The organism is Rhizobium sp. NZLR1b (assembly GCF_019685155.1).
Taxonomy (GTDB): domain Bacteria; phylum Pseudomonadota; class Alphaproteobacteria; order Rhizobiales; family Rhizobiaceae; genus Rhizobium.
Map to the genome: position 1 here is coordinate 1 of NZ_JABDWC010000028.1, position 56,544 is coordinate 56,544.

The following is a 56,544-nucleotide window of genomic DNA, read 5'->3' on the forward strand; positions in this document are numbered from 1 at the left end:
AGGGCAAACCGAAAATGGTCATCCGCATCGCGCTCGCCCGAAAACTCCTGGTCATTCTCAATGCAAAAGCACGAGATGCGCGAAGAGAATTCGAACATGCAACTTGACAGCCCAGATAGTCGCTCATCCACTGCCGGCACCTCTCCCCGCTCGCGGAGCGAAGGACAAGCCGCACCCGCTTCCTTAACCTCAAAGCCGCGTTTGGCACGTTCCCTCGCCTCGTTTACTGGTAGAGAGTTAGGGTGAGGAGCAGTCTTCGGCGCCAAGCCGACAGCCGTGGCGCACAGCTTGGGATAGATAAAAACGTCTGCCAACAAGAAAGGCCGGGACATGCCCGGCCTTCGATCTCAATCTTTTCGAAGCGCTCAGTTGAGCCGCGTCTTCACCTGGCCGACGGCATTGCCGAAGAGTTCGGACTGGACCTTGGCGTCGGCCTGCTTGGCAAGCACCGTTTCGGCGGCGGCGATTGCGAGATCGACGGCAGCGGAACGCACCGCCTTGATCGCCTCGGCCTCGGCCTGCTTGATCTTCTGCTCGGAAACCGCCGTGCGATTGGCGACGAATTCTTCCGTCTTCATCTTCGCCTCAGTGGTCAGCATTTCGGCTTCGCGCTCGGCAGCGGCTACGATGTGGGCAGCTTCGGCTTCCGCTTCCTTGCGCTTGCGCTGGTATTCGGCGAGCAGGTGCTGGGCCTCCTCGCGCAGGCGCTTGGCTTCGGCCAATTCGTTGCGAATCTGGTCGGCACGGTCGTCGAGCGACCTTGCCATCATGCCCGGAACCTTCAGATAAACCACCAGGGCCAGGAAGAGGACGAGGCCGACAAAGGCGAAGAAAGTCGCGTCAAAGGCAAATTCCATCGATCAAGCCTCCTTCTTGGCCGCCGCGACGGCAGCGGCAACATCGGCCTTGGCTACGGTGCCGCCGATCAGCTGATCGACCACGGCAGCCGCGGTTTCCTCGGCAATGGTGCCGACGTCGGCAAAGGCCTTGGCCTTGATCTCGCCGATGCGGAGCTCGGCAGCCTTGATCTTTTCCGACAGGCTCGCCTCGACAGCGCGGCGATCCTCTTCGGCCTTGGCCTTGGCGGCATCGCGTGCGGCAGCGCCGATCGCGTTGGATTTGGCGCGGGCAGCGGCCAGTTCACCTTCATAGGTCCGGACGGCAGCGTCGGCTTCCGCCTTCAGGCGGCCTGCTTCTTCCAGATCCTGGGAAAGGCGCGTGTGACGCTGATCGAGGATCGCCCCGATGCGCGGCGCGATGACCTTTTGCATGAGCAAATAGAAGACGCCGAACGTGATCACCAGCCAGAGCAGCTGAGACGCGAAGGTCGTCGAATCGAAAGGCGGGAAAGGGCCGCGGGCGTGTCCGCCTTCGGCAACACCGGTCTCGGTATGGACCTCGCCTGCGGCCGGAGCGGCATGCGCATCCGTACCCGTCGCTGCCGCCGGTGCTTCTTCAGCGTAAGCCGGGGTCACAAAAAACATTCTCACCTCCAGGTGGACTGCAAATGCAAAGGATCACGGCTTGCGGTCGCAGGCCGTGATCCATCTATTCGCCGATATCAGACGGCGAAGAGGAGGAGGAGAGCGATGAGCAGCGAGAAGATGCCCAGAGCTTCCGTAACGGCGAAACCGAATACCAGACGGCCGAACTGGGCGTCAGCGGCAGACGGATTGCGCAGTGCGCCGGAGAGGTAGCTGCCGAAAATATTGCCGAGGCCGAGAGCCGTACCGGCCATACCAAAGCAAGCCAGGCCTGCACCGATGTACTTTGCTGCTTCCGCTTCCATGTTGAACTCCTTTGAAATGGTTGTTGCGGCGAATGACTGACGCCCTCGAGACGTCGATGTCGTTATCCTTAGTGCCCGCCCGGATGGATTGCGTCGTTGAGGTACATGCAAGTCAGCACCGCGAAGACGTAAGCCTGAAGGAAGGCGACGAGGAACTCGAGACCGGTCAGGGCGACGGTCATGATGAGGGGAAGAACGGCGCCGCCGACACCGAGAGCACCCAGGGTTCCAAGCGAGGCGACGAAGCCTGCGAACACTTTGAGCGTGATGTGACCAGCGAGCATGTTGGCGAAAAGACGAACCGAGAGTGAAATCGGCCGCGACAGGAAGGAAATGATTTCAATCGTCACCACCAGCGGCAACAGCGCGACCGGCACGCCCTGCGGCACGAAGAGATTGAAGAAGCGGAAGCCGTGCTTATAAAAACCGTAGACGACGACGGTGCCGATGACGAGCAGGGCAAGGGCGAAGGTCACGATGATCTGGCTCGTCACCGTGAAGAAATACGGGAACATGCCAAGCAGGTTCGCCGTCAGCACGAACATGAAGAGCGAGAAGACCAGCGGGAAGAATTTCATTCCCTGCTTGCCCGCGCCTTCCTTCAGCATGTTGGCGATGAATTCATAGGACATTTCCGCGACCGACTGCGAACGGCCCGGCACGATGGCACGGTTTGAGGTCGCGAAATAAAGGAAGCCGACGGCAACGGCAGCGGAAGCGGCCATGAAGAGCGATGCATTGGTGAACGAAAAATCAATTCCGCCGATTTCGATCGGCACAATCTTCTGGATCAGGAACTGATGAGTCGGATCGTTAGACACCGCTTGTTCTCTCTCTTTGGCCCGCAGGACGCGGGGTCATTGCACTGGACCGGAACCCGGTCCCTATTTCTTGTCGTCGTCCAGGGGATGGGCCACCACCCCCGCAGAACGCAGCACGTTCAGAACGCCGGCACAGAATCCGAGAAGCAGAAGAACAATCATCCCCCAAGGCGCCGTGCCAACAAAACGGTCGAAGACATAGCCAAGGACGGCACCGACGACGATGGCGGAAATGAACTCGCTGGAAAGCTTCATCGCCTGGGCATAACCTTTGCGGCTTACCTCGGCACGGGCTTCCCTGGCCTCGTCCTTCCCCGTCTCGACACGCTTGGTCGCGAGTTTCGCTTCCAGTTGCGTACGGCGCTTTTCAAGACTTTCCTCGCGGTCGTCCGCCATGGATCTCTCCTCGCTTGCCCGTTGCCCGCACTCCCGCTACCCCGGTCATTCGGACCCCGGACGCGAAGGGTGAGACCCTTCCGGCCCGTTCTGAAGTCGCGCGCAACATAGTTTTAGGGATTAGCATAGTCAAGGCGTAGACAGCTTCTGTCCAGCGAGAAAATAATTTCATCGAATCAAAGAGATAAACCGATTTTGGGTCGATCGCTTAAATTCGATGGAAAGAATCCGCTTTTGAGCCCGGTAAATCAGCTTGTGCAGGCGATTTATCTCAGCTCCAGCCGCCGCCATAGGTGCGATAGAAGACGTGAAGACCGATGCGGCCGACCTTTTCCATGGTCTTTGCCCATTTCGGCCTAACATAGACGGCATGGTAATGAGTCGCCGAGCCCACCTGCGGCAGCCAGATTTTGCCGGCGGTCACCGCCATCGCCACATCGCGAGCCATCCGCCAGTGGTATTCCGAGTTCACCCGGTCCTTGATGCTGTCGCAGGCGAAGGAAAACTGGCAGCGGTTGCGCCAATCTTCGTTCTGGTAGACGACGCCGCAGATGGTTTTCGGATAGGAAGGGTTGCGGACGCGGTTGAGGATGACCTGGGCGACTGCCGCCTGGCCCTTCACCGATTCCCCACGCGCCTCGAAATAGATGCCGGAGGCAAGGCACTGCTGTTCGCGGGCGGAAAAGACGCTCGGCGCCAATATGCTTGCGGCCCAGGCATGGTCGCGCGGGCCGATCTCCGGAACGAAGCGGCCGCTGTCCTGCTCGGTCAGTATGGAATCGAAGGGCGACTGGCGGGAATAGTCGGGTGCGGCCGGCCCATAGGCAGTGGCAAGCACATCGGCCTTGTCGCTGGTGACGAGGCTTGCAAGCATCGCCGGCACGCCATCATCGGTCACCACCGGCAGCTTCTTATAGAAAGATGTGGCGATCTCGATTTCTTTGCCCTGGATCTTCGGCTTGACGAAGGCCGACCTGTCCTTGAGATCGAAGCTCGGGGTGAACAGCATCTTGGTGCGCTCGAGGATAGAGCCGGCGGAAAAGTCCTTCGGCGGCTGCATCCTCTCGACGGCGACGACGCGGCCCTTCTTGGTGGCGCGGTTGACGCGATCCTCGTCCGGCGTGTCCTCGTGGCCCTTGTCCTTGGCGGTGCCCTTGTCTTTGGCAGTGAAAGCAACCTTGCGGCCATCGGGAAGCACCATGCCGGCCCCTGACGAGATCGTGCCTGTCACCGTCGGGTCGGCGAAGGCAAGTTCGGCCTGATGGATGGAACCGGCCGGCGAATTGGTCAGCACCATGCGCCAGTTCCCACCCTCATGATCGAGGCCGGCAAGCATGGCGGCGAGATCGGCATGGGACGTGACGCTCGGGAAGATCAGCCAGCAGGCAAGCCCGAAGATCATCGGCGATACCCAGTTCTCGGGGAAAAGACGCAGCTTGCTACGGGAAGAGCTCTTTCGACGCAAAACCAACTCCGGCAATGGAACGCGGGATCATTCCATCGAAAATCTCTCATTAACCTTGACGTCGGGTTAACGGGCCGTACCGGAATGTGGCTATGGCCGAGGTCAGGCTTGCTCTCTCTTCCCCCAGCGGGGAGAAGGTGGCCCGAAGGGTCGGATGAGGGGGCCACACGGCACGCCCTTCATTGCGCGACGAGCATTCGCGGCTTTGCCGCTCACCCCCTCGTCTGCCTGCCGGCATCTTCTCCCCGCTGGGGAGAAGGGGAATCGTGGCACCGTCAAGCGTCGCCTGTGGAACGCCGCTTGTGCCTTGCTACCTGGCTCGCCACAGGAGAAACTAACAGCTCCCACCCATCAAATTATAACATGAGACCCCAGTTCCACCACGCGGTTGGCCGGCAGGCGGAAGTAGTCGGAGGGGTTGGCGGCGGCGTTGGCCAGCGCGATGTAGAGCCGGTCCTGCCAGTAAGGCATGCCCGACTTGGCGTCCGGCACCAGCTTGCGGCGGCCGAGATAGAAGGAGGTCGACATGATATCGAACTTCAGTCCCGTCTTGCGCAACGTCGCCAAGGCCTGCGAGACGTTCTGCGATTCCATGAAGCCGAAGAGCAGTTCGACGCGGGAGAAGCGCTCGGAAATCTGCTCGACTTTGTAGCGGTCCTGGCTTGGGACGCGCGGCTTGTTGACGGTGCGGATCGTCAGGATGACGTTGCGGTCGTGAAGCACATGGTTGTGCTTGAGATTGTGCAGCAAGGCGGCGGGGGCCGATTCCGGATCGCTGGTCAGGAAGATCGCGGTGCCCGGAACCTGGGCCGGCGAATGGTCGCTTTTGCGCTCGATCGAGCTTACGAAGGAGGCGAGCGGAATATCGGTGTGGCGGGTCTTTTCCATCAGGATCGCGGTGCCGCGGCGCCAGGTCCACATGACGACGGTAAAGGCCGTGGCGATCAGGATCGGGATATAGCCGCCGTCGTGGATCTTCAGAAGGTTGGCGCCGAGGAAGATCAATTCGAGCACGACCAGCGGCGCGAGCGCGATCACCGCAACCGGAAGCGACCAGTTCCAGCGGGCGCGAACGAATTCGAAGGCCATGATCGAGGTGACGACCATGGCACCGGTGACGGAGATGCCATAGGCGGTCGCCAGCGCGTCCGACGTCTTGAAACTCAGGACCAGGAAGATGACGCCGATGAACAGCACGGCATTGACCGAAGGAAGGAAGATCTGGCCGGTATTGGTTTCCGAGGTGAAGAGGATTTCCATGCGCGGCAGGAAGCCGAGGTTAATGCCCTGACGCACCAGCGAGAAGGCACCGGTGATGACGGCCTGGCTGGCAATGATCGTCGCGGCGGTCGCCAGGATGACGACCGGCAGCAGCGCCCATTGCGGAAACATCAGATAGAAGGGATCGGACATCGTCTCCGGCTTGCCGAGCACGAGGGCGCCCTGCCCGAGATAGTTCAGCGTCAGCGACGGAAACACCAGCGCAAACCAGGCCCATTGAATTGGCCGGCGGCCGAAATGGCCGAGATCGGCATAAAGCGCCTCGGCGCCCGTCACCGTCAGGAAGACGGCGCCAAGCACGACGACACCGTAGAAGCCCTCATGCAGCAGGAAGCTGACGGCATAATAGGGATTGAAGGCGGCGAGGATGCCGAAATCGTCCGAGATATGGGAAATGCCGGCGGCGGCGATGACGATGAACCAGACGGCGGTGATCGGGCCGAAGAACCTGGCGACGGCACCGGTGCCGCGCGATTGCACGACGAAAAGCAGCGCCAGGATCACCACCGAGATCGGCACGATATATTCCGAGAGCCTCGGTGTGACGAGCTTCAGGCCTTCGACGGCCGAAAGCACCGAAAGCGCCGGCGTGATCATCGCATCGCCGAGGAAGAGGGCAGCACCCATCAGGCCGAGCAGCATCAGTATGGCGGTATGGCCATTGGCGGTCTTCATCAGAAGGGCAAGCAGCGACAGCGTGCCGCCCTCCCCCTCGTTGTCGGCGCGCAGCAGGAAGAGCACATATTTGATGGTGACGATGATCGTCAGCGCCCAGATCATCAGCGAAATCAGGCTGATGACCTCGAAGCGGGTGAGGCCGTCATGGGCCACGGGCTTCAGCGCCTCGCGAAAGGCATAGAGCGGGCTGGTGCCGATATCGCCATAGACGACGCCGACGGAACCCAGCGTCAGATAGAACAGCTTTTTCGGCGTCATCTGGGATTCGTTCGGATGGCTCTCTTCAGACATGAAGTTGCAACAGGCTCCTCAGAGCCAGCCTTTCCAGCGAAAAAAGAAAAAGGGGATGACGGCGGAGACCACCATCAGAGCCAGCGAATAGGGATAACCCGCGGCCCAGGCCAGCTCCGGCATGACCTGAAAATTCATTCCATAGACGGAGGCGACCAGTGTCGGCGGCAAGAACACCACCGAGGCGATCGAGAAAATCTTGATGATCGAATTCTGCTCGATGTTGATCAGACCGAGCGACGCGTCGAGCAGGAAGGTGATGTTGCCTGCGACGAAGGAGGCATGCTCCGACAGCGACTGGATATCGCGCGAGACGGTGCGGCAGAGCTCCTTCGCCTCACGGTCCTGCTGGATCGCCGGGATCGTGTGAAAGAAGGTAAGCAGGCGGGAAAGCGAACCGAGGCTGTCGCGCACCTTGCTGATCATCCGGTGATGGCCGGCGATATCCCGCAACTTCTCCTCGAGGTAGTTCGAGGGCTTGCGCGTTTTCTTCGCCCGGTCGCCGAAGACATGCATCGACAGGATGTCGAGGCGCAAGATCGAAACCTCGAGGATTTCGGCGGTGCGGTCGACGATCGTCTCCAACAGCTTGGCGAGAAGGGCAGCACCGCTGCGCCAGTTTTCCGGCAGCCGGTGAAGGGCGGCGATGAACAGCGCAAAGGATTTTGGATGGGCGTAGCGGATGGTGACCAGCCGGTTTCCGGCCAGGATGAAGGCGACATCGGTCAGCGTCGGGGCCTCGGTATCAGCCTTCCAGAGAAGCGAGCCGGTCATGAAGACGGCATCGTTTTCGACATAGAGGCGGGCGGAAGGCTCGATATCCTTGAGGTCGTCACGGGTCGGAACCTCAATGCCGAGAACCTTCTCGACATAGAGTTCCTCGTCGCGGGTCGGCTCGATCATGTCGATCCATACGACATCCCCAGGAAAGGATGTGGCATGCGACAGATCGCGGATCTCGACCGACGTGCAATTGGAACAGTAAGCGGTGATCACCGGCAGCCTCTCCGATGCTCACGACGCTTCGCGGCCATTGCGCTTTTCATCGAAAGCCTTTCCATGCGGCCGCCAGCGCGGCAACGCGACGGTCGCTCGTGTGCGTCGCTCGAAGCGACAGCGGATCAAGAAAGTTCATACAACTCCGGCTGCATGCAACCTCAACGGCCAGCATGCGCATTGTGCTCCACCGCATCGCAGCTACCAATCCTTCGATCGACAAGACAACTCCGAACTTGCAGGCGAGGCGACCCTTCGAAAACGAAGATGGCCGTCATTGAGCATCTGCAGCAAACGCCATCATGGCGCCGCGGCATATGAAGCAAAGCCATGCAATAATCAAGACATCTTCCGTGATCCGCGGCTTTTCACCACGTTTCCCTCGCAATTTCGGGTATCCGCCGCGGTGATTCGAGGTTCGAAAGTCTCTGTTTTGCGCGCGCCTCGAGCTGCTGCACACTTTTTGATGGACTAGGCTTATTCGAAGACGATCGCCGGAGCAGGACGCTGCGGCTGGCCACTGACCTGTTCCCAGACCTTGGTGGCGATGCCGCGATAGATGCCGGCGACGACGCCATTCGGCTCGGAGGCGACGAGCGGCGTGCCGGCGTCGGAGGTTTCACGGATGTTCATCGTCAGCGGCACTTCGCCGAGGAAGGGCACGCCGATGCGCTCGGCCTCCTTGCGGGCCCCGCCATGGCCGAAGATGTCGTAGCGGGTGCCGGTATCGGGCGCGATGAAATAGCTCATGTTTTCGACGATGCCGAGCACAGGCACCTCGACCTTGCGGAACATGTTGAGGCCCTTGCGGGCATCGATCAACGCCAGATCCTGCGGCGTGGAGACGATGACGGCACCGGCAAGCGGCACCTGCTGGGCCATGGTCAGCTGCGCGTCGCCGGTGCCGGGCGGCATGTCGACAACGAGCACGTCGAGTTCACCCCAGGCGACTTCGCGCAGCATCTGCAGCAGTGCCGACTGGACCATCGGGCCACGCCAGATCATGGCCGTCTCCTCGTCGACGAGGAAACCCATCGACATGACCTTGAGGCCGTAATTCTCCATCGGATTGATGATGCGGCCGTCGATCTGCGTCGGACGGCCGGATATTTTTAAGAGCCGCGGCATCGAGGGACCGTAGATATCGGCATCGAGAATGCCGACACGGAGGCCATTGGCAAGCAGCCCGAGCGCCAGGTTGACGGCGGTGGTCGACTTGCCAACTCCCCCTTTACCCGAGGCGACGGCGATGATGGCGCCGATGCCGGGAACGCCGATCTTGCCGGCCCGCGGCGGCTGTTGCGGGGCATGGGCGTGGCCCCGGTGTTCATGTTGGTGATCATGTTGATGATCATGGCCGTGCGGCGGGTTCGGTACTGGGCGGGCAGCCGGAGCGGCGGCGGCGGCCTTCTTATCGGCGGTCAGTGTGACGAGCGCGCCCTTGACACCCGGCATTGCTTTGACGACGCGCTCAGCGGCGAGCCGCATAGGCTCCAGCTCCTTGGCGCGATCAGCCGGAACGGTGATGGAGAAATAGACCTTGCCGTCGGAGATGAAGACGTCGGAAACCATGCCGAGCTCGACGATATCGTGCTCGAGATCCGGTCCACGCACGGTCTTCAGCGTTTCGAGAACCTGTTCCTTGGTGACGTCGGTCATTCCACCCTCACTGCTTCTTCTCGATCACAGATAGTGGAGGCGGACGCCTTCGCCAAACAAAATCATCGCAGGGAAAATCGATTTGCCGGCCAGCAAAAAAAGCGCGGGGAGAATCGGCGATCCGTTGCGGCCATCAAGTCCGCCGGGCTTTCGCCCTGATGGCCGCAACGGTCTCCCCGAGAACCGGCGCAATCCGGGGCGAACTAGCGCAAGCCGACAAAAAGGCCAGAAAAAAACGAAGGGGAAAGGCCAGATCACCACAAGCTGCGATGCAAGCGGTGCCAAAACGCAACAACCGCCGCCGACACCGAAGGCTAGGGAAAGCGGCATCGGCGTCGGGCAGCGGCGTGTCGGCCGCGCCATTTGCTGGCGCTGGTCCAAGTCCCCTCTGGGCCTTTGGCAAAAGAGATGCAGAAAGCGTGCCAGACGGAAATCGGGCGGAAATGGCACAAAAGCGGCCTGAAGACGGCGACAACGGCAAGGAAATGCCCAAGCGCTGGGCGTCGGCGAAACCATGCCGTGCTTTTTGCAACTTATTTGATCAGGCCGATGCGCAGCGCCTTGGCAACCGCCTGGGTCCGGTTGACCGTGTCGAGCTTCTTGGTGGCGCGGTTGAGGTAGTGATTGACTGTGTGCTCGGAGAGAGTGAGGATTTCGGCGATTTCCGCACTGGTCTTGCCCGCCGCCGTCCAGTTGAGGCAGTCGATTTCCCGGTCGGTCAGCGTGTCCGTCATGCGCGTATCGAGGTTACGGATCTCGGCGAGCCTGTCGTAGACATGGATAGAGATGTAGCAGAGTTCACGCATCTCCGCCGGGCTGAAAGGCTCGCGGTCGCCGGTGAAAGAGATGGCGCCGCGCAGGCCGGATGGCTCATGCGTCGGAAAATAGGCGCCGCGCATCATCCTGAACCGTTCGAACAGCGTGGTGACGAGGCCGGACTTGCCGTCGTCCCGCGACCAGTTCTGGCGCGACATGTCGTAGGAGAAAGGCCGCGCCGATGTTCTGAGGCGTCTCAGAACCGGGCTGTTCACCAACAGGCCCTCCTGGTCGTAAAGGGCCAGAAACTCGGCCGGCCAGCTGGTGATGACGGTGCTGCCCTGGATATCCAGGGATGTGATCGGCGGCAGATTGAGAACCATGAAGGCGCGGCTGCGATAGGCTTCGGTCACGCGTTTCAGGAACCGGAAAATATCAAACTGGGTCTTCAGGCCGGCTATTTCGTTGATGTAGTCGTCGTCTTCCGGGGATGTTTGCGACAAGGGTGCCATCACATTTCTTCATCTTCGGCGCTGCGGCCGGTTCGATTGCATCGGAGAATGACGATCGCTTGGATCAAACGGAATCGGCCTCGGCATGCAGCGTTCGGCCGGCAAGTGGTTAATCGATTTCGCAGACTATTTGCAGTTGTCGTGATTCGCCGGCAAATCTCAATATCGCCCTCATCATAAGCATGCTCTCAGATCGCATTCGGCAAGGGGCGGAGGGCAATTTATTCTCCACTCCAACATGATGTCATCCGAATACCGCTCACACTTTTCGGCATCGTGCTCTAGCGGCGGGGGCCGAGCCGGATGCGCATGTCTTCCATGATCCTCCCAGCCGCCAACTGAACCGGAACGGCCCATTGACGCAGAAGTTCCATCGACAAGCGGTAGGCCGGGCCGGTGATCGAAATGCCGCCGACAAAGGTTCGGTCCTGCGACCAGACGGGTGCGGCAACGCAGCGGATGCCGGCTTCATGCTCCTCGCGGTCGAAAGCATAGCCCTGGTCGGCAATCTCGCGGATTTCGGCCAGCAGCGTTTCGGCTGAGACATGGGTCGAGGCGGTAAAGCTGGTGAAGCTCAGGCCGGTGAGGAGATCGACGAGGCTTTCGGCCGGAAGCAGCGAAAGCGCGGCCTTGCCGACACCGGTGCAGTAGCAGGGCGAGGCATTGCCGATCTGCGAATACATGCGCACCGGCTGACGGCCGTCGACCTTATCGAGATAGATGATCGACTGACCCCTGAGGACACCGAGATGCACCGTCTCACCGGTCGCCTGCTGCAGATCGGAAAGGTGCGGCTCGGCAATCAGCCGGAATTCGTTGCGCGCCCAGCTGCGCGCGGCGAAGTCGAGCAGGCGCAGGCCGGGCGCATAACGGCCGTCGCCATCAAGTTCAAGCAGGCCTTCCTCCAGCAGATGGCTCAGTTGGCGATGCAATGTGCCGCGCGGCTGGCCGGCAAGGGCCAGGATATCGGTGAAACGCAGCGGCGCATCCGCATGGGTGACGAGATCGAGCAGAACCATCAGTTTGCCGAGCGTGCCGGTCTCGCGTGCCCGTGCTGCGCTCTCGCCGTTTGAATTCATCGCCTCATCCACCCTTGACAGAAAGGCCAGCGTAAACCGATAATTCCATATAGTCAAATTAAGTTCCAAATAATGGAACGGCGGCAAACTCGGGAGGAGACGGTGACCATGATGCCAGCAGCACAATTTCCCGAGTTCAAAGAACGAGCCGTGCTGGTGACCGGCGGCGGATCGGGCATAGGTGCTGCGATCGTCGAAGGTTTCGCCCGCCAAGGCGCCAAGGTCGCGTTCATCGACATCGCCGAGGCGGCAGGCCGCGAGCTCGCCGAACGGCTATCGCGGGAGACGACCCATCCGGTCTCCTTCTACCATGCCGACCTGCGCGACATCGAGGCGATCCGGCGCACGGTCGACACCGTCGTCGCAAGTTCGGGGCCGATCCGGGTGCTGGTCAACAATGCCGCGTGGGACGACCGTCATGATTTCGACGCGGTAACCGAGGCCTATTGGGACAACAACCAGGCGGTCAACTTGCGGCATGTATTCTTCGCCTCGCAGGCGGTGGCGCCGTCGATGCGGGCGGCCGGCGGTGGGGCGATCATCAATATGTCGTCGATCGCCTTCAAACTGAACATGGGCGGCTTTCCCTCCTACGCGGCGGCGAAGGCTGCGGTCGTCGGGCTGACAAAGAGCATGGCGGGCAGGCTCGGGCCGGAGAACATCCGGGTCAACTGCATCCTGCCCGGCATGGTCGTCACCGAACGGCAGATGCAGCTCTGGCTGACGGAGGAGAGCATTGCGCGCTCCGTCGAGCAGCAGTGCCTGAAAATACCCCTCCAGGCCGACGCGATCGTCGGCCCCTGCCTGTTTCTTGCATCCGACTGTGCTGCGGGAATGACCGCCCAGTCCCTGATTGTCGATGGAGGCGTTCTGTAATGGCAAATCCCGCTTATGTCGCGGTGGACTGGGGCACCAGCAGTTTCCGGCTCTGGCTGATCGCCAGGGACGGCAGCATCCTTGCCGAGCGCCGAAGCGGCGAAGGCATGACGAGCGCTGTAAAAACCGGCTTTTCAGCCGTGCTATCAGGCCATCTCACCGCCGTCGAGGCGCCGGAAAACCTGCCGGTGATCGTCTGCGGCATGGCCGGCGCCCGGCAGGGCTGGGTCGAGGCCGGTTATATCGACGTGCCGGCCCCGCTCACCTCGATCCTGACCGCGGCAGTCTCCGTGCCTGGCGAAAGCCGCGACGTCCGCATCCTGCCGGGCCTTGCCCAGCGGGATAAGGCGACGCCCGACGTCATGCGCGGCGAGGAAACCCAGCTTCTCGGCGCACTCGATACCGCAAGCTCGGGCGCGCAGGCGGTCTGCATGCCCGGCACCCATTCGAAATGGGTGCATGTCAGGGATAGCAAGGTCACCGGCTTTTCGACCTTCATGACCGGCGAGCTGTTCGACGTCATCAGCAAACACACGATCCTTTCGCATGCGGTTGCCGGTGCGGGAGAGCAGCCGGCGGACACGGCGGCCTTCGAGGCGGCGGTATCGGCGGCCTTCCAGCGTCCAGCACTTGCCTCCAACCTGCTGTTTACCGCCCGCTCGGGCCAGCTTCTGCACGGCATATCTGCCGCTGCCGCGCAAGCCCGGCTTTCCGGCACGCTGATCGGTCTCGAAATCGCCGGCGCGCTGCAGGATGCCGCCAACTCAGACATCACCCTCGTCGCTTCCGGACGCCTGCAGGCGCTCTACGAACAGGCGTTCAGAACACTCTCCCTTACCTTCACCGCCATCGATGCGGACGCCGCCGTGCGCCGCGGGCTTTCGGCCGCTGCCGAAACCATCTGGCCGAATTGAGAAAGCTGACACGATGAACCGTATCCCCTTCCCCGACATGAAGCGCCCGCTGATCGCCATCCTTCGCGGCATCCGGCCTGACGAGATCGAGAGCATCGTCGGCGCCTTGATCGATAATGGCTTGACGGCGATCGAGATCCCGCTCAACTCGCCGGAGCCGTTCAAATCCATCGAGATCGCCGCGAAGATGGCGCCGGCCGAGGTGCTGATCGGCGCCGGCACGGTGCTGACGGTCGAGGCGGTCGACAGCCTGCATGCCGCCGGCGGTAAGCTGCTGGTCACACCGAATGTCGAGCCCGAGGTGATCATCCGGGCCCGCGACTACGGCATGGTGACGATGCCGGGTGTGTTTACGCCGACCGAGGCGCTGGCCGCCGCGCGCGCCGGCGCCACCGGTCTCAAATTCTTTCCGGCCAGCGTGCTCGGTCCATCCGGCATCACGGCGATCCGGGCCATCCTGCCGCCGGAACTGGTGATTGCCGCCGTCGGCGGCGTATCGGACAAGAATTTCGGCGATTACACCAAGGCTGGCATCTTCTCCTTCGGCCTCGGCACCAGCCTCTACAAGCCGGGAATGACCGCGGCAGAGGTTGCCGAGCGCGCCAAGGCGACCATTTACGCCTATGATGCAGCCATTGGAGCGTGAACGTATGACCGATATCTACGAGTTCGAGGGCAAGACCCTTTGCAACACCAATTCCGTTCTCGGCGAAGGCCCGACCTATGATCCGGACAGCAATACCGTCTGGTGGTTCAACATCCTCGGCAAGGAACTGCACGAGCTCAATCTTTCGACGAGCGCGAAAAAGGTGCATCCGCTGCCTGCCATGGCCAGCGTGCTTGCCCGTATCGACGCCGGACGGCAGCTGATCGCGACCGAAGAAGGGCTTTTCGTCCGCGATGTGGCCAGCGGCGGCCTCACCTTCTACGCTGCGCTCGAAAACGACAGGCCGGAAAACCGTTCGAACGACGGCCGCACCCATCCCTCCGGTGCGCTCTGGATCGGCACGATGAGCAAGCGGGCGGAAAACCAGGCCGGCGCCATCTATCATGTCGCTAGCGGCAAGGTGACGAAGATCTTCAACGGCATCAGCATCCCGAATTCGATCTGCTTCTCGCCTGACGGCACGATCGGCTATTATACGGATTCGCGCCTCAACCGGCTGATGCGCGTCATGGTCGATCCGCAGACCGGCCTGCCCTCGGGCGAACCGATCGTACTGGTCGACAGCGCCAACGAGCCCGGCGATATCGACGGCTCGGTGGTCGATGCCGACGGGTATATCTGGAATTCGCGCTGGGGCGCCGGCGTCGTCGACCGTTACAATCCCGATGGCCTGCGCATCTCGCGCTACAAGGTTCCCGCCGTCCAGCCCTCTTGCCCTGCCTTCATCGGCGTCAACGCCGATCGGCTGGCGGTAACGACCGCCTGGGAGGGGCTGGACGAGGATGCCCGTTCTGCGCAGCCCAGCGCCGGCGCGCTGCTGGAACTCGGCATCGACGTCAAAGGCGTGTTCGATCCGGTCTATGTGATCTGAACATCGGATCATCTGAATTTGCTTGCCAGAGGCGCTCCCGACCGGGGCGCCTTTTCTCATTTCGGCTGCCGCCTCTTGAGAAATGTTCCGTGAAAATCGAGAAATTTTCCGTGTTTTCAACCGGAACCAATCGGCGCACCAGTCATTTTACCTTCGAACCGGCGCGGCAATGACACAGATATTGCCGGGTCAGCGACTACTCCAGGAAAAATGAAGGTAGGTTCGAAATGACACGCAAACTCTTGACGACCGTTGCCGCTGGCGCACTGTTTGCCACGGCTTTCGCACCGGCGGCATTCTCGCAGGCGGCCCCGCAACCGGCGGATCCAGCCGCTCCGACGCAGGCAGCGCCTGCCGATCCGACAGCCCCGAAGCCGCCGATCACCCCTGATGTCACCAAGCCCGCAGGCGATGCCGCACAGGCTCCTGCCGCAGCACCGACGGCAGACACGGCTCAGGCCGGTTATATCACGGAGCAGGCTCCGGACCAGGTCAGCGCCAACACCTATATCGGCCAGTCGGTCTATAACGGCAAAAATGAAAGCATCGGCAGCGTCAACGATCTGATCCTCAAGAAGGACGGCGGCTTCGTTGCGGCGATCATCGGCGTCGGCGGCTTCCTCGGCATCGGCGAAAAGAATGTCGCCGTGCCGATGGAAAAAATCACCGTCGCTCAGAACACCCAGGACGGCAGCGTCAAGCTGACGACTAGCGAAACGGCTGAATCGCTGAAGGCCGCACCTGAGTTCAAGACGCTGGCCATGCAGTCAGCTGAAAAGGCCCCGGCGGCGACCGGTACCGATACCACGGCCACCGGCTCGACGACCGCCAAGTGAGCCAGGGCCAGCTAAACTCGGGCCAAATACACTACTTGGCCCAAGTACCCGCGAGGGTCGTATAGCGTAGGCGATGGTGCTCCTATGGGCGCCATCGTTTTTTTTGCTGTGGCATCGCTTAAGCGCTAACACGCTCGACCATGGCCGGATCGTAATAGTTCTCGTGCAGGAAGCGCAGCGTGGCGATACCGTCGGCCGGACGGCCGAAATGGTAGCCCTGGCCCATGCCGCAGCCCAGCGTGCGCAACTTCACCGCTTCGGCATAATCCTCGATGCCCTCAGCCACGACTTCCAGTTCCAGGCCCTCGCACATGGTCAGGATCGCCTTGACGATGTGTTCGGAGGCGCGGTCGGAGTTGATGCGGGAGACGAAGGCACGGTCGATCTTGATCTTGTCGAAGATGAAGTCGCGCAGGCGCCCGAGGCTCGACTGGCCGGTGCCGAAATCGTCAAGCGAAATGCGCACACCGGCGGCGCGCAAATCGGCGATGATGCGGTGGGCGGTATCGGCCGAACTCATCACCGCGGTCTCGGTGATCTCCAGCTCCAGACGATGCGGATCGAAGCCGACGCGGCCGAGGATCGACAGGACGCTGCTGCTCGTGCCCGGATCCATCAGCTGGGCCGAGGAAAGATTGAACGACAGGAAGAGTTCGCGCGGCCAGGAAAGGGCGGCTTCGGCGGCTTTGCGCAGCAGCGCCTCCGACAGCGCATCGATAAAGCCGCGCTCTTCGGCCAGCGGCACGAAGACGCCGGGCGAGACGAAGCCGAGATCCGGATCGTTCCAGCGGGCGAGCGCTTCGAAGCCGACGACCTGATTGTTGGAGAGCGAGACGATCGGCTGGAAATGCACGTCGATCACGTCGGTGATGATGGCGTTTCTGAGCGCCTGCTCCAGCTGCGTTGCGCGCTTCATTTCCTGAGCGATCTCGCGCGAATAGACGGTGACCTGGCCGCGGCCGCGGCGCTTGGAACGGTAGAGTGCGGTTTCGGCGCTCTTCAGCAGTTCCTCGCAATCTTCTCCGGCGAACGGGTAGATGGCAAAGCCGAGGGAGGCTGAGAGACGGACGTTGCGGTCGCCGAGGTCATAGGGGGCCGATAGCACCTCGCGGATCATCTGGCCAAATTTCTCGGCACTCGCCCGCTCGAAAATCAGCGGCAGCACGAAGGCGAATTCATCTCCGTCATGGCGGGTAACCAGCGCGCCATCAGGAATACAGGCCCTCAGGCGATGGGCGACCTGGCACAGGATTTCATCGCCGGCTGTCGAGCCGAAGAGATCGTTGATCGGCTTGAAACTGTCGAGATTGGCGATGCCGATGGTGAAGGGGGCCGGATCGCTGGCGCGCTCCGAAGAGATCTGCAAGACCTTGTCCCGCATGCGATTGCGGTTTCCCAATCCGGTCAGCGGATCGCTATAGGCCATTGCCTGAAGCTCATTCTGACCGACGGTCGAGAAGGCCATTTCCGCCGATTTCATTATCCACCCGAGCTTTCCCGCGCCACGCAGAGAATGACCGGCATATCTTAACAATTCGATAGTAGATCGGCAGCCCTTGCCGCTCGGACCCTCCGAAATCCAGGGAGTTAACGGCTATTTCCGGGACTAAACACCTAGAGGGTGATGCCGAAAAGTGTGAGCGGTTTTCTTATGACATCATGCTCTAACTCTATAAGGTAGAACAGGATTCAGATTTTAGGCCGACCCGGCCTAAAATCATCCTGTTCTAGCCTCGCGCTCGCACGGCCTCTTCCATCAGGTATCTCTGAAATACAGCCTCGAGCATGTCAGGGCTGACGGGTTTCATGATGACATCGTCCATGCCCGATTTGGCGCATTCGGCACGGTCTCGTTCGAAGGCCTGGGTAAGCACGCCGACGATCGGGGTGCGGGTTCCGCCGGTTTCCTCCATCTGCCGGATAAGGCGGGCGGCCTCGAAGCCGTTGAAGCCCGGCAGGGAAATATCCATCAGCACGATCTGCGGCCGGTGCTCGGCCCACAGGCGCACGACCTCGTCACCGGTTGCCGCGATCATATGGCGATAACCAAGGCCTTCGAGGATCTGCGAAAAAACGATCTGGTTGATATCATTGTCTTCGGCGACGAGAACTTGCAGGCCGACGACGTCGTCGGAAATGCTGATCTCCCAATCCGTATCCGCGCCGGCGCCACTATTGCGGCTGTTGCGGTTGAAATGGCGGGCGATCTGGAAGGTGAGCTCATTGGCGATCTGAAAGCCGTCCATGACCAGCGCCGGGATACCGTATTGCTCGGCAAGCTCGAGGCAGCGCATGCCCATCTGATTATCGATGATCAGCAGATCGAGCGAGATCCCGGAGGAGGTGGCAATTTCCAGGAACCGCTCCTCCTCGTCCTCGCCGCGGACCGAGCAGGATTCGAAACCGTATTTCGACAGCGTCCGCAGTGCGGCGGTCTCGGCGGCGAGGTCGGCAGTGACGACGAGGACCTTGCGGCCAGAGAAATTCTCCGGAACGATCGCTTCCATCGCCGCCGGCTCGCGGCGCTCGACGGCGCTCGGCGCCGGCACATAGGCCCGACGATAGCTTTGATTGCTGGAAGTGGTGATCGTCGATGCACGACCGAACTCGTCGAGATCGGCGCCGTCGCGTGGCAGGTCCTGCATGGTCGACACCAGGAAATAGCGGCCCGACTTGCCGATGCGGTGCTTGCGGCTGACAATGTCGCGCTCGATACCGTCGCGGGAGATCTGACGCTGGCGGGAGATCGACATCTCGCCGGTCTCCAGCACATGACGATCGCTTTCCTCGAAGCGTTTGGCGATCTCATCTGAAAAAAGATCGGCGCTCTTGCGCCCGAGCACCTCGTCGGCGGTGGTCTGATATTTCTCGCAGAAGGCGAGATTGACCGCGACATAGGTGAGGTTGCGGTCCTTGACGAAGAGCGGGAACGGCAGATTGTCGAGAATGTCCTCGGTGAGCTGCACACGCTCGAGATCCGAGCGCCATTGCTCTTCGCGCTTCTTGTCCTCTGAAATGTCGGAAATGACGGTGACGCCGTAACCGCCCGGCAGCCGGCGTTTGACGAAACGGACCCAGCTGTCGGTCCCGTGACGCTCGACTGAGTCAAAGCGCTCGCGCCAGTGCGAGGCGATTTTCTGCGACAGCCAGTCCTCGCGGCTCAGCGAGCCGCGCTGCTTCACATCATATTGCTGGCGAATGCCGGTGTCGTACATCGCGCCGAGGAAATCGCGAAGCCGCGTCCCGGGCTTCAGCATTTCGGGCGGCAGTGGGAAAAATTCCAGCGTCTGGCGGCTGGCGAAGATCAGATGATCGTTCTTGTCATATATGATGAAGGCTGCCGCAAGGCTGTCGCACACCACATCGAAAAGCGCCGTCTGCAGATCGGCATCGGCGGAAATCCCGTCGGTTTCCGATGATGTGTCCGCCTTTTCGAAGCCGGCACTCATTCCATTGCGTCCCACATCTGTTCGATTTCACAGCTTCCGGAGGTATATGAATAGAAATGCCATTTTTATGTTAAAACCTGCTTAACACTAGCGACCCCCAAGTTTGAGGGAGCCCCCGGATCACGCTTTGGGAAAGCCCATCGAAACCCCTTCCCTCCGGCCCACGAATCCTCGAAAATAGCCCATGGCCATCAGACAGCTTTCCGAAACGCTCATCAACCAGATCGCCGCCGGCGAAGTCATCGAACGGCCGGCGAGCGCTGCCAAGGAACTGATCGAAAACGCGCTCGATGCAGGCGCGACGCGCATCGAAATCGCCACATCAGGCGGCGGCAAGGCGCTGCTGCGCGTCAGCGACAACGGCTCGGGCATGGACGCTGCCGATCTGGAACTGGCGGTCAGGCGCCACTGCACCTCGAAGTTATCGGAGACGCTCGAGGATATCCGCACGCTCGGCTTCCGCGGCGAGGCGCTGCCCTCGATCGGCTCGGTCGCAAGGCTCAGCATCGCCAGTCGCAGACGCGACAGCGCCGGCGGCCACGAGATTGCCGTCAACGGTGGCAAGATTGCGCATATGCGCCCGGCGGCCGCCAATCCCGGCACGATCGTCGAAGTGCGCGACCTGTTCTTCGCGACGCCCGCCCGGCTCAAATTCCTCAAGACAGAGAAAGCCGAGGCCGGCGCAATCACCGAAATCGTCAAGCGCATGGCAATCGCCTTCCCGGCTGTGCGCTTCGTGCTGTCAGGCTCGGACCGCACGACGCTGGAATTCCCAGCGACCGGCGACGACCATCTGGCGCGTATGGCGCAGGTGCTCGGCAAGGAATTCCGCGACAACGCCATTGCGCTCGACGCCGAACGCGAGGAGATCGCGCTGACCGGTTTTGCCGGCGTGCCAACCTTCAATCGCGGCAACTCCGCCCATCAATACGCCTTCGTCAACGGCCGGCCGGTGCAGGACAAGCTGATCCTCTCGGCGATCCGCGGCGCCTATGCCGAGACGATCCCGTCTGGGCGCCATCCGGTGGCGGTGCTGTCAATCACACTCGATCCGGCGCTCGTCGACGTCAACGTGCATCCGGCAAAATCCGACGTGCGGTTCCGCGACCCCGGCCTGGTACGCGGCCTGATCGTCGGCGCCATCCGCGAGGCCTTGGCGCGCGACGGCAGCCGGGCGGCAACGACCGGGGCAAGCGATATGCTGCGCTCCTTCCGCCCCGGTTTTCAGCCACACGCGCAACGGCCGCAGACGGCATGGTCGGCCGAGACCTCGCCCTTTCGTCCCTACCAGCCGGCAACAGGTTTCGGCGATCGGCCGCAGGCCTCCTTCGACGGGCTGTCGATGCCGACGGCGCGGGCCGAGCCGCAGTTTTCGCCGCAGCCGGCAGCAGCCGAGACGGTCGCACGCTATCCGCTCGGCGCGGCGCGGGCGCAGATCCACGCCAATTATATCGTCGCCCAGACCGAGGACGGGCTGGTGATCGTCGACCAGCATGCCGCACACGAGCGGCTGGTCTTCGAGGCGATGCGCAAGGCGCTGCATTCGAAGCGGCTGGCCTCGCAGGTGCTGTTGATCCCGGAGATCGTCGACATTCCGGAAGAGGATTGCGACCGGCTGATGCAGCATGCGGCCGAGCTTTCCGAACTCGGCCTGGCGATCGAGCGTTTCGGTCCCGGGGCGATCGCCGTGCGTGAGACGCCGGCCATGCTCGGCGAGGTCGATGCGCATGGCCTGATCCGCCAGCTTGCCGACGAGATTGCCGAATGGGATACGGCGTCGGGCCTGTCGGCCAAGCTCGAATATGTGGCGGCGACGATGGCCTGCCACGGATCGGTGCGCTCCGGACGGCGGCTGCGGCCGGAGGAAATGAACGCGCTGCTTCGGGAAATGGAAGTGACGCCAGGCTCCGGCCAGTGCAATCATGGCCGGCCGACCTATATCGAATTAAAGCTCAGTGATATCGAGCGGCTTTTCGGCAGAAGCTAAAAAAGCTGGAAAAGCAGCCCTTGCGGGAGTATGGCAGACTAAAGCGTGCCGCGATCTTTCAGATTCGCTTGCCACGCTTTAGGTCTTTGGTCTTCCGCATGTCGTGATTGCAAAACCGCGGCACACTTTTGCGCGACAAGCTTTAATGACAGGCTGCAGGGAACGGAGCGCATGAATTTGTTCGAAGGACACGGAAACCGCGAGGCGAAGATCCGGTACCTCGACGGCGATTTCCAGATTCTCTCGCCCGGCTCCTATGTCGTCTGCGCGATGACGGGAAAACAGATCCCGCTCGACGAATTGCGCTATTGGAGCGTCGCCCGGCAGGAACCCTATGCCGACGTGATCTCGGCCATCGAAGCCGACAAACGCGCCGGCGTGCTGCCGAACCAGCGGCGTTAGAGCGCGGCCGCGTGCGAGGGGCCACAGGTCCGGCCCGCCCCACGCAGGACGGGCCGTTTGCTGAGCAACAACATGGTCCATGTGCTCTTTGCGAATTGCACAGAGGGGCAAGTGTTTACTTGAATTGCGCCATATTCTCAGGCGTCACGAGCGCGGCGCCAGAATCTATCAAAGACTCCACCGTCTCTCCGCGAATCGATTTTACCAGCGCATCCACACCGAGTTCAGCCATCTTGGTGGGGAACTGCGCCACCGAAGCATCCTCGATTCCACTCTTCAGCGCTTCCTCTTCACCGCAGCAGAAGTCGAAACCGACCAGCACAATCTTGTCATTGGCAGTGCCGGCATTCTTGATTGCGCGCGCCGCGCCAGCAGCGGGCGGGCCGCAAGCGGCGTAAATGGCCTTGAGGTCCGGGTTCTTCGTGAGCAGATCTTCGGCGACACTGATCCCGAGTTCCTCGGTGCAGTTTGTTGCGCCTTTCCCGACGATCTTGACGTCAAGGCCCTGCAGCCCTTCAAGCATACCCTTCACACGGTCATCAAGCGCTGGCACACCGGGCACACCCTCGAGAATCCCGAGCGTGTCGCCGGCTTTAAGAACAGTTTTGAGATATTCGCCGGCGATTTTGCCCGCGGCGAAATTATCGGTCGTGGCAAGCGCCGTCCTGCCTTTCCAATCCGGAATATTGTTATCCATCAGCACGACCTTGACACCGGCCGCCACCGCCTTGTCCAGGGCAGCGGACACGGTCGGATCGACGGGCGTGAGGGCAATGCCCTGCACGCCTCGTGTCACCATGGACTCGATCTGTGCAATCTGGCCCTCGATGTCGGTTGCGGACGTGCCCTGCCCGTAGATGATCTCGACGCCGGGATTTCTCTTTGCATAATCTTTGGCTGCGTTCTCCATTGTTGCGAAGAACGGTACCGGGAACTTGGTTATAAAGCCGAGCTTGACCGGCTCCTGCGCCAAGGACGGGACTGCAGCGACAGCCAGGAGAGCGAGAGCTCCCAGCAGGGATTGCGGTTTCATGATACACCTCCCATGTTTCGACCGCCCTCCTCTAGAGCGATCTCGTTGTCCACTGCCCTAACGAAGCAGCGATCTCCTTTAAGTCTCGGCGCCGACAATCATCGCGACAAGGTCCTGCTTGTTCGCTTCGGTTGGCTTCAGTTCACCCACCTTGCGACCCTGCCGCAGCACCACTGCCCGATCGGCGATTTCGACGACATGTTCCATATTGTGTGTGATTATGATCACGGCATTGCCTTCAGCTTTAAGCTGATTGACAAGGTCGAGAACTTGGCGAGATTCGCGAACACCGAGGGCGGCCGTTGGTTCGTCAAGGATCACCAGCTTGCGTGCAAAAACAATGGCGCGCGCGACCGCAATCGCCTGTCGCTGTCCACCAGACATCAGCGCGACCGGCGCGTCGAACCGCGGCACCTTAACCTTCAGACGATCGATTACACGCGCTGCTTCCCGCTTCATCACGCCCGTGTTGAGGAAGCGGAGCGGGCGTGGCAGCCAAGAAGGGAAAGAGATTTCTCGCCCGCAATAGAAATTCTGCACAGGGGTCAGGTTGTCGAAAAGCGCCAGATCCTGATAGACGGTTTCAATGCCGGCGCGGCGGGCCGCCGCCGTTGAATGGAGCAATACGGGAGCACCATCCACAAGGATCTCTCCTTCGTCGAGACTATGAAGCCCACTGATGCATTTGACGAGCGTCGACTTGCCAGCGCCGTTGTCACCCAGGAGAGCGGTTACCTCCCCTGCATATGCATCAAAGCTTACATTTTTCAGGGCATGGATGGCGCCAAAGCGCTTCTGCGCATTTCGAACCGAAAGGACCGGTGGGGCGGATGCAGCGTTCATTGCACTCTCGCCGATTGAAGCACGCGCGCGCGCGCCTCGAGATGGTTACGAAGCACGTCAGCCTCTACGGCGATGACGATGACGAGCCCGATCGCGATCATTTGAAAGAACACGTCGACGCCGAGAAGATTAAGGGCGTTGCGGATGACGCCGATCAGCACGGCGCCGATCAGGGCGTGGCCGAGATGGCCCCGTCCGCCAAGGAAGCTAGCACCACCGATAATCACCGCCGCAATCGTGTCGAGCTCCAAGAGATTGCCATAGATTGGCGAGGCGGCGCCGGTCCGTCCTGCCAGCAGCACCGCGCCGGCACCGGCACAAAAGCCTGAGATAATGTAGGTCGAGAGCAGAACACCCTTTACCGGTATACCCATGCTTCTGGCGGCATTCGGCGAGCCGCCGACCGCATAGATCCATCTGCCACAGACCATTGACTTCGTCAGGATCAAAAAAAGAAGCCCGAACACCCCGACGACAACGAAGGAATTGGGCACACCAAGCGTCGTGCCGCCACCGATCGCAGTAATTGTATCGGGCATCCCGCGCATGGTGGTGTGGCCGGGCGCCAATGCAAGTGCCAGGCCACGGCAGATACTCAAGGTCGCAAGGGTAATAATGAAGGGGTGTGGTAGCCGACCGTAGACAAACACCACGCCGTTTACCGTCCCGATGGCAGCACCCGCAAGCAACATGGCCATAATGACGGCGATCGAGGCATCAACCTGCTGGTAGACGAGTCCGCCGACGACTGTCGCGAGCGCGAGATTTGAGCCGACAGACAGGTCGACCCCGCGTGTCAGGATAACGAGCTGCTGCCCCATTGCCACAAGAGCAATCACCGCCGTCTGCGCCAGGATGTTCCCCAGGTTGCTGGGCTTTAGAAAAGCCGGCGTGATCAAACTGACGACGGCAATGAGTATAATGAGGATCAATAATGGGCCTAAGCTCAAAAGCTTCAGTCCCAATGTGATGCCAGATTGTCTCGGGTGGAAGGTTGCACCCTGCGAACCACCAGGCCGGGACGAATTCTGAGGCAGAATCCCAGAGTCTTCCAAATTTCCCGAGCCTCCCTGGTTTTTTATACATAAGAAACATATGATACACGTACGTCAAATTGTTTTTTATGGATATCTAAACATACCGGGAGTTGCTCAGTGAGAACGGATACGACCTTTAAGCGGGCCTTCAATGATATGATCGATATCCTTCGGACATTCGATCTTGGGGAGGAATTGCCGTCCGAAAACGCACTGCGCGCCCAGCTTGGCGTAAGCAGAACAACTGTGCGGAAGGTGCTGGCGGCGATGTCCGCACGTGGGATCATCATATCCGAAGCGCATAGGCGGATCATACGGAAGCAGCCGCGGCAGACAGAGCGCTATCCGAAGGAAGAGACCTTAGCAATTTCGGAACAGGTCGAGACGAGTTTCATGGAATGGATGCTGCGTGGCGATGCCTGTCCGGGCACAGAAATCAATGAGGCTGAATTAGCTCGGAAATTCGGCGTCGCGACAACCATAGTCCGTGAGTTTCTCAATCGATTTCAGAAATATGGGCTGATCGAGAAGCGTCAGAATGCAGGCTGGGTTTTTAAAGGGTTCACAGCGAGTTTCGCACTCGAACTGTTCGAGATCAGAGAGATGTTCGAAATGCGCTCCGCACGCCTGTTCGCTAGCCTGCCCGACGGCTCGCCCATCTGGAAGCAGGTGCGTGCTATACGGGCGGCACATCTGGAACTGCTCGCGGATATCGATGCACGGTTTCAGGATTTCTCGGAACTGGACAGCCGATTCCATCGGCTGATTGTGGCTGTCGCGCCAAACCGCTTTATCGAAAGCTTCCAAGACGTGATCGCCATGGTCTTCCACTATCACTATCAGTGGAACAAGCGGGATGAACGCGCGCGGAATGAGGTCGCCATTGGGGAACATCTGGCGCTGATCGATGCCCTCGAAAGCCGCAATCTCGCGTTAATCAATCACGCTTGCCGGTCGCATCTGACCTCGGCGCGCGAAACTTTGCTTCACTCGATCGTGTGATAACATTGCAAGGACAGATGTGAGCAGCACTCTGGCTTGGTCTGACTTCCGGTGTCTCTGCCACGGGAGGACGTTTTGTTGCAGCCTGATTAGAGCGGTTCGGCCTTTCCTGGAATCGCTTCAACCTCAGCCTTCAATTCTCTGAGGCGGCGCTCGCGGCAGGCGGCGATCGCCCGGTCGATGATCAGGCTCGGGGCGAGGTGATCTTCGAATACCATGTCGACCTCGATCACCCGGCACTTTTCAATAAGCTGCGCCGCCTTGCCGGGATGGCCGGAGAGGCGGACGAAATCCTTGGATGTCGTGACGATCAGCAGGTCCTGACGCTCGGCGGTCGTCAGGATGTCGTCGATCTCCTCTTCGGTCAGGTGTTCATGATCGCCGAAGGTCTTGGCGACGGCGATTTCGGCGCCGCGCGATTCGACCGTGCGGAAGAATTTGGCAGGATCGGCGATGCCGGCGAAGGCGAGCACCTTCATGCCGGCAAGCGTGTTGTTGCCGCGCACTTTCAGCGATGCGGTGAAATAGGGTTTTGCGGCGCGCGCCGCCATGCGGACGATCCTGTCGGCGGCATTGCCGCCACCGACCTTCAGCAGGGCTGTCGCAGAACGCAGCTGCTGGCCGATCGGCGCGCGGACAGGGCCGCCGGGCACGATATGGCCATTGCCGAGGCCGCGGGTCGCGTCGATGACGAGCAGGGCATAGTCGATCGCCAACCGGGCACTTTGGAAACCGTCATCCATGATGATGAGGTCGGCGCCCTCCGCCACCAGCCGCTGAGCACCGTCGACGCGCCGGCGAGAAATCACCGTCAACGCCTCCTGGGCAAGCAGCAGTGGCTCATCGCCGACGGCGACCGCACGGTGATGATCGGGATCGACCACCGTCGTCACATCGAGCGATCCGCCGTAACCCCTGCTGAGAAAGCCGGGCTTCAGCCCTTTCGCCTTGGCGGCACGGGCAATGGTCAGCGCCGTCGGCGTCTTGCCGGCGCCGCCGACAGTGAAATTACCGACGCAGATGACGGGAATAGGAACCGAGGCGCGGCGCGCATGGGCCATGCGGTGGCCGGCGATACGGCCGTAGACAAAGGAAAGCGGCAGCAGCAGCCAGGCCCGCCAATCGGCTTTCCGCCACCAGAACGGCGGCGCTTCGGATATCATCTTGCCGTCCCGCTCCCCTGCCCGCCTTGCGGCAACCGGCCCCTTGCTTTTCGACCGGCGGGATTGAGAGGCCAAAATCGATGAAAATGCAAGCCCTTAGAGCGCCGCGCGCCCGATTGGACGCGTCAAGGACGCTCTATGACTTTGAACTGGCACTCAACCTCGAAAATCGATTCCGATCTTCGAGGTTGAATGCTGCCGGTCAGGCTGGCTGCAGATCCGGCAGCAGCGTCTCGAGAGCGGTGATATCGTCGAGCACATGGTCGGCTGCAGCGGCAAGCGAATCGCGCGAACCGGTGCCGGTCAGCACCGCGATCCTGAGCCCGGTGCCGGCATTCAGCCCCATGTGCAGATCGTGATTGTTGTCGCCGACCATGGCAACTTCCTCAGGCGAAAGTCCAGTCGCGGCGCAGAAGCCGAGTACCATGCCCGGCTCCGGTTTGACCCCGAAACCGCTGTCATAGCCGGCGATGTAATCGACGTAGCGGGCAAAACCGAAGCGTTCCGCCGTTTGGCGGATCGACCGTTCGTTGTCGCTGGAGGCGACACCGAGCTTGAAGCCGCGCCGATGCAGCCTTGCGAAGAAGCCGGCGAGGTCGGTCACCGGCACGGAAAATTCGGCGGCGCTGGAAAACAGGGCGTCTAGGCGCACAGTCAGTTCGTCGACATCGACCATCGAGCCCGCAGCAACCAGACCCTCGGAAATCTGGCGGGTATTGCCGGCAGCAAGCAGGCTGTCGGGAACGATATGGCCGGTCACCGGATCCATGCCGCAGGCAGACAGCAGCCGGTCGGCCAGAAGCGGGTCATCTTCCGCGGCGATGCGGGCAAGCTCCCGGTTCACCGGCAGCCAGCTCTCGTCATAGTCGAGCAGAGTGCCGTCCTTGTCGAAGAGAATGCCTTTGATATGGGCCGCTGCCGACATGATATATCCTCAGACCTGGGCCACGGCCTTGGGCAGCAACCGCGCCTTCACCGTCAGCGGATTGATGTAGGGTTCCAGCCCTTTCACGGTCGCGGTCAGCGCACCGCGCATCTCGTGCACCGCGGTGATGCCGGCCTCGATCATATTGCGGCGGGCTTCATCATTGATCAGCAGGTAATGCACGCCCTTGGCCAGCATTTCGGTATCGCGCACCATGCGGGCGCTGCCGCTGCGGGCGAGCTTCTGATAGGCATCGCGGAAATTCTGTACATGGCCGCCGGAGAGAACGGCGCAGCCGAGCATGGCGGGCTCCAGCGGGTTCTGGCCGCCTTCGGCAAACAGCGAGCGGCCGACGAAAGCGATTTCCGTCAGTCTCAAATAGAGGCCCATTTCGCCGATCGTATCACCGAGGAAAATATCGACATCGGCCGACAAGACATCGTCACGGGTGCGGCGGGCGACCTTCAGCCCCAGCTTGACCAGGGCCGCCTCGATCTCGTCGCAGCGCGCCGGATGACGCGGCACGATGATCGTCAATTGACGATCGCGCTCCCTCAGCGCCCGATGGACGATGGCAGCGGCATTCTCCTCGCCGTCGAAGGTCGAGATCGCCGCCCAGGTCTTGCGGTCGCCGATCTGCTTCTTGTAGCGGGCAAGGACAGCGCTGTCATAAGGCGGTGCGTCGGTGTCGACCTTCAGATTGCCGGAGGTGATGACGGGAACAGCGCCGAGATCGCGGAAACGTTCTGCATCCATATCCGACTGGGCGATGACGAGGGCGAGATTCTCGAACAGGGCTTCGGCTATCGCCGGGCGGCGGCGCCAGCGGGTAAAGGAGCGGTCCGACATGCGGGCATTGATCAGGATCTGCGGAATGCGGCGGCGGCCAAGCTCCAGCACCGTTGCCGGCCAGATCTCGGATTCGGCGATGATGGCGCAATCGGGCTGCCAGTAATCGAGGAAGCGGCTGACCGACGGCTTCAGGTCGAGCGGCACATATTGGTGGATTGCGTCTTGACCGAGCCGCTCGGCGGCGAGCTTGGCGGAGGTGATGGTGCCGGTCGTCAGGATGACATGGATATCGCGGCGGCGGATTTCGCGGATCAGCGGGATGACGGCATTGGTTTCACCGACGCTTGCGGCATGGAACCAGACGAGCGGGCCTTGCGGCCGATTGGCGCTTGGATAGCCGAAGCGTTCCAGGCGGCGCGCTCGGTCTTCCTTGCCCTTGGCGGTGCGGTAGGTGATATAGAGGCCGACAACAGGAGAGGCCACGGTTCCCGCCAGACGGTATGCGCTCAGACCGAACCGAGCCATCCGGGAACTCATCGCGCCAGTCTCCGATCCAAACCGATCGACATCAAACCCATTCCCTCATTATCGTTGCGGCCGCAATGACCGATCAATTTGTTCAGAATGCGTCAAACAATCCGGAGCGCCCGATGCCGGAAAGCCCCGCTCGCCGGCGGCACAAGAGCGTGATGCCGAAAGGTGCAAGCGGTTTTCTCACGACACCATGCCCTAACCAATTAATTCAGAACAGGATTCAGACTTGGGGCCGACCCGGCCTGAAATCAACCTGTTTCTAGCGAGGTCAGTTGCCCCTGGCCTTTTCCTGCGGATCGAGCAAACGATGCATGTGGACGATAAAGTAGCGCATATGCGCATTGTCGACCGTCTGTTGCGCTTTCGCCTTCCAGGCCGTCAGCGCCGTGGCATAATCCGGGAAAATGCCGACGATATCGAGACCGCTCAGATCACGGAACTGGACATCATCGAGGCTTTCCAGTTCGCCGCCAAAAACGAGATGCAGAAGCTGCTTCTTGTCACCGGAGTCAGTCATTTTTTGTTCTCTTTCTGCTATTCTCCTCCGCCACCCCATCTGCGGGATTTTGACGGAAACGTCAACTGTCTCGTCGCCCAGCAAAGGCCACGAGGAATTCGTCGAGACGGGGCGTAGGTGCTGCGCAGAGGACGTTGTGGGTAACGGCGGCGCGATTGTAGACGATCGGCCTGCCTTCAAGGTCGACAAGGCCACCGCCCGCGCAGGCCAGGATAAGATCGGCGGCGGCAAGGTCCCAATCATGCGAATTGCTCTTGACGAAGGTGCCTTCGAGACGACCGTCCGCCACCATGGCGATGCGATAGGCAAGCGAGGGTATGTGCTTCTGGCGGGTGACCCGGTCGCGAAACTCCGGCGGGAAGGTCTTCAACAGATCCTCGCCGATCGCCAGGCGGCTCACCTGCTCCGGTCCTGCGGCGGAGACGGTAAAGGGCGCGCCATTCTTCATCGCCACGCCACCTTCGGTCGCCTCATAGAGTTCCTCGAGCGCCGGGGCATAGAGCACGCCGGCGACCGGCCGGCCGCGATGAACGACCGCGACGCTGACGCACCAGACCTTTTGCCCGCCGAGGAAGGCGCGCGTGCCGTCGATCGGATCGACGATGAACAGCGTCTCGCGCAGGAGGCGGTCGGCATCATCGTCAGTTTCCTCAGACAACCAGCCATAATCCGGCCGGGCCTTGCGCAGAATGGTCTCGAGCGTCTTGTTGGCGGCGAAGTCGGCGGCACTGACGGGGGAGCGGTCGCCGTTTTTCCACCAGACCTCAGGAGACTGGTTGAAAAAGCCGAAAGCAACCGCACCGGCCTCTTTCGCAGCATCGGCAATCAACGTGAGATCGCCCTGCCAGCGAGACTTTTCCCTATCGCTCATCTCGCCTATCCGTTTCTCAGTTCAATAGTAGCAGCATGATATCGTCCGAAACCGCCGCACATTTTTGCGAAGGGATGTTCAGCGCCCTGCGAGCGTCATGCCTTCGATGGCGAAGGTCGGAGCCGCGACGCCGAATTTGCGATCGATGTCGTTTGCCAGCGTCAGGCGCATGAACATGTCCTTGAGGTTCGAGGCAATCGTCACCTCGGAAACCGGGAAGGTGAGTTCACCGTTCTCGATCCAGAAGCCGGTGGCGCCGCGGCTGTACTCGCCGGTGATCATGTTGACGCCGTGGCCGATCAATTCGGTGACATAAAAACCGTTGCCGACGCTGCGGATCAGTTCCTCGGGCGAGATGTCCCCGGGTTCAAGGGCAAGATTGGTGGAGGACGGCGAGACGGCGGTGCCGCCGCGCACGCCGCGGCCATTGGTTTCCAGACCCAATTCGCGGGCGGTCGAGGTCGAGAGAAACCAGTGGTTCAAGACGCCGTCCTCGATCATCACCAGCCGCTCGCCCGACACGCCCTCACCGTCGAATGGCCGCGAGGAGGGGCCGCGCACGATCAACGGATCGTCGGTGATCGACAGGCCCGCCTTCAGCACCTGCTGACCCATCTTGTCGCGCAGGAAGCTGGACTTGCGGGCGACGGCAGCGCCATTGATCGCGCCGGCGATATGGCCGACGAAGCCGCGGGCGACGCGCGGGTCGAAGATCACGGTAACATCCTTGCTGGTCGGCACCTGGCGAGGATTGATGCGCTTTACCACCCGTTCGCCGGCGCGACGACCGATTTCAGCGGGATCGTCGAGTTCGGCATAGTAGAGGCGGCTGTCGTAGTCATAGTCGCGTTCCATGCCGGTGCCTTCGCCCGATATGACGCTGACGGAATGGCCGAAGCGCGACGCCATGTAACTGCCCTCAAAACCGTGCGAGGTGGCAAGGACGAGGCCGCCCATGCCGGCCGAGGCGCCGGCGCCGGAGGAATTGGTGACACCCTCGACCGCCAGAGCGGCTGCCTCAGCGGCGAGGCTCGCCTCGCGCAGCATCTCGGAGGAGACCTCGGTGGTATCGAGCAATTGCAGGTCGGGATAGGATTTCGACAGGCTCGCCTCATCCGCCAGGCAGGCGAACGGATCTTCCGGCGAGACCTTGGCCATGGTGACGGCGCGTTCGGCAAGCGCCTGGAGATCGAAGCCCGGATTGGCCGAAACGCTGGCGACGCGTTTGCCGATGAAGACGCGCAGCGAAAAATCGTCGCTTTCGGAAGATTCGGTGCCCTCGACCTTGCCGAGGCGGACGCTGACCGATTGCGAGCGCGACCGGACGACGACGGCGTCGGCGGCGTCGGCCCCCGCCTTCTTGGCCAGATCGATCAATTGACTTGCGCGGGAAAGAAGTGTCGAGGAATCAATTTCTGAGGACATGATTTGGCCTTTCCTTCGGCTTCCATTTATTGTGCACTCTCCCAAGCATCAAGGCCGCCGCCGCCGATTCTTTGTCGGGGTTGCCCGCCTGCTTCCCGCCGTCGAAAGAAATTGCCCTGATGTCAGCGTCCAATGCCTTTTTTTCCGAAACGATCCTGCTGCTCGGCGGAGCCGTGGTCGCCGCGCCGATCTTCAAGAAGCTCGGGCTCGGCACGGTGCTCGGCTATCTCGCTGCCGGCATCGTCATCGGCCCTGTCTTCCACGGCATCACCGACGGTGAACAGATCCTTGCGGTCGCCGAACTCGGCGTCGTCTTCCTGCTCTTCATCATCGGACTGGAATTGAAACCCAGCCGCCTCTGGCAGATGCGGCGCGACATCTTCGGCCTCGGCACGGCGCAGGTGGTGGTGACCGGGCTGGCGCTGACCGCGCTCGCCTGGTTTTCCCACGTTCTCGATTGGCGCGGCAGCATCGTCGCCGGCTTTGGCCTGGCACTGTCGTCGACGGCCTTCGCCATGCAGATCCTCGAGGGCGACGGCGACGTCAATACGAAATACGGGCAGCGTTCCTTCTCGATGCTGCTGTTCCAGGACCTGGCGATCGTGCCGCTCTTGGCGCTGATCACCGTTCTCGACGGCGGCGGCAAGGGCAGCAATGCGCCGCTCGCCGATTTCGCCGTCGCCGTCGGCGCGGTCGCGGCAATGGTCGTCATGGGGCGTTACCTGCTGACGCCGCTCTTCCAGATCATCGCCCGGACCGGCGCGCGCGAGGCGATGATTGCCGCCGCCCTTTTCGTCGTCATGGGATCGGCAAGCCTGATGCAGCTTGCCGGGCTTTCGATGGCGATGGGCGCCTTCCTCTCCGGGGTGATGCTCGCCGAATCCTCCTACCGGCACGAGCTGGAGGCCGATATCGAGCCCTTCCGCGGCGTGCTGCTCGCCATCTTCTTCATCGCCGTCGGCCTGTCGCTGCAGCTCGACGTGCTTGCCGACAACGCGCTCTTCGTCATCGTTGCGGTGCCGATCATCATGGCGGTCAAGGCGATCATCATCTACGGGCTTTGCCGGATCTCCGGCTCTCCGCACAACGATGCGATCCGGATCGCCTTTCTGCTGCCGCAAGGCGGCGAATTCGGCTTCGTGCTGTTTACCGCGGCGGCAACCGTCGGGCTGATGTCGGCGAGCACGGCATCGCTGCTGGTCGCGATCGTCACGCTGTCCATGGCGCTGACGCCGATCGGCGCGGCTCTTTCCAAGCGGCTGCTCAGCGGCGATGAGCATGAGGAATTGGACGAGGATTTCGAGGGTGCCGGCGCCGATGTGTTGATGGTCGGCTTCTCGCGTTTCGGCCAGATCGCCGCCCAGATCCTGCTTGCCGGCGGGCGCAGCGTCACCGTCATCGATTTTTCGGCGGACCGTATCCGCCAGGCCTCCGCCTTCGGCTTTCGCATCTATTTCGGCGACGGCGCCCGCAAGGACGTGCTGCGCTCGGCCGGCATCGACCGGGCAAAGATCGTGCTCGTCTGCACGCAGAAGAAGGAAATCACCGACAAGGTGGTGGAACTGGTGCAGGCGGACTATCCGCACACCAGGCTTTACGTGCGCTCCTACGATCGCATCCATTCGATCGAGCTGCGTAACAAGGGTATCGACTACGAACTGCGCGAAACGTTGGAATCAGGCCTGCTCTTCGGGCGGCGGACGCTGGAGGCGCTTGGTGTGCCCGAGGTCGATGCCTATGAAATCGGCGAGGATATCCGCAAGCGCGACGAGGCGCGCCTGGTGCTGCAGGTGTCCGAAGGATTGCAGGCCGGCCGCGACATGCTGTTTTCCCATCCCGTCCGCCCCGAACCGCTGGTCAAGCCGAAACGTGCCGCCGATGCTTTCGAGGACGATCCGCTGGCAGGCACCGTGGATGCGACGGCGGAGGCGTAAATCAAGAGAACATCAGCGCTTCAGCCGCGCTTCGATCTCGCGGTCGAGGGCGAATTTCAGGTCGTCCTTGACACCGACGGACATGGCCAGCACATCGCGGGCCTTGAGGAAATCCATGACGCCGGTGCGGCCGACTGCCGGGCGCAGGAAGATATGCGGCGGGCGGAGCTTCAGCTTCAGCGTGATCGCCGTCTGCATCATCAGCTGGCCGGAACCGAAGATGCTCTCCATGCGGTTCGGGATATGGGTGCCGTCGCCTTCCGGCGCGCCGACGACATCGATGCCGACGACGATGTCGGCAAGATCCATCAGGCATTCGTAAGGCACCGGATTGCTGATGCCGCCGTCGATCATCACGCGGTCGCGCAGGCGCACCGGCATGAAGACGGCGGGGATGGCGGATGAGGCAGCGAGTGCCGGAAACAGCTCGCCTTCTTCGATGATGACTTCACACTGCCCGTAATAATCTGTGGTGATGACTTTCATTGGCACCAGCAGATCTTCAAAGCGGGCCGGCAGCTCGGACGGCAGGAAGGCCTTGAGGATCCGCTCCAGATTGAATTGGCCGATGCGGATGCCCTTGGCCACGGCATCCCGCACCGTCGCCGGCCTCAGGCCCCAGATGCGGCTGACGACGGCCGTCCTGTTGCCGACGGTCGCCAGCGCATGTTCGCGGATTTCGGCGCCGGACATGCCGGCGGCCATGCCGGCCCCCATGATCGCACCCATCGACGAGCCTGACACCGCCACTGGCCGGATCCCGAGTTCGTCGAGCGTCTCGATCACATGGATATGGGCAAGCCCGCGCGCGCCGCCGCCGCCGAAAGCGACGGCGACCGTTGGGAGATCACTGATCGCCGGCAGTTTCGGGCTGATGATCTCTGCCTGCTGCACGCCCGCCCCCGCTTATTGCGGCTGATACCGGAAGAAATGCACCCTCGTATCGCCAAAGATGCGGTTTTCGAGGAAAACATAGGAAGGATGCACGGAAACGACAATATCGGCGCGTTCTTCCAGCACCGCGATCGCGCCAGGCCGCAGCCAGCCGCCCTGAGCGGCGGCCGCCATTGCCTTCTCGCCGAGACCCTTGCCATAGGGCGGGTCGGCAAACAGCACGTCGAAGGCTTCGAGATTGCCGACGCTGCCGAGATCGGTGGCATCGCGGCGCAGGATGCGCGTGCGGCCGTGCAGGCCGAGCGCATCGATGTTTTCCCAGAGCAGCGCCCTGCCCTCGACGCTGTTTTCGACGAAGAGCGCATGACGACAGCCGCGTGAAACGGCTTCGAGGCCAACGGCGCCGGTTCCGGCAAAAAGGTCGAGTATCCGGGTGCCGTCGACACATTCCGGATAGGCATGGCTCAATATATTGAACAGGCTCTCGCGCGTCCGGTCGGCAGTCGGCCGGATATCGTTGGATTTTGGCACGGCGAGAGGCCGTCCGCGAAATTCACCGCCGACGATCCGCACCGCGTGTCATTCCCTTTCCTTTTGCACCACCTCTGGACGGCCCGCCCGCAGGCCTGTCGCCGCCCGGCCTGTCACTGCCTGGCCTGTCACTGCCTGGCTTGGCGCCCTTCGGCTTACCGGAAAAATTCTTGGCCCCACCCGGCTTGGCACCAAAGCCCTTGCCGCGCGGCTTGTCACCCGAAGGCTTGTCGCCCGAAGGCCTGCCGCCCGTAGATTTGTCGCCGAAGGTTCGTTCTCCACGTGGACGCTCAGAGCGGCCTTCGCCGGCGAAGGCCCTGGCTGCGCGCGGACGTTCATCACCGTCCTCGCGCGGTCTGCGATCACCATGCGGCTTGTCGCCGAAGGGGCGATCTCCGCGGGAAGGACGATCACCGAAAGGCCGGTCGCCGCGCGGACGCTCCGAACGGGCCTCACCGGTGGAGGCTCTGGCGGCACGAGGACGCTCGTCACCATCCGCACGCGGCTTGCGATCTCCACGCGGCTTGTCGCCGAAGGGGCGATCTCCGCGGGAAGGACGATCACCGAAAGGCCGGTCGCCGCGCGGACGCTCCGAACGGGCCTCACCGGTGGAGGCTCTGGCGGCACGAGGACGCTCGTCGCCATCCGCACGCGGTTTGCGATCACCACGCGGCTTGTCGCCGAAGGGCCGATCGCCGCGCGAGGGACGATCGCCGAAAGGCCGGTCGCCGCGCGGACGCTCCGCACGGCCTTCGCCTGCAGAGCTTCTGGTACGCGGACGTTCGTCACCCCCTTCACGGGGGGGGCGTTCGCCGCGCGCCGGGCGGTCGCCAAAACCGCGGTCTTCGCGGGCAGGCCGATCCCCGAACGAGCGCTTGCGGCCGGAGCCTTCGCCCTCATCCTTGCGGTGGGGCTGCTCGCTCGAACGGATCCATTCGCCGTCCTCCTCGCGCACGCGATTGATCTGCGTGCGCGGGCGATCCTCGATATGGTGGGAACCGGCACCCTTTGCCGGCGCCTGCTCGCCGCGCCGGCGCGCGGTCTGCTCATTCTTGGCGGCTTTCGCTGCAGCCTTTTCGCCAAGTGGCCGGGCGCCGGGCGCCATCCAGACATTGGCGCTGCGACGCTGGCCGAGCGGCTGAGGACGCTTGGGCTTGTCATCATCCCTGCGGCCGCTATCGCGGCGATCGTCATCTCTACGCCCGCCACCGTGGCGATCGTCGCGCTTGGTGTCGAGGCGGCTCAGCGCCCGTTCGCGCTTGTCTTCGTCGCGGCGCGGACGCTGCTCGCGCCTTTCCGGTACTGGGGCTTCAGCCTCTTCCTCGGCCGCGACGGCCGGCGCGTTGTAGAGCGGCGCGTCGAAATTCGCCTTGGCTTCCTCGATCAGGCGCGGGCCGAGCTGGTCGCGAAGCGTGCGGCCGCGCACTTCGATGACATGGCCTTCCGGCAAGTCGCCGAGCTGGAACGGGCCATAGGAAATGCGGATCAGGCGGTTGACGTCGAGGCCGAGCGCACCCATCACGTTCTTGATTTCGCGGTTCTTGCCTTCGCGAAGACCCATGGTGATCCAGACGTTCGACGCTTGCGTGCGGTCGAGCGTCGCCTCGATCGAGCCATAGAGCACGCCGTCAACGGCGATGCCGTCCTTCAGCTTGTCGAGCGCGTCCTGATCGATCTCGCCATGAGCGCGGACACGGTAGCGGCGCAGCCAACCGGTCGCCGGCAGCTCGAGCGCGCGGGCGAGACCGCCGTCATTGGTCAGCAGCAGCAGGCCTTCGGTGTTGATATCGAGGCGGCCGATCGACATGACGCGCGGCAGTTCTTCCGGCAGATTGTCGAAGACGGTCGACCGGCCTTCCGGATCGGCATTGGTCGTCACCAGACCGGCCGGCTTGTGATAGAGCCATAGCCTGGTGCGCTCGATGCCGCGGATCGGCACGCCGTCGACCTCGATGCGATCGGCGAGCGTGACGTTGACGACGGGGGTGTCGAGAACCCTGCCGTTCAGCGTTACACGGCCTTCCATGATCATCCGTTCGATGTCGCGGCGGGACGCGACGCCGGCGCGTGCCATCACCTTGGAAATGCGTTCGGCCTTGGCCTCGCTATCGGCCTCGGCGGCGATCGCAGCCTTTGCCGGCTTCGCGCCGCCAGGCTTCGCGCCGGCCTTCGGCCCGTCGTCCCGTGAAAAGGGCTTCGCGCCCGGGCGTTTTGGCTTGTCTTTGGGTGTCATTTGTTGTTTGCCTGCCTTTTGGGCCTGTCTATCAGGTCACGCATCTGCGGTTAAGTGGAAATTCTTGCGATCGTGAAGACAAATCGTTTCATGGAGATGGCGCTTGAAGAAGCGCGTGCCGCCGGAGAACGCGGCGAGGTGCCGATCGGCGCCGTCATCGTTATCGACGATATCGCCATTTCCCAGGCGGGAAACCGCACGCGCGAGCTTAAAGACGTGACCGCGCATGCCGAAATCGCTGCGATCCGGCTTGCCTGCGAAACGCTCGGACAGGAGCGTCTCGTCGGCGCCGATCTCTATGTGACGCTCGAGCCTTGCACCATGTGCGCGGCAGCCATCTCGTTTGCGCGTATCCGCAGGCTCTATTACGGCGCCGAAGACCCGAAGGGCGGCGGCGTCGACAATGGCGTGCGATTTTATGCGCAGCCCACCTGTCACCACGCTCCGGAGGTTTATTCCGGCTTCAACGAGGTGCAATCGGCCGACATCCTAAGACGATTCTTTTCGCAAAAGAGAGAGGCGCCGTAATCTTTACAGCGCCGCGCGTCTTTTCAAACGCTCAAAGGCCGCTATTGCAGGAGGTTCCACCACTGCTTGCCGGTGTTGGCGACCGCCGCATCCTTCTTGCGCTTTTTCTGCTTCTTGAGCTCGGGCTCGCCGACATCGTCGAGCTTTGCCGGATCGTCGACGGTGCGGTAGCCCGGCGGCGGATCGGAAATATAGCGGCGCTGATCGATATAGGAGCCCTTCTGCAGGGCGCGGGCTTCACGATAGGCCTTGGTCTGCGCTTCCGTCGTGCGCCGTCCGCCTTCGATTGCCGAGCTGGCGAGCGGCGAGCGGTAGTTCGGATTGTCGGAGTTCGCGTCTGCTTCCCCGACGAGGCGGGCGCGCGTTTCCTCCGGCGATTCAATCCATTGCGGATTGTCCTTGTTGGCGACCGTCTGCTGCGGCGCAACGAGGGTTTCCTTCTGCGCCTGGGCCGGCAGTACCAGCGTCGGGCGCGGCGTGTACTTGACGCCCTTGTTCTTCGGGTCGGGCCCGGTCAGCGACACGGACTGTCCGAGATCGTCGGTCAATTGCTCCATGGCAGTCTTGTCGGTGCCGTAGGTCGGGCTGCTGGCGCAGCTGGAGACCAGGGAGCATCCCGCCATGACGACAGACAGGCAGGCGCCCATACGGAACCAATGCGTTGCGAACATGAAAACCCTTCCAGCCACCGGTGCAATCGTTGCCCAACCGGACAACCGTCCCCCTGACGCAAAAATCCGGCCATTTTCAGGCAGCTTTTACCGGATGAACCGCGAAAACGCAATTCACCCGGCAATATTCTTCACGCGAGCAGCGCAAGCTCGCGAAGGGCTGCAGCATCACGGGCCGAGACGTCGGGATATTCGGGATCGGAACCGACGTCCCTGGTGATCCGCCAGGAGCGGGCGCATTTCTCACCCTCTGCAAGCTTCGGCACGACGCTAACCTCAGGCACTTCGGCCAGGCGGAAAGCTTCAGCCGGGCCTTCGCCGGCCCTGACCTCGATTGCCGAGGTGATGCAGACTTCGGTGAAGTCCTGGCCTTCCAGCGCCTTCAGCAATTCCGGATCGGCGATGTGGACGACCGGCGCCGCTTCCAGCGAGGAGCCGATGCGCTTGTCCTTGCGCTCGATTTCCAGCGCGCCTGTGACAACCGAGCGGACCGTGCGGATCTTCTTCCACTTCTCGGCCAGGGCATCGTTACGCCATTCCTTTGCAACCGGGGCAAATTGCTCCAGATGCACGGAAACGGCGGACGGATTGCGCGACAGCCAGGCCTCTTCGGTGGTGAAGGGCAGCATCGGGGCAAGCCAGGTCACCATGCAATCGAAAATCTGACGGATGACGTGCAGGCTGGCGCGCCGGCGCAGGCTCGATGGCGCGTCGCAGTAGAGCGCATCCTTGCGGACATCGAAATAGAAGGCCGACAGCTCGACATTGGCGAAATCGATCAGTGCGCGGGCGATCTTCTTGAAATCGAAGGCATCGTAGTTTTCGCGCACCAGCTCGTCGAGTTCGGCAAGCCGGTGCAACATTAACTGCTCCAGCTCCGGCAGATCGGCAAACTCGATCTCCTCGCCCGTGTCGTGGGCGAGCGTGCCGAGCATCCAGCGGATGGTGTTGCGCAGCTTGCGATAGGCATCGACATTGGTCTGGATGATCGTCTTGCCGACGCGCAGGTCGTCGGCATAGTCCGAGGTCATGACCCAGAGGCGCAGGATGTCGGCGCCGGCGTCCTTCATCACTTCCTGCGGCGCGGTGACATTGCCCTTCGACTTCGACATCTTTTCGCCCTTCTCGTCCATGGTGAAGCCATGGGTAAGGACGGCGTTATAAGGGGCGCGGCCACGGGTGGCCGCCGATTCCAGCAGTGACGAATGGAACCAGCCGCGATGCTGGTCGGAACCCTCGAGATAAAGGTCGGCCGGCCACTTCAGGTCCGGGCGGTCTTCGAGCGTGAAGGTGTGCGTCGAGCCAGAATCGAACCAGACATCGAGGATATCCATGACCTGCGTCCAGCGGGCATGGTCATGATCGTTGCCGAGGAAGCGCTCCTTGGCGCCTTCGGCAAACCAGGCGTCGGCGCCCTCCTGTTCGAAGGCGTCGAGGATGCGGGCGCTGACGGCTTCGTCGACGAGGACCTCGCCCTGCTCGTCGGCAAAGACGGCGATCGGTACGCCCCATGCTCTTTGACGAGAAAGAACCCAGTCCGGGCGGCCTTCGATCATGGCGCGCAGGCGGTTCTGGCCGGCGGCGGGCACGAAGCGGGTGTCGTCGATCGCACCGAGAGCGCGCGAACGCAGCGTCGTGCCGTCGGCAAGGGTCTTGTCCATATGGACGAACCATTGCGGCGTGTTGCGGAAGATCACCGGCTTCTTCGAGCGCCAGGAATGCGGATACTGATGCTTCAGCCGGCCGCGGGCAAAGAGCGCGCCGCGGGCGATCAGTTCCTTGATGACGCGGTCGTTGGCATCGCCCTTCTTGCCGTTATCGTCGATGACGCGTGCGCCCTCGAGGCCGGGGGCATCCGATGTGTAGAAGCCGCCGTCGTCGACCGGGAACGGGATTTTGGAGTCGATGCCACGAGCCTCCAGCGTGCGGACGGCCGACATCCAGGCATCGAAGTCTTCGCGGCCGTGGCTGGGTGCCGTGTGCACGAAACCGGTGCCGGCATCATCGGTGACGTGATCGCCATCAAGCAATGGCACGGCGAATTCATAGCCTCCGTCCAGACCCTTGAAGGGATGGGCACAGGCCATCGCTGCGAAGTCGGCCGCAGAGACATCGCTCAGGCGCTTGTACTGCAGCTTGGACTTGGCGAAGGATTCCTCAGCCAGCTTGTCGGCAAAGATCAGCTTTTCGCCGGGACGCGGACCAAAATCGTTCTCGGCAGCCGTTACCTCGTAGAGACCGTAGGAGACACGTGCGGAAAAAGAGATCGCGCGGTTGCCGGGGATCGTCCAGGGCGTGGTCGTCCAGATGACCACGAACGCATCCTTGAGCGCAGCCGGACCTTCGACAACGGGGAATTTCACCCAGATCGTGTCGCTCTCGTAATCCTGGTATTCGACTTCGGCCTCGGCCAGCGCCGTGCGCTCGACGACCGACCACATGATCGGCTTGGAGCCGCGATAAAGCTGGCCGCTTGCGGCGATCTTCAGGAGTTCGCCGGCGATGCGCGCTTCCGCGTGGAAGTTCATCGTCGTATAGGGATTATCGAAGTCGCCTTCGATGCCGAGACGCTTGAACTCTTCGGCCTGGGTCTTGATCCAGCCGGTGGCAAACTCACGGCATTCGCGGCGGAATTCGTTGACCGGGACCTCGTCCTTGTTCTTTCCCTTCTCGCGGTACTTCTCTTCGATCTTCCATTCGATCGGCAGGCCGTGGCAATCCCAGCCGGGCACGTAATTGGCGTCGTAACCGCGCATCTGGAACGAGCGGTTGATGACATCCTTGAGGATCTTGTTCAGCGCGTGGCCGATATGGATGTTGCCATTGGCATAGGGCGGGCCGTCGTGAAGCACGAACTTTTCGCGGCCGGCGGCCGAAGCGCGCAATTTCTTGTAGAGACCCATCTCCTGCCAGCGTTTGACCAGCTCCGGCTCCTTCTGCGGCAGGCCGGCGCGCATGGGGAAATCGGTTTCGGGCAAATAGAGGGTCTTCGAATAGTCGATCTTTTCGGCTGTGTCGGTCATATCGGACAATCGTTTCTGGCGGCCCAGGAAGGGGCGCAACGGGCGTGAAAAAGCTGGTGACGGAAGCGCTTGTATCCAAGCGCCAAAAACCCGGACCTTCCGGCCGCTTAGCGCGCGCGGAAGGCCGGGCCGATAATTCGCATCGTCATCGCCAGCCGAAATTTCGTCATAGCGGCGGTTCATAGGCGTTTTTGCCTGGAAAAGGAAGAGCAGAATTCGCGGTTGCGCCATCGGCATCGGTGGCAGGAATCGCTGGTCTCCCCGCTGCCGCCACGCTCACGGCGACGTCAGGAAAAACAAAGCTTCCGGTCGAGTTCGCCCAGCGGTTTCACACCGGAAAGCAGCGCCCTCGCCTCCTCCTCGTCGCGCTTGATCTGGGCGACCAGCGGATCGAGGCCGTCGAATTTCAGCTCGGGTCTGATATAGCCGAAGAAGGAGACGGCGCAGCGCTGGCCGTAGAGATCGCCACTGAAATCGAAAAGGTAGGTTTCGAGCAACGGTGCACCGTTTTCCGTCACCGTCGGGCGGCGGCCGTAGCTTGCGACGGCGTCGTGCAGCGTGCCGTCCTGGCGGCGGAAGCGGACGGCGTAGATACCGGCGGCGAGTTCGACCTCCGGCGGCAGGCGCATGTTGGCGGTGGGAAACCCGAGCTGCCGGCCGAGCTTTTCGCCGTCGATCACCTCGGCCTCAACCGTATAATGATAGCCCAGCATACCGGCGACTTCGCTGACATTGCCGTCGCTTAAAAGCGCGCGGATATGGCTCGACGAGACGACGTCGGCGTTTTCGTCGCGGAAGGCGTCGATCAGGGTGACGCCGAAGCCATAGGTCTGGCCGGCATTCATCAGGAAGGCCGGACCGCCCTCGCGGCCGCGGCCGAAATGGAAATCGAAGCCGGTGACGACCTCTGAGGCGCCGAGCCAATCCTTGAGGATCGAATGGATGAAATCATCGGCCGAGCGCTGCGAAAACTCATAATCGAAGGGATATTCGATGACGGCGCCGAAACCGAGCGTTTCCAGGATGCGGGCCTTCAATGGTGCGGGCGTCAGGCGGAAGACCGGTGTCTCAGGCCGGAAGACCGTGCGCGGATGCGGCTCGAACGTCAGCACCAAAGCGGGGATACCGCGGGCCCTGGAGATTTCGAGCGCGCGGCTGAGCACCGATTGGTGGCCACGGTGCACGCCGTCGAAATTGCCGATGGCAATGACGCCGCCCTTTAGATGGGCAGGCAAGGGTTCCCGGGTTTCATTGCGGTGGAAGACGGTCATCGGCTGGCTTCTCTTTATGCAAGGCGTGGCATCCACCACTTCGGCGCGGCTTTTTCCCGATCGAGATAGGCGTTGAGGATCGCCTCGTCGGTCTCGCCGTTCAGGGTGTATTCCTTGGCGTGGATACCGCCGCTGATGTAGAGAAGGTCGAGGCCGTAATTCAAGGCGCCGCGCACATCGGTCGGCATGCCGTCGCCGATCGCCAGCACGCGGTCGACCGAGAAATCGCCGCGAAGCTCGCGGGCAGCGGCCAGCGTCGCCTCATAGATCGGCCGGTGCGGTTTTCCGGCGATGCGGGTGCTGCCGCCAAGCTGCTCATAATAGGCGGCCATGGCACCGGCGCAGGGGATGATGCGGTGACCACGCTCGACGACGAGGTCGGGATTGGCGCAGATCATCGGCACCTCGCGGGCTTTGAATTCCAGAAGCATGTCGGTGTAATCCTCCGGCTTCTCAGTCTCGTCGTCGAAAAAGCCGGTGCAGACGAGCGATTGCGCTTCGCCCGCCGGCTTGCGCTCGACGCCGATGCCTTCGAGAAGCGCCTTGTCGCGCTCGGGGCCGAGCAGAAAGACCGTCTTCGGCCCTTCGGCGATCAGCCGGCGCGTGACGTCGCCGGAGGTGACGATCCTATCATAGGCGCCGTCGGGAACGCCGATCTGGCGCAACTGCTCGACCACCTGCCAGGAAAGGCGCGGCGAATTGGTGATGAGGACGACGACGACGCCGTTGGCGCGCGCCGCCTCAAGGGCTGCGGCTGCCTTCGGAAACGGATCGACGCCATTGTGAACGACGCCCCAGACATCGCAGAGCACCACGTCGTAATGACCTGTTATCTCCGAGAAGTTTTCTATCCGCCTGGCCATTCCGATTTCCCGATTTGCTGCAGTCACCGGTGACATTGCAAAGGCGCAAGGCGATGGCAAGGCATTTTCTTCGCCGTCGACCCGCCGCGCCGGTTTCGGCGGCAATCTCCGCAATTCTTCCGCCTCTTCACAATTCCGGCACAAAAATTCGTGATTGCTCTCATTGACTCCTTTCGGAGCCATCCCTAAATGCTCGTCGCTAGCACTCACCGCAAGGGAGTGCTAACATCTATCCATGTGGGCCGCTCCGGCCCGCGAATGTCATTCGATCGAGGGATTAGACAATGGCAAGCACCAACTTCCGCCCCCTTCACGACCGCGTCGTTGTTCGCCGCGTTGAGTCCGAAGCCAAGACCAAGGGTGGCATCATCATTCCCGATACCGCCAAGGAAAAGCCGCAGGAAGGCGAAATCGTCGCCGTCGGTTCCGGCGCGCGCGATGAGTCCGGCAAGGTCGTCGCACTCGACGTCAAGGCTGGCGACCGCATTCTGTTCGGCAAGTGGTCCGGCACCGAAGTCAAGATCGACGGCGAAGACCTTCTGATCATGAAGGAAGCCGACATTATGGGCATCATCGGCTGATCAGCCGCTGGCCTTCCGACGTAGCCGACGGGTCCAGAACCCGGACACTCGAAATGAGGAGTTTCAATCATGGCATCTAAAGAAATCAAGTTTGGTCGCACCGCGCGCGAAAAAATGCTGCGTGGCGTCGACATTCTCGCCGATGCAGTCAAGGTAACGCTCGGCCCGAAGGGCCGTAACGTCATCATCGACAAGTCCTTCGGCGCTCCGCGCATCACCAAGGACGGCGTTTCCGTCGCCAAGGAAATCGAACTCGAAGACAAGTTCGAAAACATGGGCGCACAGATGGTCCGCGAAGTTGCTTCGAAGACCAACGACATCGCCGGTGACGGCACCACGACCGCAACTGTTCTTGCCCAGGCGATCGTTCGCGAAGGCAACAAGGCTGTTGCAGCCGGCATGAACCCGATGGACCTGAAGCGCGGCATCGACCTCGCTGTTGCTGACGTCGTGAAGGATCTCCAGGCCAAGGCCAAGAAGATCTCCACTTCGGAAGAAGTTGCACAGGTCGGCACGATTTCCGCAAACGGCGACAAGCAGGTCGGTCTCGACATTGCTGAAGCCATGCAGAAGGTCGGCAACGAAGGCGTCATCACGGTTGAAGAAGCCAAGACCGCCGAAACCGAACTCGAAGTCGTCGAAGGCATGCAGTTCGACCGCGGCTACCTCAGCCCCTACTTCGTGACCAACCCGGAAAAGATGATCGCCGACCTCGAAGACGTCTTCATTCTCCTTCACGAGAAGAAGCTCTCGAACCTGCAGTCGATGCTTCCGGTTCTCGAAGCTGTCGTTCAGACCGGCAAGCCGCTCCTGATCATCGCTGAAGACGTCGAAGGCGAAGCCCTCGCAACGCTCGTCGTCAACAAGCTGCGCGGCGGCCTCAAGATCGCTGCCGTCAAGGCTCCTGGCTTCGGCGACCGCCGCAAGGCCATGCTCGAAGACATCGCCATCCTGACCGGCGGCACCGTGATCTCCGAAGACCTCGGCATCAAGCTCGAATCCGTCACGCTCGACATGCTCGGCCGTGCGAAGAAGGTTTCGATCTCCAAGGAAAACACCACGATCGTCGACGGTTCGGGCGCCAAGTCCGACATCGAAGGCCGTGTTGCCCAGATCAAGGCTCAGATCGAAGAAACCACCTCCGACTACGACCGCGAGAAGCTGCAGGAACGTCTTGCCAAGCTCGCCGGCGGCGTCGCCGTCATCCGCGTCGGCGGCTCGACGGAAGTTGAAGTGAAGGAAAAGAAGGACCGCATCGACGACGCGCTCAACGCGACGCGCGCTGCCGTTCAGGAAGGTATCGTCCCCGGCGGCGGTATCGCTCTGCTGCGCTCTTCCACGAAGATCACCGTCAAGGGTGCAAACGACGACCAGGAAGCCGGCATCAACATCGTTCGCCGCGCCCTGCAGTCGCTCGTTCGTCAGATCGCTGAAAACGCAGGCGACGAAGCCTCGATCGTTGTCGGCAAGGTCCTCGACAAGAACGAAGACAACTACGGCTACAACGCCCAGACATCCGAATATGGCGACATGATCGCCATGGGTATCGTCGACCCGCTCAAGGTTGTCCGCACGGCGCTGCAGAACGCTGCTTCTGTCGCATCGCTGCTGATCACCACCGAAGCCATGATCGCCGAACTGCCGAAGAAAGACTCGGCTGGCGGCGGCATGCCGGGCGGCATGGGCGGCATGGGCGGAATGGACATGATGTGATAGGCCTACGGCCTTCACAGCATCGTTCATGAAACCGCCCATCATCTAAAATGGGTCAGCGCGTCAAGCGCGCTGAACGGGCGGAATGGACATGATGTGATAGGCGAAAGCCTGCACTGCCATCATTCCGGTCTCCGGAACAGGAAGGGCGGCCCTCGGGTCGCCCTTTTCTTTTGCGCGCATTTCCCGTCTCCGGCGATTCGGTCCGTTGTGCGCAATTTCATGGCGCGTCGCCCGCTCCCGCCCGGGAAGCTTTCGCGAGGCTTGCGTTGCCGCGCTTTTTCAAGCCTCTGGTCTTGGCGGGAGATTGCGGCGTTGCGGCGCCCTTTCTCACCTCATGTCGAGTGGAACCGCATCCAAAGCCCGCAAAATTGATGTTTCGGCGCCGCTTCCCCGCTGGATAGGCTGAGGATGCCGGCATCCCAGGAAAAATGCCGATCCGAACACCCCTTAAAAAGCCGTTGCCGTTTGTTCAAAAGCTCCTATAAATCCGCGCTGCAATTGAAGTGCGCCCACCAAGCGGGCGCGAGAGTCGATCCTTGACGTTCCGCAGGCCCGATGGCCGCGGCAACGATCGCAGGTAAAAGCACGGGCATCATGCCTGCTGCTGCGTGATCCTGTTTTTGTGTTTACCGAGCGTGCGGCGGAGGAGCTGCATGCGAACGGGGGAACGCCTTGTTTAAGATCGCCAAAGCCAATGCAGCCGTACCTTTGACACCCGGCTCGCTTGAGCACCACAATCAAAATGACGAGATCGTGGCGCAGTTTTCGATTTCCGAAGCCTGGACCGGAGATTTGTCGAGCGGCATGTTACGTCTCGGCGAATGGAGCGCGATGCTGCACGGCCTCTCCGCACAGGAATGCGGGCTCCTAAGCCTGATCCGCTGCTACGATACCAAGGACCGCGGCCACATCTTGGAACTGTTCGAGCAGGCGGCGACACGCTGCTCCTCCTTCTGTTTTTCGACGACGATCATCATGCCGAACGGCTTGCGCCAGCCGCTGTTCTGCATGGGCGAGTCGAACGGGCTCGAAGAGAAATACAGCGGCAGCATGGTCGGCGTCTTCATCTTTCCGCGCTTCAAGCTTGAAGGCGCAAGGCAGATTGCAAGCCACCGATAGAGGCCGGAGGTAGAACACCAAGGCCGTCCCGATGGGCGGCCTTTCTGCTTTGCGGCGGCCTGTTCGTCACTCCGGCTTGACCGGAATGTTGAGCCCCTTCTCGCTGGCCGGGCGGGCGATGCAGCGCTGCAGCCAGTCCATGACGGCGGGGAATTTCGCATAGTCGAGAACCTCGCGGCCGCCATAGAAGATATCGGCGCCGCGAACCCAGGTGAAGGTGGTGATGTCGGCAATCGTATACTGGTCGCCCATGATCCACTGCCGACCCTTCAGCCGGTCTTCGAGCACGCCGAGCAGCCGTTTGGACTCGTCGCGATAGCGCTCCACCGGATAGGAATTATTGGCGACCTTGTCGGCGGCGAACTTGTAGAAATGTCCGAACTGGCCGAACATCGGGCCGATGCCGGCCATTTGGAAAAACACCCATTGGATGCACTCGTAGCGGCCAGCGGCGTCTTCAGGAATGAGCTTGCCGGTTTTTTCGGCGAGATAAAGCAGGATGGCGCCGGATTCGAACAGGCCGATCGGCTTACCATCCGGCCCGTTCGGATCGATGATCGCCGGAATGCGGCCGTTCGGGTTGAGAGATTCGAATTCCGGCGACTTCTGCTCGTTGGCTGCGAAGGAAATATAATGCGCCTCGTAGGCAAGGCCGAGCTCCTCGAGCGCGACTGATACCTTCACCCCATTCGGCGTCTGCAGCGAATAAAGCTGGATGATGTCGGAATTTTTCGCCGGCCAGCGCGCCGTGATCGGAAATGCGGACAGATCTGCCATCGGATTCTCCTTGTTGGGCGCCGACCATAAGAGACCGGACGCGGCAAAGGCAAGCGGCCGCCTGTAGGGCATCGTTCTATATTATTGAACAAAGTGTCCCCGTTCGTTTATCTTTCCACAATGGGAGAAATGAGCGACATAGGAGGCATCAGAGGTCCACACGGTGCCGGGGCACCAAGATCTCCAGAACCAGTCAAACGGAGACAACGTCCATGTCGAACAACGTCATTACCCTGATTGCCCGTATCCTGCTTTCCTTCATGTTCATCTTCGCCGGCTTCGGCAAGCTGACCGATCCGGCTTCGACCGCCGGCATGATCGCCGGTGCAGGTCTGCCCGCTTCCACGGCGCTCACCTATCTCGCCGGCCTGTTCGAACTTGCAACCGGTCTCGCCGTGCTCGTCGGCTTTCAGGTCCGCATCGTCGGCTGGCTGCTCGCCGTGTTCTGTGTGTTCACCGGCGTCGTCTTCCACCTTTCGCCGGTCAACGTTCCTGATTTCCCGGCCGCTGCCAACGGCTGGATCAACGCCCTGAACTTCGTCAACTTCATGAAGAACGTCACGCTCGCCGGCGCCTATATCATGCTCGCCACCAACGGCGCAGGCGCTTACTCGCTCGACGCCCGCCGCGGCGCCTACGCGGCCGCCTGAACAAGCAGACATCCTCCCAGACATAGAGAACCCCGCCGTCACATCCGACGGCGGGTTTTTCTTATGCCTGGAGATCAGAGGGCGGCGCGCACCGCGTCGATGATTGCCTGCACGACCGGTTCGTCCGCATGGCTTTCCCTGCGGGCGCGCACGAGGCAGGCCTGCGAATGCAGGATGACGCCGTCCTGAAGCACCTTCAGGCGGTTGGCGCGCAGCGTCGAGCCGGTGGAGGTGATGTCGACGATGATATCGGCCGAGCCGGACGCCGGAGCCCCCTCGGTGGCGCCGAGACTTTCGACGATGCGATAAAGCTGGATGCCGTGCTGGCTCGAAAAGAACTGCTGGGTCAGCCGCCAGTATTTGGTGGCGATGGCAAGGCGCCGACCATGGCGGGCACGGAAATCGGCGGCGACATCGACGAGATCGGCCATGGTCTCGACATCCAGCCAGATCTCCGGCACGGCGACGACGACATCGGCATGGCCGAAGCCGAGCCGGGCGCAGAATTCGACCCGCTTGTCGACTTCGGCAAACCCTTCCCGCATCAGATCTTCACCGGTGACGCCGAAATCGACAGTGCCGTTGCCGAGCTCGCGGGAGATTTCGGAGGCCGAGAGAAAGGCGATTTCGACATCGTCCCAGCCTTCGACGCGGCCGCGATAGGAGCGGTCGTTGCCGACAGCTGCGATCGGCATGCCGGCCCGCTCGAAGATTGCCGAAGCATCGGCCTTCATCCGGCCCTTGGAGGGAAGCGCGATGGTGATGGTCATTCAGCTGCCCTTTCGGTTTCGATGCGGTCGAGCCAGAAGGAGAAGCCGACGGCCGGAATGCGGTCCGTTGCGCCGAGGAAGGTCAGCAGCCGGTCGAAGCGGCCACCACCGGCCAGAACCGCCGCCGAGCCTTCCGCCGTCACCTCGAAGACGAGGCCGGTGTAATAATCGAGCGGCCGTCCGAAGGCGGCGCGGTAGTCAACGCAAGAGAGGTCGACACCGGCATTGGCAAGGGCGGCAACGCGGCCGTTGAAGCGGGATAGTGCGTTGCCGAGTTTCAGGCCGGCCGCATCGGCGAAACCGGCCAGGGCCGCGGACGCATTGACGAGCGGCACGTGGAGCGACAGGAACTCCTCCAGCACATGGAAGGCCGCGTCGTCGAGACGCGTTTCGGAGAGGATGAGCTTTTCCTTGAGCCGCCGGGCAATTTCCAGCGGCGAGCGGCCGGCATTGGCCGAATAACCCGTGGTCTGCATTTCCTGCTCGATATGGGCGACCAGCGCCTGCTCATCGCCTGACGCGACAAGCTTGGCAATATCGTCGTCCAGCCCGGTGACGAATTGCGGGCTGACGAGGCCGGCAAGCAGGGCTTCCAGCTGCGTCATGTTGCCGAAGGCGTGGATCAGGCGCTTCTGCCAGCCGAGCGGCAGGCCGAGCGCCTGGACGACGGCTTCGAACACCGCCTGGTCGCCTAATGTCACCGACAGGCGCCGGCCCGGCAGCAGGCGGGCGAGAATGCCGGTGGCATCGCCGATGGCGCGGGCGTCGGCGCCGGACAGGTTGATATCGCCGAGATCTTCGATGCCGGCCTGATAGAATTCATTGGCGCCGTCGCGGCGCTGACGGAAAACCTCGCCGAGATAGGCGTAACGCTTCGGCGTGCCGGTTGCCGTCTCGATATGGCGCAGGCAGACGGGGATGGTGAATTCGGGACGCAGGCAGAGGCTCGCCCCGGTTTCGCTCTCCGTCATGAAGATGCGGCGGCGCAGGTCCTCGCCGGCGATATCGAGAAAGGGTTCGGCCGGCTGGATCACCGGCGTGTCGATGCGCTCGGTGTTGCGGGCGGTAAATTCGGCCAGCAGATCGTTGGCAAATTCGGGGAGGTTGATCAGGGGCATGCCGCGCTCCGAACGATAAGCGACGAGCGTGTCGGAACGGCCTCAGACATCGCCGCCCGCCCTCTTCCGATCCTCTGCCTGCGCCGCAAGAATCTCCCTCACCTTGGCGACGAGGTCGGCTTCCGGCACCGTCTCCTGTGCCACGCGGGCCTCGCGCCAGCTGGCATTGTCCTCGATCTCGCCGGAGAGCCGCTTTCCCTCGATCAGATCCTTGATCTGCACGACGCCGTCGGCGCGCTCGTCGCCGCCCTGGATAATGGCGACGGGGCAGCCGCGGCGATCGGCGTATTTCAGCTGGTTGCCGAACTTCTTCCAGTTGCCCTGGAACATCTCGGCGCGGATGCCGGCGGCGCGCAGCTCTTGGGTCATCTTCTGATAGCGGCCCATCGCCTCGACATCGCCGTCCATGACGGTTACCAGCACGGGCTCGATCACTTCGCTGGCGCCGAGCTTGCCGAGGTTCTTCAGCGCCGTCATCAGCCTGGAGACGCCGATCGAAAAGCCGGTTGCCGGAACCGGCTGACCCATGAAGCGGGAGACCAGGCCATCATAACGGCCGCCGCCGCCGACCGAACCGAAGACGACCTTTTCACCCTTTTCGTTGGTGACGTCGAAGCTGAGCTCGGCCTCGTAGACCGGGCCAGTATAATATTCGAGGCCGCGCACGACGGAGGGATCGATCTTGATGCGGTCGGACTGATAGCCGGCGCTCGTGACCAACGCCCCGATGAAATTCAGTTCCTCGACGCCTTCGACGCCCTTCGAGGTTTCGGCGACGAGCTCGGCCAGCCGCGAAGCATTTTCGGCATAGTCCTTGATGCCGACGAAGAACAGCACCTTGTCGATCTGCGCCTGGTCGAGGCCGGCGCCCTTGGTGAAGTCGCCGGATTCATCCTTGCGGCCGGGACCGAGCAGCAGGGCCACACCTTCCGGCCCGAACTTGTCGAGCTTATCGATGGCGCGTAGCACGTTGAGCCGCTGGCCGGCCTTGTCGTCGCCGCCGAGGCCGATCGCCTCCAGCACGCTGTCCAGAACCTTGCGGTTGTTGACGCGGATGACATAGTCGCCGCGCTTGATCCCGAGCGCCTCAAGCGTATCGGCCATCATCATGCACATTTCGGCATCGGCCTGGACGCCCGGCGCGCCGACCGTATCGGCATCGAACTGCATGAACTGGCGGAAGCGGCCGGGGCCGGGCTTCTCGTTGCGGAAGACGTAACCGGCGCGGTAGGTGCGGTAGGGAAGCTGGATTTCGTTGAAATTCTCGGCGACATGACGGGCGAGCGGCGCGGTCAGGTCGTAACGCAGCGACATCCACTGCTCGTCGTCGTCCTGCAGCGAGAAGACGCCCTCATTCGGCCGGTCGCTGTCGGGCAGGAATTTGCCCAGCGCATCGGTATATTCGAACAGCGGCGTTTCGAGCGGATCGAAACCATAATGCTCGTAGACTTCCCGGATCTTTGCCGTCATCTCATTGACGGCACGGATATCGGCGGCCGTGCGGTCGACGAAGCCGCGCGGCAGGCGGGCCTTGAGCTTTTGCGGTTTCTTCTGTTTATCGTTCATTTCCGGGAATTCCGCTGACTGTGACAGTGGCGGTTTCCTAGCGGATTGGGCCGGGAGCGGCAAGGGCGAAGGGTCTTGAAGCCGCAGGCAGAATCGATTGAAGCAGAGGCGTCCATCAGAAATGCGGATATGCTCATGATCGCCGAGGCGCTTCTCTATACCGCGACATTGCCGTTGACCGGCAAGTCCTACAGAAAGTTCATCCGCTATTCCGTCAATCTGTGGTCCCGGGCCGGACGTTGCTCCAAGGATTGGGCCGAACACGAAGAGAAGAGCCGGAATGCGATACGCGCGGCGGCAGCCGATCTCAGGCAGAAACGGACGGCGGTCGTGCTCGGTTCGGGCCTGCTGCGCGACGTGCCGATCAAAGAGTTGGCGAGAGACTTCGACACTGTCGTGCTGGTCGACCTCGTCCATCTCGCCTCGGTGCGCCTGTGGCTGACGGCCAAGGGCTACCGCAATGTCCGGCTGATCGAGCGCGATCTCTCCGGCTATGACGATCTCGCCGCCGGCAGGGAGCCCGAACCACTGGGCTTCCTGCGTTCGGTGCCTTATCTCGATTTCGTCGTTTCGGCCAACCTGCTGTCGCAGATCGGCCGCGGCGTGAAACGGCGCCACGAGACCGAGGCAGGCCGCATGCCTAAAGATACGGTGGAAGGGTTGATCGCCGCGCATCTGACCGGGCTTTCGGGGCTTGCCTGCCGCAGCTGTCTGGTGACCGACATCGCATATGCCGTCATCGACCGCAACGGCAGGGTGCAGGAAGAGGCCGACCTGCTGCACGGTGTCTCGCAGCCACCGGCAAAAGCGACTTGGACATGGCCGGTCGCGCCGCTCGGCGAGGAGAGCCGGGATTACCGGATCGAGCACCAGGTGATCGCCGCCTGGTGAGAGGCATGACAATGCCGTGATCCGTCAGCCTGTCATCGTCGGCCAGCTTGGCGTGCGGCCCGCATTCGCCTATATGAAACATCATGCGGACACTCGCCCTCATCACGATGTTACTCGGCTGGCTGGTCTACAGCGCCATGTCTGCATGGGCGGGCTGTCCGACATGCGCGTCGATGAATGCGCCGGTCACCGTCGAGGCCGGCAGCATGCACCATCAGATGGCCGGCATGGATGTGTCCAAAGGGAATATGCCCGAGGGGCCAAGGCAAATCGCTCCCCTGAAAGATCCCTGCGCTAGCGGCGACGTTGCGCATATGCCGCTTTGCGCCGCCTGTCTTCTGCTGCCGCCGACGGTGACGGTCATGGACGGCGGAAAATCCGTTTTCGGCTATCCTGCCCCGGCACTTGCCCGCGCCCTGGATGATAAAAGGCCCGCGCCGCAGGCGCCCCCTCCCCGACTGTCCTGACACCCCATCCATGCCAATCAGGTAGCGCTGCTGCCTGGAAGACCTATTGTCAGACAGAGGAAGGATCTCTCATGTCTCTGAAAATCATTACGCTTGCTACAATGCTTGCCTTCGTTGCCGCCCCCAGCCTTGCCGAAGACATGTCGATGGACATGAGCAAGCCGATGGGCAGTCACGATGCAGCAAGCCACGCATTCAGCGAGGCCAACGCCAAGATGCACAAGGATATGACGATCAAATATAGCGGCAATCCCGATGTGGATTTCGTCCGCGGCATGATCCCGCACCATCAAGGCGCGATCGACATGGCGAGGATCGAACTTCAATACGGCAAGGATGCCGATATCCGCAAACTCGCCGAAGGCGTCATCAAGGCGCAGGAAGCCGAGATCACCGAGATGAATGCCTGGCTTAAAGCCCACGGCAAATAACCGATCGTCTGCAAAAAAAGAACGCCGGATATCTCCGGCGTTCCCTCACCGAAATGCCCTTGGACTTGCAAATCAATCCTTCGGCTCGAAATCGGCCGGGCGGCGGCCGGCGCCCTGTCGCGCCAGCATCCAGCCCGGATATTCGGGAGCAAGGGCGCTGGCCTCGTCGAGCCTTTTCATATCGTCGCCGTCGAGCTTCAGCTTGACGGCGGCAAGGTTCTGGTCGAGTTGGTCGACACGCTTGGCGCCGATGATGACTGTCGTGACGAAAGGCTTGGCAAGGATATAGGCGAGCGCCACGGTGGCGACGCTGACGCGGTGCTTTTCGGCGACTTCGCGCATGACGGCAACGCAGGCCCAGGCCTTGTCCTGGTCGACGGGCGGAAAGTCGAAACTGGCGCGACGGCCCTCGCCGTTGCCGGGCGCGCCGGGACCGTACTTACCGGAGAGCAGACCGCCGGCGAGCGGCGACCAGACCATCAGGCCGAGCTTCTCCTCCTGCATCATCGGCACGATGTCGCGCTCGAGATCGCGGCCGGCGATCGAATAATAGGCCTGCACCGTTTCGAAACGGGCAAAGCCGCGGCGTTCGGAGAGGCCGAGCGCCTTGGAGATGCGCCAGGCCTGCCAGTTGGAGACGCCGATATAGCGCACGAGACCGCGGGAAACGAGATCGTCGAAGGCGCGCAGCGTCTCTTCGATCGGCGTCACCGTATCGGTGGCGTGGATCTGATAGAGGTCGATATGATCGGTCTGCAGGCGCTTGAGGCTCGCCTCGATCGAATCCATGATGTGGCCGCGCGAAGCGCCGCGGTCATTCGGCTTGTCGCCCATGACGCCGTAGACCTTGGTGGCGATGACGACGTCCTTGCGTGGGATGTCGAGGTTCTTCAGCGCCTGGCCGAGCAGCCTTTCGGACTCGCCGGATGAATAGACGTCGGCCGTGTCGATGAAATTGACGCCTGATGCAAGCGAGCGCTCGACAATCCGGTCGGCGGCATTCTGGTCGACATCGGCGATGGCGCCCCACATGCTGCCCTGTTTGGCTTCGCCGAAGGTCATCGTGCCCAGGCAGATTTCCGAGACGAAAAGTCCCGTATTTCCAAGTTGATTGTAACGCATGGTCGAAAAAATCCTTTGTGTCTGCCGCAAGAGGGGTTTGCGAACTTAAGAACTTCATTTTTTGATTATTGGCCTGCGCGTGACAGGCACAGCCGTGGCTGGCTGCAAGGTGAGGCAAAGTCGATCTAGTGCGGCGGCGGCGATTTTCAACGTTGCGCCTTCCAAGCGGAGATAAGTGCCCTTGTCTCCACACAGCCCTTGTCTCGACACAGGCGAGCGATAGATTGCCGGCCATATTTCAAGAACAGGATGATTTTAGGCCGAGCGGCCTAAAATCTGAATCCTGTTCTCAATGAAAGAGTTAGAGCATGATGTCATAAGAAGACCGCTCACACTTTTCGGCATCATGCTCAAAGGTACGCATATGACGACGCGACCACTGACCACGATCGGCTTCGATGCCGACGACACGCTCTGGCAGAACGAACAATATTATCGGCTGACGGAAGCGCATTTCACCGGGCTTCTTGCCGATTTCGCCGAAGGGCCGAAGATTTCCGAGCGGCTGCTGGAAGCCGAGAAACGCAACCTTCGCCACTACGGCTTCGGCATCAAGGGCTTCACGCTGTCGATGATCGAGACGGCGATCGAGATCACCGAGGGTAAGATTCCCTCGAGCGTGATCGCCAAAATCCTCGATACCGGCCGCGACCTCCTCAGCCATCCCGTCGAGACCATGCCGCATGTGCGCGACACGCTGGAGGCGCTTGCCGGCAAATACCTGCTGGTGATGATCACCAAGGGCGATCTGTTCGACCAGGAGCGCAAGCTCGCCCAATCCGGGCTCGGCGACTTCTTCGATGCCGTCGAGATCGTCTCCGACAAGACCGCCGTCACCTATCGGCGCATCTTCGCCAAGGTCGGCGACGGGCCGGAGCGGGCGATGATGGTCGGCAATTCGCTGAAATCCGACATCGTGCCGGCGATCGCCGCCGGCAGCTACGGCGTCTTCGTGCCGCACGAACTCACCTGGGTGCTGGAACATGTGGAAGAGCCGACGGAGGCGCCGCGTTTCCGCAAGATCGGCCATCTCGGCGAGTTGCGCGACTTGATCGACCGGCTGGCATAGGCGGACAAAAGCGCTCTGTTTTATTGCGGCTTGGCTGGCGCCTTCGGAAACAGCGACGGGCGTTCCGGCTCGGCTGGTGGCTGCGGCTGCTTCGGCGCAGTGGCCAAAGGCTCGATCAGAATACTGAAGGGGGCGCCAAGGCCGCGGCGCGGCGAGACCTTGGAATAATAGGGACGCAACAGCCAAGTGGTGTTTTCCTTGACCGTCGTCTCGAAGCTCAAGCCGTCCTCGTCGGTGCCGAAAAACGCCTCGTCATCCGGTTTCGACAGGTCGAAGATCGCCAGGTAGGCGAACTTGCTTTTGGTGGCAAAGTCGATCTTCAGGTGCTGGCCGGTGCGCACCGGCAGCGTATAGACATGGCCGTTGCCGAACTTCGTCCAGCCCTTCAGCTGCATGGTGACAGCCGGGAACTGCAGTTTCTCGAGCTTCTCGCCAGGATCGAGCTGCGGCGT

The 56,544-nt window shown here is 61.8% G+C and carries 55 protein-coding genes and 1 pseudogene (1 of these 56 only partly in view); 20 read left to right on the top strand and 36 right to left on the bottom strand.

The window, feature by feature from the left end; all coding sequences use genetic code 11:
- Positions 1-107, top strand: a pseudogene (locus tag HJB84_RS28350) (IS110 family transposase); the annotation flags it as partial.
- 258 nt (positions 108-365) lie between these two features.
- Here the strand turns inward: HJB84_RS28350 and HJB84_RS28355 are convergent.
- The 8 genes from HJB84_RS28355 to HJB84_RS28390 all read right to left on the bottom strand — a co-directional run bounded on the left by HJB84_RS28355 (position 366) and on the right by HJB84_RS28390 (position 7,717).
- Positions 366-857, bottom strand: a complete 492-nt coding sequence (locus HJB84_RS28355) for a F0F1 ATP synthase subunit B (protein ID WP_207583132.1) — start codon at positions 855-857, stop codon at positions 366-368.
- A 3-nt stretch (positions 858-860) separates the two neighbouring features.
- Positions 861-1,484, bottom strand: coding sequence for a F0F1 ATP synthase subunit B (locus HJB84_RS28360; protein WP_207583131.1), 624 nt, complete (start codon positions 1,482-1,484; stop codon positions 861-863).
- A 77-nt stretch (positions 1,485-1,561) separates the two neighbouring features.
- The gene (locus HJB84_RS28365; protein WP_207583130.1) at positions 1,562-1,789 is read right to left on the bottom strand and encodes a F0F1 ATP synthase subunit C; all 228 of its coding nucleotides are present in this window, start codon (positions 1,787-1,789) and stop codon (positions 1,562-1,564) included.
- A gap of 68 nt (positions 1,790-1,857) precedes the next feature.
- Positions 1,858-2,610, bottom strand: coding sequence for a F0F1 ATP synthase subunit A (locus tag HJB84_RS28370; RefSeq protein ID WP_207583129.1), 753 nt, complete (start codon positions 2,608-2,610; stop codon positions 1,858-1,860).
- Between the two features lie 63 nt (positions 2,611-2,673).
- The gene (locus HJB84_RS28375; RefSeq protein WP_207583128.1) at positions 2,674-3,006 is read right to left on the bottom strand and encodes an AtpZ/AtpI family protein; all 333 of its coding nucleotides are present in this window, start codon (positions 3,004-3,006) and stop codon (positions 2,674-2,676) included.
- A 271-nt stretch (positions 3,007-3,277) separates the two neighbouring features.
- Positions 3,278-4,471, bottom strand: a complete 1,194-nt coding sequence (locus HJB84_RS28380) for a cell wall hydrolase (RefSeq protein WP_207583127.1) — start codon at positions 4,469-4,471, stop codon at positions 3,278-3,280.
- Positions 4,472-4,822: 351 nt separating this feature from the next.
- Entirely contained in the window at positions 4,823-6,721 is a 1,899-nt protein-coding gene (locus tag HJB84_RS28385) for a potassium transporter Kup (protein ID WP_207583126.1), read from the bottom strand.
- An 18-nt stretch (positions 6,722-6,739) separates the two neighbouring features.
- Positions 6,740-7,717, bottom strand: a complete 978-nt coding sequence (locus HJB84_RS28390) for a magnesium transporter CorA family protein (RefSeq protein WP_207583125.1) — start codon at positions 7,715-7,717, stop codon at positions 6,740-6,742.
- Between HJB84_RS28390 and HJB84_RS28395 the strand changes: the two genes are divergently transcribed.
- Positions 7,710-8,192, top strand: coding sequence for a hypothetical protein (locus HJB84_RS28395; RefSeq protein WP_221117556.1), 483 nt, complete (start codon positions 7,710-7,712; stop codon positions 8,190-8,192). The two genes, HJB84_RS28390 and HJB84_RS28395, sit on opposite strands and share 8 nt — an antisense overlap.
- 2 nt (positions 8,193-8,194) lie before the next feature.
- Here the strand turns inward: HJB84_RS28395 and HJB84_RS28400 are convergent, their stop codons facing one another.
- From HJB84_RS28400 to HJB84_RS28415, 4 genes are all read right to left on the bottom strand, one after another.
- Complete coding sequence (locus HJB84_RS28400; RefSeq protein WP_207583124.1) at positions 8,195-9,376, bottom strand: Mrp/NBP35 family ATP-binding protein; 1,182 nt, start codon at positions 9,374-9,376, stop codon at positions 8,195-8,197.
- A gap of 24 nt (positions 9,377-9,400) precedes the next feature.
- Positions 9,401-9,757 (bottom strand): hypothetical protein, encoded by a 357-nt coding sequence (locus HJB84_RS28405; RefSeq protein WP_221117557.1) that lies wholly within the window; start codon positions 9,755-9,757, stop codon positions 9,401-9,403.
- A gap of 152 nt (positions 9,758-9,909) precedes the next feature.
- On the bottom strand, positions 9,910-10,644 hold the full coding sequence (locus HJB84_RS28410) for a LuxR family transcriptional regulator (RefSeq protein WP_207583122.1): 735 nt from the start codon (positions 10,642-10,644) through the stop codon (positions 9,910-9,912).
- Between the two features lie 281 nt (positions 10,645-10,925).
- A complete protein-coding gene (locus HJB84_RS28415; RefSeq protein WP_207583121.1) occupies positions 10,926-11,723 on the bottom strand; it encodes an IclR family transcriptional regulator in 798 nt (265 codons plus the stop codon).
- Between the two features lie 108 nt (positions 11,724-11,831).
- Between HJB84_RS28415 and HJB84_RS28420 the strand changes: the two genes are divergently transcribed.
- The 5 genes from HJB84_RS28420 to HJB84_RS28440 all read left to right on the top strand — a co-directional run bounded on the left by HJB84_RS28420 (position 11,832) and on the right by HJB84_RS28440 (position 15,887).
- Entirely contained in the window at positions 11,832-12,599 is a 768-nt protein-coding gene (locus HJB84_RS28420; RefSeq protein WP_207583120.1) for an SDR family NAD(P)-dependent oxidoreductase, read from the top strand.
- Positions 12,599-13,513 (top strand): 2-dehydro-3-deoxygalactonokinase, encoded by a 915-nt coding sequence (locus HJB84_RS28425; RefSeq protein ID WP_207583119.1) that lies wholly within the window; start codon positions 12,599-12,601, stop codon positions 13,511-13,513. The genes HJB84_RS28420 and HJB84_RS28425 overlap by 1 nt, the downstream gene beginning before the upstream one ends.
- A gap of 13 nt (positions 13,514-13,526) precedes the next feature.
- On the top strand, positions 13,527-14,159 hold the full coding sequence (locus HJB84_RS28430) for a 2-dehydro-3-deoxy-6-phosphogalactonate aldolase (RefSeq protein WP_221117558.1): 633 nt from the start codon (positions 13,527-13,529) through the stop codon (positions 14,157-14,159).
- 4 nt (positions 14,160-14,163) lie between these two features.
- On the top strand, positions 14,164-15,051 hold the full coding sequence (locus HJB84_RS28435) for an SMP-30/gluconolactonase/LRE family protein (RefSeq protein ID WP_207583117.1): 888 nt from the start codon (positions 14,164-14,166) through the stop codon (positions 15,049-15,051).
- A 227-nt stretch (positions 15,052-15,278) separates the two neighbouring features.
- On the top strand, positions 15,279-15,887 hold the full coding sequence (locus HJB84_RS28440; RefSeq protein WP_207583116.1) for a PRC-barrel domain-containing protein: 609 nt from the start codon (positions 15,279-15,281) through the stop codon (positions 15,885-15,887).
- A gap of 118 nt (positions 15,888-16,005) precedes the next feature.
- Here the strand turns inward: HJB84_RS28440 and HJB84_RS28445 are convergent, their stop codons facing one another.
- Positions 16,006-17,370 carry an EAL domain-containing protein gene (locus HJB84_RS28445; protein WP_221117589.1) on the bottom strand — a complete coding sequence of 455 codons (1,365 nt, stop codon included), beginning with the start codon at positions 17,368-17,370 and terminating at the stop codon, positions 16,006-16,008.
- 244 nt (positions 17,371-17,614) lie between these two features.
- Positions 17,615-19,336, bottom strand: a complete 1,722-nt coding sequence (locus HJB84_RS28450; protein ID WP_221117559.1) for a response regulator — start codon at positions 19,334-19,336, stop codon at positions 17,615-17,617.
- Between the two features lie 184 nt (positions 19,337-19,520).
- Between HJB84_RS28450 and mutL the strand changes: the two genes are divergently transcribed.
- Together mutL and HJB84_RS28460 are read left to right on the top strand one after the other, a co-directional pair.
- Positions 19,521-21,323: a DNA mismatch repair endonuclease MutL gene (mutL, locus tag HJB84_RS28455; protein ID WP_221117560.1), complete on the top strand. Its 1,803-nt coding sequence runs from the start codon at positions 19,521-19,523 to the stop codon at positions 21,321-21,323.
- A gap of 171 nt (positions 21,324-21,494) precedes the next feature.
- Positions 21,495-21,725 carry a DUF2093 domain-containing protein gene (locus tag HJB84_RS28460; RefSeq protein ID WP_003588271.1) on the top strand — a complete coding sequence of 77 codons (231 nt, stop codon included), beginning with the start codon at positions 21,495-21,497 and terminating at the stop codon, positions 21,723-21,725.
- A gap of 115 nt (positions 21,726-21,840) precedes the next feature.
- Here HJB84_RS28460 and HJB84_RS28465 read toward each other — a convergent pair whose 3' ends face one another.
- The 3 genes from HJB84_RS28465 to HJB84_RS28475 all read right to left on the bottom strand — a co-directional run bounded on the left by HJB84_RS28465 (position 21,841) and on the right by HJB84_RS28475 (position 24,656).
- Positions 21,841-22,758, bottom strand: a complete 918-nt coding sequence (locus tag HJB84_RS28465; protein WP_207583113.1) for a sugar ABC transporter substrate-binding protein — start codon at positions 22,756-22,758, stop codon at positions 21,841-21,843.
- A gap of 78 nt (positions 22,759-22,836) precedes the next feature.
- Positions 22,837-23,601 carry an ATP-binding cassette domain-containing protein gene (locus tag HJB84_RS28470; RefSeq protein ID WP_221117561.1) on the bottom strand — a complete coding sequence of 255 codons (765 nt, stop codon included), beginning with the start codon at positions 23,599-23,601 and terminating at the stop codon, positions 22,837-22,839.
- Complete coding sequence (locus HJB84_RS28475) at positions 23,598-24,656, bottom strand: ABC transporter permease (protein ID WP_221117562.1); 1,059 nt, start codon at positions 24,654-24,656, stop codon at positions 23,598-23,600. Before HJB84_RS28475 ends, HJB84_RS28470 begins: the two co-directional genes overlap by 4 nt.
- Positions 24,657-24,755: 99 nt before the next feature.
- Between HJB84_RS28475 and HJB84_RS28480 the strand changes: the two genes are divergently transcribed.
- Entirely contained in the window at positions 24,756-25,640 is an 885-nt protein-coding gene (locus HJB84_RS28480; RefSeq protein WP_207583110.1) for a GntR family transcriptional regulator, read from the top strand.
- Between the two features lie 89 nt (positions 25,641-25,729).
- Here HJB84_RS28480 and lpxK read toward each other — a convergent pair whose 3' ends face one another.
- The 6 genes from lpxK to HJB84_RS28510 form a co-directional block, all read right to left on the bottom strand.
- Entirely contained in the window at positions 25,730-26,803 is a 1,074-nt protein-coding gene (lpxK, locus tag HJB84_RS28485; RefSeq protein WP_207583109.1) for a tetraacyldisaccharide 4'-kinase, read from the bottom strand.
- 202 nt (positions 26,804-27,005) lie between these two features.
- Positions 27,006-27,728 carry an HAD family hydrolase gene (locus HJB84_RS28490; RefSeq protein WP_221117563.1) on the bottom strand — a complete coding sequence of 241 codons (723 nt, stop codon included), beginning with the start codon at positions 27,726-27,728 and terminating at the stop codon, positions 27,006-27,008.
- Between the two features lie 9 nt (positions 27,729-27,737).
- A complete protein-coding gene (gene waaA / locus HJB84_RS28495; RefSeq protein WP_221117564.1) occupies positions 27,738-29,057 on the bottom strand; it encodes a lipid IV(A) 3-deoxy-D-manno-octulosonic acid transferase in 1,320 nt (439 codons plus the stop codon).
- Between the two features lie 265 nt (positions 29,058-29,322).
- Positions 29,323-29,571, bottom strand: coding sequence for a DUF4170 domain-containing protein (locus HJB84_RS28500; RefSeq protein WP_207583106.1), 249 nt, complete (start codon positions 29,569-29,571; stop codon positions 29,323-29,325).
- Positions 29,572-29,632: 61 nt separating this feature from the next.
- The gene (locus HJB84_RS28505) at positions 29,633-30,442 is read right to left on the bottom strand and encodes a 3'(2'),5'-bisphosphate nucleotidase CysQ (protein ID WP_207583105.1); all 810 of its coding nucleotides are present in this window, start codon (positions 30,440-30,442) and stop codon (positions 29,633-29,635) included.
- 78 nt (positions 30,443-30,520) lie between these two features.
- On the bottom strand, positions 30,521-31,867 hold the full coding sequence (locus HJB84_RS28510) for a TldD/PmbA family protein (protein WP_207583104.1): 1,347 nt from the start codon (positions 31,865-31,867) through the stop codon (positions 30,521-30,523).
- Between the two features lie 119 nt (positions 31,868-31,986).
- Here HJB84_RS28510 and HJB84_RS28515 point away from each other — a divergent pair, with 119 nt between their 5' ends.
- Positions 31,987-33,801 (top strand): monovalent cation:proton antiporter-2 (CPA2) family protein, encoded by a 1,815-nt coding sequence (locus HJB84_RS28515; RefSeq protein WP_207583103.1) that lies wholly within the window; start codon positions 31,987-31,989, stop codon positions 33,799-33,801.
- A 12-nt stretch (positions 33,802-33,813) separates the two neighbouring features.
- On the opposite strand, the gene HJB84_RS28520 is transcribed toward HJB84_RS28515, so the two are convergent.
- Genes HJB84_RS28520 through HJB84_RS28530 form a run of 3 tightly spaced genes read right to left on the bottom strand, consistent with a single transcriptional unit; the run spans position 33,814 to position 37,459 of the window.
- Complete coding sequence (locus tag HJB84_RS28520) at positions 33,814-34,695, bottom strand: patatin-like phospholipase family protein (protein ID WP_207583102.1); 882 nt, start codon at positions 34,693-34,695, stop codon at positions 33,814-33,816.
- Positions 34,696-34,707: 12 nt separating this feature from the next.
- A complete protein-coding gene (rsmD, locus tag HJB84_RS28525) occupies positions 34,708-35,268 on the bottom strand; it encodes a 16S rRNA (guanine(966)-N(2))-methyltransferase RsmD (protein ID WP_039618105.1) in 561 nt (186 codons plus the stop codon).
- On the bottom strand, positions 35,249-37,459 hold the full coding sequence (locus HJB84_RS28530; RefSeq protein ID WP_207583101.1) for a pseudouridine synthase: 2,211 nt from the start codon (positions 37,457-37,459) through the stop codon (positions 35,249-35,251). Before HJB84_RS28530 ends, rsmD begins: the two co-directional genes overlap by 20 nt.
- 90 nt (positions 37,460-37,549) lie before the next feature.
- Here HJB84_RS28530 and HJB84_RS28535 point away from each other — a divergent pair, with 90 nt between their 5' ends.
- Positions 37,550-37,987 carry a nucleoside deaminase gene (locus HJB84_RS28535; RefSeq protein ID WP_207584258.1) on the top strand — a complete coding sequence of 146 codons (438 nt, stop codon included), beginning with the start codon at positions 37,550-37,552 and terminating at the stop codon, positions 37,985-37,987.
- A 41-nt stretch (positions 37,988-38,028) separates the two neighbouring features.
- Here the strand turns inward: HJB84_RS28535 and HJB84_RS28540 are convergent, their stop codons facing one another.
- The 4 genes from HJB84_RS28540 to HJB84_RS28555 form a co-directional block, all read right to left on the bottom strand.
- Positions 38,029-38,658: a hypothetical protein gene (locus tag HJB84_RS28540; protein ID WP_207583100.1), complete on the bottom strand. Its 630-nt coding sequence runs from the start codon at positions 38,656-38,658 to the stop codon at positions 38,029-38,031.
- A gap of 131 nt (positions 38,659-38,789) precedes the next feature.
- The gene (ileS, locus tag HJB84_RS28545) at positions 38,790-41,681 is read right to left on the bottom strand and encodes an isoleucine--tRNA ligase (protein WP_221117565.1); all 2,892 of its coding nucleotides are present in this window, start codon (positions 41,679-41,681) and stop codon (positions 38,790-38,792) included.
- Between the two features lie 287 nt (positions 41,682-41,968).
- Positions 41,969-42,952 (bottom strand): bifunctional riboflavin kinase/FAD synthetase, encoded by a 984-nt coding sequence (locus HJB84_RS28550; RefSeq protein WP_207583098.1) that lies wholly within the window; start codon positions 42,950-42,952, stop codon positions 41,969-41,971.
- 14 nt (positions 42,953-42,966) lie between these two features.
- The gene (locus HJB84_RS28555) at positions 42,967-43,815 is read right to left on the bottom strand and encodes a TIGR01459 family HAD-type hydrolase (RefSeq protein ID WP_207583097.1); all 849 of its coding nucleotides are present in this window, start codon (positions 43,813-43,815) and stop codon (positions 42,967-42,969) included.
- A 284-nt stretch (positions 43,816-44,099) separates the two neighbouring features.
- Here HJB84_RS28555 and groES point away from each other — a divergent pair, with 284 nt between their 5' ends.
- The 3 genes from groES to HJB84_RS28570 all read left to right on the top strand — a co-directional run bounded on the left by groES (position 44,100) and on the right by HJB84_RS28570 (position 47,231).
- A complete protein-coding gene (gene groES / locus HJB84_RS28560; RefSeq protein WP_003545797.1) occupies positions 44,100-44,396 on the top strand; it encodes a co-chaperone GroES in 297 nt (98 codons plus the stop codon).
- A gap of 69 nt (positions 44,397-44,465) precedes the next feature.
- Positions 44,466-46,109: a chaperonin GroEL gene (gene groL / locus HJB84_RS28565; protein ID WP_207583096.1), complete on the top strand. Its 1,644-nt coding sequence runs from the start codon at positions 44,466-44,468 to the stop codon at positions 46,107-46,109.
- A 675-nt stretch (positions 46,110-46,784) separates the two neighbouring features.
- Positions 46,785-47,231, top strand: a complete 447-nt coding sequence (locus HJB84_RS28570) for a hypothetical protein (protein WP_207583095.1) — start codon at positions 46,785-46,787, stop codon at positions 47,229-47,231.
- Between the two features lie 66 nt (positions 47,232-47,297).
- On the opposite strand, the gene HJB84_RS28575 is transcribed toward HJB84_RS28570, so the two are convergent.
- Positions 47,298-48,008 carry a glutathione binding-like protein gene (locus tag HJB84_RS28575; protein WP_221117566.1) on the bottom strand — a complete coding sequence of 237 codons (711 nt, stop codon included), beginning with the start codon at positions 48,006-48,008 and terminating at the stop codon, positions 47,298-47,300.
- 212 nt (positions 48,009-48,220) lie between these two features.
- On the opposite strand from HJB84_RS28575, the gene HJB84_RS28580 reads away from it, so the two are divergent.
- Entirely contained in the window at positions 48,221-48,658 is a 438-nt protein-coding gene (locus HJB84_RS28580; protein ID WP_209887339.1) for a DoxX family protein, read from the top strand.
- Between the two features lie 74 nt (positions 48,659-48,732).
- On the opposite strand, the gene hisG is transcribed toward HJB84_RS28580, so the two are convergent.
- Genes hisG through hisS form a run of 3 tightly spaced genes read right to left on the bottom strand, consistent with a single transcriptional unit; the run spans position 48,733 to position 52,112 of the window.
- Positions 48,733-49,428, bottom strand: coding sequence for an ATP phosphoribosyltransferase (gene hisG, locus HJB84_RS28585; protein ID WP_221117567.1), 696 nt, complete (start codon positions 49,426-49,428; stop codon positions 48,733-48,735).
- Complete coding sequence (locus tag HJB84_RS28590; protein WP_221117568.1) at positions 49,425-50,546, bottom strand: ATP phosphoribosyltransferase regulatory subunit; 1,122 nt, start codon at positions 50,544-50,546, stop codon at positions 49,425-49,427. Before HJB84_RS28590 ends, hisG begins: the two co-directional genes overlap by 4 nt.
- 42 nt (positions 50,547-50,588) lie before the next feature.
- Positions 50,589-52,112 (bottom strand): histidine--tRNA ligase, encoded by a 1,524-nt coding sequence (gene hisS / locus HJB84_RS28595; protein ID WP_221117569.1) that lies wholly within the window; start codon positions 52,110-52,112, stop codon positions 50,589-50,591.
- Positions 52,113-52,241: 129 nt separating this feature from the next.
- Here hisS and HJB84_RS28600 point away from each other — a divergent pair, with 129 nt between their 5' ends.
- The 3 genes from HJB84_RS28600 to HJB84_RS28610 all read left to right on the top strand — a co-directional run bounded on the left by HJB84_RS28600 (position 52,242) and on the right by HJB84_RS28610 (position 53,901).
- On the top strand, positions 52,242-53,003 hold the full coding sequence (locus HJB84_RS28600; RefSeq protein ID WP_221117570.1) for a hypothetical protein: 762 nt from the start codon (positions 52,242-52,244) through the stop codon (positions 53,001-53,003).
- 83 nt (positions 53,004-53,086) lie between these two features.
- On the top strand, positions 53,087-53,470 hold the full coding sequence (locus HJB84_RS28605) for a hypothetical protein (protein WP_207583088.1): 384 nt from the start codon (positions 53,087-53,089) through the stop codon (positions 53,468-53,470).
- A gap of 71 nt (positions 53,471-53,541) precedes the next feature.
- The gene (locus tag HJB84_RS28610) at positions 53,542-53,901 is read left to right on the top strand and encodes a DUF305 domain-containing protein (protein WP_221117571.1); all 360 of its coding nucleotides are present in this window, start codon (positions 53,542-53,544) and stop codon (positions 53,899-53,901) included.
- A 72-nt stretch (positions 53,902-53,973) separates the two neighbouring features.
- On the opposite strand, the gene HJB84_RS28615 is transcribed toward HJB84_RS28610, so the two are convergent.
- The gene (locus tag HJB84_RS28615) at positions 53,974-55,023 is read right to left on the bottom strand and encodes an aldo/keto reductase (RefSeq protein ID WP_221117572.1); all 1,050 of its coding nucleotides are present in this window, start codon (positions 55,021-55,023) and stop codon (positions 53,974-53,976) included.
- 364 nt (positions 55,024-55,387) lie between these two features.
- On the opposite strand from HJB84_RS28615, the gene HJB84_RS28620 reads away from it, so the two are divergent.
- Positions 55,388-56,092: an HAD family hydrolase gene (locus tag HJB84_RS28620; RefSeq protein ID WP_207583085.1), complete on the top strand. Its 705-nt coding sequence runs from the start codon at positions 55,388-55,390 to the stop codon at positions 56,090-56,092.
- A gap of 20 nt (positions 56,093-56,112) precedes the next feature.
- On the opposite strand, the gene HJB84_RS28625 is transcribed toward HJB84_RS28620, so the two are convergent.
- Positions 56,113-56,544 carry the 3' portion of a hypothetical protein gene (locus HJB84_RS28625; protein ID WP_221117573.1) on the bottom strand. It continues 78 nt past the right edge of the window, so 432 of the gene's 510 nt are visible here — the last part of the coding sequence; its start codon lies off the right edge, out of view — the gene reads right to left on this strand; it ends in the stop codon at positions 56,113-56,115.

Coding starts and splice junctions, on each gene's coding strand:
- HJB84_RS28610 (WP_221117571.1), top strand. CDS start 53,542: ATGTCTCTGAAAATCATTACGCTTGCTACAATGCTTGCCTTCGTTGCC.
- HJB84_RS28580 (WP_209887339.1), top strand. CDS start 48,221: ATGTCGAACAACGTCATTACCCTGATTGCCCGTATCCTGCTTTCCTTC.
- HJB84_RS28435 (WP_207583117.1), top strand. CDS start 14,164: ATGACCGATATCTACGAGTTCGAGGGCAAGACCCTTTGCAACACCAAT.
- lpxK (WP_207583109.1), bottom strand. CDS start 26,803: ATGATATCCGAAGCGCCGCCGTTCTGGTGGCGGAAAGCCGATTGGCGG.
- HJB84_RS28460 (WP_003588271.1), top strand. CDS start 21,495: ATGAATTTGTTCGAAGGACACGGAAACCGCGAGGCGAAGATCCGGTAC.
- HJB84_RS28490 (WP_221117563.1), bottom strand. CDS start 27,728: ATGTCGGCAGCGGCCCATATCAAAGGCATTCTCTTCGACAAGGACGGC.
- HJB84_RS28555 (WP_207583097.1), bottom strand. CDS start 43,815: ATGGCCAGGCGGATAGAAAACTTCTCGGAGATAACAGGTCATTACGAC.
- HJB84_RS28515 (WP_207583103.1), top strand. CDS start 31,987: ATGTCAGCGTCCAATGCCTTTTTTTCCGAAACGATCCTGCTGCTCGGC.
- HJB84_RS28505 (WP_207583105.1), bottom strand. CDS start 30,442: ATGAGCGATAGGGAAAAGTCTCGCTGGCAGGGCGATCTCACGTTGATT.
- HJB84_RS28430 (WP_221117558.1), top strand. CDS start 13,527: ATGAACCGTATCCCCTTCCCCGACATGAAGCGCCCGCTGATCGCCATC.
- HJB84_RS28375 (WP_207583128.1), bottom strand. CDS start 3,006: ATGGCGGACGACCGCGAGGAAAGTCTTGAAAAGCGCCGTACGCAACTG.
- HJB84_RS28365 (WP_207583130.1), bottom strand. CDS start 1,789: ATGGAAGCGGAAGCAGCAAAGTACATCGGTGCAGGCCTGGCTTGCTTT.
- HJB84_RS28615 (WP_221117572.1), bottom strand. CDS start 55,023: ATGCGTTACAATCAACTTGGAAATACGGGACTTTTCGTCTCGGAAATC.
- HJB84_RS28400 (WP_207583124.1), bottom strand. CDS start 9,376: ATGACCGACGTCACCAAGGAACAGGTTCTCGAAACGCTGAAGACCGTG.
- HJB84_RS28530 (WP_207583101.1), bottom strand. CDS start 37,459: ATGACACCCAAAGACAAGCCAAAACGCCCGGGCGCGAAGCCCTTTTCA.
- HJB84_RS28575 (WP_221117566.1), bottom strand. CDS start 48,008: ATGGCAGATCTGTCCGCATTTCCGATCACGGCGCGCTGGCCGGCGAAA.
- mutL (WP_221117560.1), top strand. CDS start 19,521: ATGGCCATCAGACAGCTTTCCGAAACGCTCATCAACCAGATCGCCGCC.
- HJB84_RS28360 (WP_207583131.1), bottom strand. CDS start 1,484: ATGTTTTTTGTGACCCCGGCTTACGCTGAAGAAGCACCGGCGGCAGCG.
- HJB84_RS28450 (WP_221117559.1), bottom strand. CDS start 19,336: ATGAGTGCCGGCTTCGAAAAGGCGGACACATCATCGGAAACCGACGGG.
- HJB84_RS28605 (WP_207583088.1), top strand. CDS start 53,087: ATGCGGACACTCGCCCTCATCACGATGTTACTCGGCTGGCTGGTCTAC.
- HJB84_RS28410 (WP_207583122.1), bottom strand. CDS start 10,644: ATGGCACCCTTGTCGCAAACATCCCCGGAAGACGACGACTACATCAAC.
- HJB84_RS28470 (WP_221117561.1), bottom strand. CDS start 23,601: ATGAACGCTGCATCCGCCCCACCGGTCCTTTCGGTTCGAAATGCGCAG.
- groES (WP_003545797.1), top strand. CDS start 44,100: ATGGCAAGCACCAACTTCCGCCCCCTTCACGACCGCGTCGTTGTTCGC.
- HJB84_RS28510 (WP_207583104.1), bottom strand. CDS start 31,867: ATGTCCTCAGAAATTGATTCCTCGACACTTCTTTCCCGCGCAAGTCAA.
- HJB84_RS28355 (WP_207583132.1), bottom strand. CDS start 857: ATGGAATTTGCCTTTGACGCGACTTTCTTCGCCTTTGTCGGCCTCGTC.
- HJB84_RS28550 (WP_207583098.1), bottom strand. CDS start 42,952: ATGACCGTCTTCCACCGCAATGAAACCCGGGAACCCTTGCCTGCCCAT.
- groL (WP_207583096.1), top strand. CDS start 44,466: ATGGCATCTAAAGAAATCAAGTTTGGTCGCACCGCGCGCGAAAAAATG.
- hisS (WP_221117569.1), bottom strand. CDS start 52,112: ATGAACGATAAACAGAAGAAACCGCAAAAGCTCAAGGCCCGCCTGCCG.
- HJB84_RS28440 (WP_207583116.1), top strand. CDS start 15,279: ATGACACGCAAACTCTTGACGACCGTTGCCGCTGGCGCACTGTTTGCC.
- waaA (WP_221117564.1), bottom strand. CDS start 29,057: ATGAGTTCCCGGATGGCTCGGTTCGGTCTGAGCGCATACCGTCTGGCG.
- HJB84_RS28535 (WP_207584258.1), top strand. CDS start 37,550: ATGGAGATGGCGCTTGAAGAAGCGCGTGCCGCCGGAGAACGCGGCGAG.
- HJB84_RS28500 (WP_207583106.1), bottom strand. CDS start 29,571: ATGACTGACTCCGGTGACAAGAAGCAGCTTCTGCATCTCGTTTTTGGC.
- HJB84_RS28600 (WP_221117570.1), top strand. CDS start 52,242: ATGCTCATGATCGCCGAGGCGCTTCTCTATACCGCGACATTGCCGTTG.
- hisG (WP_221117567.1), bottom strand. CDS start 49,428: ATGACCATCACCATCGCGCTTCCCTCCAAGGGCCGGATGAAGGCCGAT.
- HJB84_RS28540 (WP_207583100.1), bottom strand. CDS start 38,658: ATGTTCGCAACGCATTGGTTCCGTATGGGCGCCTGCCTGTCTGTCGTC.
- HJB84_RS28415 (WP_207583121.1), bottom strand. CDS start 11,723: ATGAATTCAAACGGCGAGAGCGCAGCACGGGCACGCGAGACCGGCACG.
- HJB84_RS28465 (WP_207583113.1), bottom strand. CDS start 22,758: ATGAAACCGCAATCCCTGCTGGGAGCTCTCGCTCTCCTGGCTGTCGCT.
- HJB84_RS28620 (WP_207583085.1), top strand. CDS start 55,388: ATGACGACGCGACCACTGACCACGATCGGCTTCGATGCCGACGACACG.
- HJB84_RS28385 (WP_207583126.1), bottom strand. CDS start 6,721: ATGTCTGAAGAGAGCCATCCGAACGAATCCCAGATGACGCCGAAAAAG.
- HJB84_RS28425 (WP_207583119.1), top strand. CDS start 12,599: ATGGCAAATCCCGCTTATGTCGCGGTGGACTGGGGCACCAGCAGTTTC.
- HJB84_RS28420 (WP_207583120.1), top strand. CDS start 11,832: ATGATGCCAGCAGCACAATTTCCCGAGTTCAAAGAACGAGCCGTGCTG.
- HJB84_RS28590 (WP_221117568.1), bottom strand. CDS start 50,546: ATGCCCCTGATCAACCTCCCCGAATTTGCCAACGATCTGCTGGCCGAA.
- ileS (WP_221117565.1), bottom strand. CDS start 41,681: ATGACCGACACAGCCGAAAAGATCGACTATTCGAAGACCCTCTATTTG.